Origin of the sequence: Thalassoroseus pseudoceratinae (genome assembly GCF_011634775.1) — a bacterium.
Classification (GTDB): domain Bacteria; phylum Planctomycetota; class Planctomycetia; order Planctomycetales; family Planctomycetaceae; genus Thalassoroseus; species Thalassoroseus pseudoceratinae.
Genome location: NZ_JAALXT010000001.1, coordinates 1,153,431 through 1,211,101, shown reverse-complemented (window position 1 = coordinate 1,211,101; position 57,671 = coordinate 1,153,431). Strand labels below are relative to the sequence as shown.

Annotated in this window: 45 protein-coding genes and 1 riboswitch (2 of these 46 cut by a window edge); of the genes, 24 read left to right on the top strand and 21 right to left on the bottom strand. The window is 55.2% G+C overall.

What is annotated here, in order from left to right; all coding sequences use genetic code 11:
- On the top strand, positions 1-774 hold the 3' portion of the coding sequence (locus tag G6R38_RS04465) for a TIGR03087 family PEP-CTERM/XrtA system glycosyltransferase (protein WP_166820451.1). Its footprint begins 459 nt before the window's first position; the window shows 774 of its 1,233 coding nt (coding positions 460-1,233); the start codon falls outside the window, past its left edge; its stop codon occupies positions 772-774.
- 53 nt (positions 775-827) lie between these two features.
- A complete protein-coding gene (locus G6R38_RS04460; protein WP_166820450.1) occupies positions 828-2,039 on the top strand; it encodes a glycosyltransferase family 4 protein in 1,212 nt (403 codons plus the stop codon).
- Here G6R38_RS04460 and G6R38_RS04455 read toward each other — a convergent pair.
- The 4 genes from G6R38_RS04455 to G6R38_RS04440 form a co-directional block, all read right to left on the bottom strand.
- The gene (locus tag G6R38_RS04455) at positions 1,991-2,929 is read right to left on the bottom strand and encodes a cobalamin-binding protein (protein WP_166820449.1); all 939 of its coding nucleotides are present in this window, start codon (positions 2,927-2,929) and stop codon (positions 1,991-1,993) included. The genes G6R38_RS04460 and G6R38_RS04455 overlap by 49 nt on opposite strands.
- 10 nt (positions 2,930-2,939) lie before the next feature.
- Entirely contained in the window at positions 2,940-3,605 is a 666-nt protein-coding gene (locus G6R38_RS04450; RefSeq protein WP_166820448.1) for a DUF6580 family putative transport protein, read from the bottom strand.
- A 314-nt stretch (positions 3,606-3,919) separates the two neighbouring features.
- Positions 3,920-4,141: riboswitch (cobalamin riboswitch) on the bottom strand.
- 83 nt (positions 4,142-4,224) lie between these two features.
- Positions 4,225-4,770 carry a carboxypeptidase-like regulatory domain-containing protein gene (locus G6R38_RS04445; RefSeq protein ID WP_166820447.1) on the bottom strand — a complete coding sequence of 182 codons (546 nt, stop codon included), beginning with the start codon at positions 4,768-4,770 and terminating at the stop codon, positions 4,225-4,227.
- 185 nt (positions 4,771-4,955) lie between these two features.
- Positions 4,956-5,909: a DUF1559 domain-containing protein gene (locus G6R38_RS04440; protein WP_166820446.1), complete on the bottom strand. Its 954-nt coding sequence runs from the start codon at positions 5,907-5,909 to the stop codon at positions 4,956-4,958.
- A gap of 309 nt (positions 5,910-6,218) precedes the next feature.
- On the opposite strand from G6R38_RS04440, the gene G6R38_RS04435 reads away from it, so the two are divergent.
- From G6R38_RS04435 to G6R38_RS04405, 7 genes are all read left to right on the top strand, one after another.
- Positions 6,219-6,371, top strand: coding sequence for a hypothetical protein (locus tag G6R38_RS04435; protein ID WP_166820445.1), 153 nt, complete (start codon positions 6,219-6,221; stop codon positions 6,369-6,371).
- Positions 6,372-6,446: 75 nt separating this feature from the next.
- Positions 6,447-7,472: a type I glyceraldehyde-3-phosphate dehydrogenase gene (gene gap, locus G6R38_RS04430; protein ID WP_166820444.1), complete on the top strand. Its 1,026-nt coding sequence runs from the start codon at positions 6,447-6,449 to the stop codon at positions 7,470-7,472.
- 312 nt (positions 7,473-7,784) lie between these two features.
- A complete protein-coding gene (rpe, locus tag G6R38_RS04425; RefSeq protein WP_166820443.1) occupies positions 7,785-8,474 on the top strand; it encodes a ribulose-phosphate 3-epimerase in 690 nt (229 codons plus the stop codon).
- A gap of 247 nt (positions 8,475-8,721) precedes the next feature.
- Positions 8,722-9,384: a histidine phosphatase family protein gene (locus G6R38_RS04420; RefSeq protein ID WP_166820442.1), complete on the top strand. Its 663-nt coding sequence runs from the start codon at positions 8,722-8,724 to the stop codon at positions 9,382-9,384.
- 38 nt (positions 9,385-9,422) lie between these two features.
- Positions 9,423-10,283, top strand: a complete 861-nt coding sequence (gene accD / locus G6R38_RS04415) for an acetyl-CoA carboxylase, carboxyltransferase subunit beta (protein WP_206028477.1) — start codon at positions 9,423-9,425, stop codon at positions 10,281-10,283.
- Positions 10,284-10,324: 41 nt separating this feature from the next.
- Complete coding sequence (locus tag G6R38_RS04410; RefSeq protein WP_240928063.1) at positions 10,325-11,233, top strand: serine/threonine protein kinase; 909 nt, start codon at positions 10,325-10,327, stop codon at positions 11,231-11,233.
- Positions 11,234-11,277: 44 nt separating this feature from the next.
- Positions 11,278-13,230: an ATP-dependent helicase gene (locus G6R38_RS04405; protein WP_166820440.1), complete on the top strand. Its 1,953-nt coding sequence runs from the start codon at positions 11,278-11,280 to the stop codon at positions 13,228-13,230.
- 37 nt (positions 13,231-13,267) lie between these two features.
- On the opposite strand, the gene G6R38_RS04400 is transcribed toward G6R38_RS04405, so the two are convergent.
- Positions 13,268-15,598, bottom strand: a complete 2,331-nt coding sequence (locus G6R38_RS04400; RefSeq protein ID WP_206028452.1) for a PSD1 and planctomycete cytochrome C domain-containing protein — start codon at positions 15,596-15,598, stop codon at positions 13,268-13,270.
- Between the two features lie 268 nt (positions 15,599-15,866).
- Between G6R38_RS04400 and glgX the strand changes: the two genes are divergently transcribed.
- Complete coding sequence (gene glgX, locus G6R38_RS04395) at positions 15,867-18,119, top strand: glycogen debranching protein GlgX (RefSeq protein WP_166820439.1); 2,253 nt, start codon at positions 15,867-15,869, stop codon at positions 18,117-18,119.
- Positions 18,120-18,202: 83 nt separating this feature from the next.
- Here glgX and G6R38_RS04390 read toward each other — a convergent pair whose 3' ends face one another.
- The 4 genes from G6R38_RS04390 to G6R38_RS04375 form a co-directional block, all read right to left on the bottom strand.
- Complete coding sequence (locus tag G6R38_RS04390) at positions 18,203-19,042, bottom strand: lipopolysaccharide kinase InaA family protein (protein WP_166820438.1); 840 nt, start codon at positions 19,040-19,042, stop codon at positions 18,203-18,205.
- A complete protein-coding gene (locus G6R38_RS04385) occupies positions 19,023-20,168 on the bottom strand; it encodes a glycosyltransferase family 4 protein (RefSeq protein ID WP_166820437.1) in 1,146 nt (381 codons plus the stop codon). The genes G6R38_RS04390 and G6R38_RS04385 overlap by 20 nt, the downstream gene beginning before the upstream one ends.
- A gap of 40 nt (positions 20,169-20,208) precedes the next feature.
- Entirely contained in the window at positions 20,209-21,258 is a 1,050-nt protein-coding gene (gene waaF / locus G6R38_RS04380; RefSeq protein WP_166820436.1) for a lipopolysaccharide heptosyltransferase II, read from the bottom strand.
- An 84-nt stretch (positions 21,259-21,342) separates the two neighbouring features.
- Positions 21,343-22,899: a PfkB family carbohydrate kinase gene (locus G6R38_RS04375; RefSeq protein WP_166820435.1), complete on the bottom strand. Its 1,557-nt coding sequence runs from the start codon at positions 22,897-22,899 to the stop codon at positions 21,343-21,345.
- 746 nt (positions 22,900-23,645) lie between these two features.
- Here G6R38_RS04375 and G6R38_RS04370 point away from each other — a divergent pair.
- Both G6R38_RS04370 and G6R38_RS04365 read left to right on the top strand, forming a co-directional pair.
- Positions 23,646-24,890: an ammonium transporter gene (locus G6R38_RS04370; RefSeq protein ID WP_390881372.1), complete on the top strand. Its 1,245-nt coding sequence runs from the start codon at positions 23,646-23,648 to the stop codon at positions 24,888-24,890.
- Positions 24,891-25,362: 472 nt separating this feature from the next.
- Entirely contained in the window at positions 25,363-25,863 is a 501-nt protein-coding gene (locus G6R38_RS04365; protein WP_166820433.1) for a hypothetical protein, read from the top strand.
- Positions 25,864-26,001: 138 nt separating this feature from the next.
- Here the strand turns inward: G6R38_RS04365 and G6R38_RS04360 are convergent, their stop codons facing one another.
- On the bottom strand, positions 26,002-27,063 hold the full coding sequence (locus tag G6R38_RS04360; protein WP_166820432.1) for an acyl-CoA desaturase: 1,062 nt from the start codon (positions 27,061-27,063) through the stop codon (positions 26,002-26,004).
- Between the two features lie 282 nt (positions 27,064-27,345).
- Between G6R38_RS04360 and G6R38_RS04355 the strand changes: the two genes are divergently transcribed.
- Entirely contained in the window at positions 27,346-27,933 is a 588-nt protein-coding gene (locus tag G6R38_RS04355) for a hydrolase (RefSeq protein ID WP_240928062.1), read from the top strand.
- Positions 27,934-27,943: 10 nt separating this feature from the next.
- Here the strand turns inward: G6R38_RS04355 and G6R38_RS04350 are convergent, their stop codons facing one another.
- Positions 27,944-28,759, bottom strand: a complete 816-nt coding sequence (locus tag G6R38_RS04350) for a sugar phosphate isomerase/epimerase family protein (protein WP_166820431.1) — start codon at positions 28,757-28,759, stop codon at positions 27,944-27,946.
- A gap of 111 nt (positions 28,760-28,870) precedes the next feature.
- Between G6R38_RS04350 and G6R38_RS04345 the strand changes: the two genes are divergently transcribed.
- The gene (locus tag G6R38_RS04345; RefSeq protein ID WP_166820430.1) at positions 28,871-30,394 is read left to right on the top strand and encodes a DUF1570 domain-containing protein; all 1,524 of its coding nucleotides are present in this window, start codon (positions 28,871-28,873) and stop codon (positions 30,392-30,394) included.
- A 13-nt stretch (positions 30,395-30,407) separates the two neighbouring features.
- On the opposite strand, the gene G6R38_RS04340 is transcribed toward G6R38_RS04345, so the two are convergent.
- The 3 genes from G6R38_RS04340 to G6R38_RS04330 form a co-directional block, all read right to left on the bottom strand.
- The gene (locus G6R38_RS04340; protein ID WP_166820429.1) at positions 30,408-31,856 is read right to left on the bottom strand and encodes a serine/threonine-protein kinase; all 1,449 of its coding nucleotides are present in this window, start codon (positions 31,854-31,856) and stop codon (positions 30,408-30,410) included.
- A gap of 149 nt (positions 31,857-32,005) precedes the next feature.
- The gene (locus G6R38_RS04335; RefSeq protein ID WP_166820428.1) at positions 32,006-34,393 is read right to left on the bottom strand and encodes a BatA domain-containing protein; all 2,388 of its coding nucleotides are present in this window, start codon (positions 34,391-34,393) and stop codon (positions 32,006-32,008) included.
- A 15-nt stretch (positions 34,394-34,408) separates the two neighbouring features.
- A complete protein-coding gene (locus G6R38_RS04330) occupies positions 34,409-36,418 on the bottom strand; it encodes a M20/M25/M40 family metallo-hydrolase (protein ID WP_166820427.1) in 2,010 nt (669 codons plus the stop codon).
- A 242-nt stretch (positions 36,419-36,660) separates the two neighbouring features.
- On the opposite strand from G6R38_RS04330, the gene G6R38_RS04325 reads away from it, so the two are divergent.
- Entirely contained in the window at positions 36,661-38,031 is a 1,371-nt protein-coding gene (locus G6R38_RS04325; protein WP_166820426.1) for a Gfo/Idh/MocA family protein, read from the top strand.
- A gap of 132 nt (positions 38,032-38,163) precedes the next feature.
- A complete protein-coding gene (locus tag G6R38_RS04320; protein WP_166820425.1) occupies positions 38,164-38,778 on the top strand; it encodes an SMI1/KNR4 family protein in 615 nt (204 codons plus the stop codon).
- Here the strand turns inward: G6R38_RS04320 and G6R38_RS04315 are convergent.
- The 5 genes from G6R38_RS04315 to G6R38_RS04295 form a co-directional block, all read right to left on the bottom strand.
- Positions 38,773-39,387 carry a DUF456 domain-containing protein gene (locus tag G6R38_RS04315; protein ID WP_166820424.1) on the bottom strand — a complete coding sequence of 205 codons (615 nt, stop codon included), beginning with the start codon at positions 39,385-39,387 and terminating at the stop codon, positions 38,773-38,775. The genes G6R38_RS04320 and G6R38_RS04315 overlap by 6 nt on opposite strands.
- Positions 39,388-39,422: 35 nt before the next feature.
- Positions 39,423-40,610, bottom strand: a complete 1,188-nt coding sequence (locus G6R38_RS04310) for a hypothetical protein (protein ID WP_166820423.1) — start codon at positions 40,608-40,610, stop codon at positions 39,423-39,425.
- Positions 40,611-40,897: 287 nt separating this feature from the next.
- Positions 40,898-43,846 carry a PVC-type heme-binding CxxCH protein gene (locus G6R38_RS04305; protein WP_166820422.1) on the bottom strand — a complete coding sequence of 983 codons (2,949 nt, stop codon included), beginning with the start codon at positions 43,844-43,846 and terminating at the stop codon, positions 40,898-40,900.
- A 99-nt stretch (positions 43,847-43,945) separates the two neighbouring features.
- Positions 43,946-45,520 carry a glutamate--tRNA ligase gene (gltX, locus tag G6R38_RS04300; protein WP_166820421.1) on the bottom strand — a complete coding sequence of 525 codons (1,575 nt, stop codon included), beginning with the start codon at positions 45,518-45,520 and terminating at the stop codon, positions 43,946-43,948.
- Between the two features lie 116 nt (positions 45,521-45,636).
- Complete coding sequence (locus G6R38_RS04295) at positions 45,637-46,491, bottom strand: ThuA domain-containing protein (RefSeq protein WP_166820420.1); 855 nt, start codon at positions 46,489-46,491, stop codon at positions 45,637-45,639.
- Positions 46,492-46,581: 90 nt separating this feature from the next.
- On the opposite strand from G6R38_RS04295, the gene G6R38_RS04290 reads away from it, so the two are divergent.
- Positions 46,582-47,106, top strand: coding sequence for an NUDIX hydrolase (locus G6R38_RS04290; RefSeq protein WP_166820419.1), 525 nt, complete (start codon positions 46,582-46,584; stop codon positions 47,104-47,106).
- Positions 47,107-47,158: 52 nt separating this feature from the next.
- On the opposite strand, the gene zwf is transcribed toward G6R38_RS04290, so the two are convergent.
- A complete protein-coding gene (zwf, locus tag G6R38_RS04285) occupies positions 47,159-48,688 on the bottom strand; it encodes a glucose-6-phosphate dehydrogenase (protein ID WP_166820418.1) in 1,530 nt (509 codons plus the stop codon).
- A 268-nt stretch (positions 48,689-48,956) separates the two neighbouring features.
- On the opposite strand from zwf, the gene G6R38_RS04280 reads away from it, so the two are divergent.
- The 5 genes from G6R38_RS04280 to G6R38_RS04260 all read left to right on the top strand — a co-directional run bounded on the left by G6R38_RS04280 (position 48,957) and on the right by G6R38_RS04260 (position 52,916).
- Positions 48,957-49,868, top strand: coding sequence for a MotA/TolQ/ExbB proton channel family protein (locus tag G6R38_RS04280; RefSeq protein ID WP_206028451.1), 912 nt, complete (start codon positions 48,957-48,959; stop codon positions 49,866-49,868).
- 88 nt (positions 49,869-49,956) lie between these two features.
- Positions 49,957-50,385 (top strand): ExbD/TolR family protein, encoded by a 429-nt coding sequence (locus tag G6R38_RS04275; RefSeq protein ID WP_166820417.1) that lies wholly within the window; start codon positions 49,957-49,959, stop codon positions 50,383-50,385.
- A 23-nt stretch (positions 50,386-50,408) separates the two neighbouring features.
- Complete coding sequence (locus tag G6R38_RS04270) at positions 50,409-50,822, top strand: ExbD/TolR family protein (protein ID WP_166820416.1); 414 nt, start codon at positions 50,409-50,411, stop codon at positions 50,820-50,822.
- Between the two features lie 45 nt (positions 50,823-50,867).
- On the top strand, positions 50,868-51,386 hold the full coding sequence (locus tag G6R38_RS04265; RefSeq protein ID WP_166820415.1) for a hypothetical protein: 519 nt from the start codon (positions 50,868-50,870) through the stop codon (positions 51,384-51,386).
- Between the two features lie 93 nt (positions 51,387-51,479).
- Positions 51,480-52,916, top strand: a complete 1,437-nt coding sequence (locus G6R38_RS04260) for a DUF4159 domain-containing protein (protein ID WP_166820414.1) — start codon at positions 51,480-51,482, stop codon at positions 52,914-52,916.
- Between the two features lie 69 nt (positions 52,917-52,985).
- Here G6R38_RS04260 and G6R38_RS04255 read toward each other — a convergent pair whose 3' ends face one another.
- A complete protein-coding gene (locus tag G6R38_RS04255) occupies positions 52,986-53,507 on the bottom strand; it encodes a hypothetical protein (protein WP_166820413.1) in 522 nt (173 codons plus the stop codon).
- Positions 53,508-53,684: 177 nt separating this feature from the next.
- Between G6R38_RS04255 and G6R38_RS04250 the strand changes: the two genes are divergently transcribed.
- Both G6R38_RS04250 and G6R38_RS04245 read left to right on the top strand, forming a co-directional pair.
- Positions 53,685-56,813, top strand: coding sequence for a c-type cytochrome (locus G6R38_RS04250; RefSeq protein ID WP_166820412.1), 3,129 nt, complete (start codon positions 53,685-53,687; stop codon positions 56,811-56,813).
- Positions 56,814-56,917: 104 nt separating this feature from the next.
- On the top strand, positions 56,918-57,671 hold the 5' portion of the coding sequence (locus tag G6R38_RS04245; RefSeq protein ID WP_166820411.1) for an HpcH/HpaI aldolase family protein. Its footprint extends 44 nt past the window's final position; 754 of the gene's 798 nt are visible here — the first part of the coding sequence; its start codon is at positions 56,918-56,920; its stop codon lies beyond the right edge, outside the window.

Genomic DNA, 57,671 nt, shown 5'->3' with positions numbered 1-57,671 from the left:
ATTAAAAAGTGGTTGTACACACGCGAGGCCACTCGGCTACGGCGAGTTGAGCAAGACGTATGCGGTTGGGCTAAGAGCGTGACCGTAGTGAGCACGCCCGAAGCGAACTTGCTCACCGAGATGGCACCGATGGCGAATGCTCATGCGGTACCAAACGGTGTGGATGTCGATTTTTTCACTCCACAATTGAAATCGGAGCCGCAACGGTGTGTGTTTGTCGGGGCGATGGATTATCGACCGAACGTTGCCGGTTGCTTGTGGTTTGCCGATCACGTTTGGCCTTCGGTTCTTGAACGGTATCCAGAGGCCACATTCGAGATTGTCGGGCGAGAACCAACCGCCGCGATTCGGAACCTCGAACAACAGCCGGGAATTCACGTCGTCGGAACCGTGCCGGATGTCCGTCCGTATCTTCATCGTGCCACCGTGGCCGTAGTGCCGCTGTCGATTGCTCGTGGCGTGCAGAACAAAGTTCTGGAAGCGCTCGCGGCTGGCAAGGCGGTGATCGGCTCGCCATCGCCAGTTGTGGGATTGGGCGTCGAACCCGGTGTGCATCTTCTGAAAGCCGAAACTCCGAACGAATGGGCCACCGCTATTAGTCGTGTGTTCGATGATCCGACTCTCCGCGAAGAACTCGGATCGGCCGGTCGCGAGTTCGTGATGATGCACCATCGTTGGGAAACCTGTCTGGAACCGATGTCCCGTTTGATCGACGACGCGATTCCGACGTCGTCCCCATCAGCAACCGAAATGGCTCTGCCGGCTCAACTCTAAACATCCTATCGAAGTGGAATTCCTGCACCTTGTTCTTACTGTCTGGGTCTGACATGTCACGCACACTACTACTGAGCGAAATTTTTCCCCCGACACACGGCGGAAGCGGACGTTGGTTTTGGGAAATCTACCGACGATTCCCTCAGGAGCGGATTTCGTGTTTGGTGGGTGCTCATCCTGATCAACTCAGTTTCGATGTCACTCACGAAATGGACGTGGTTCGCGAATCCCTTTCGCAGACCGAATGGGGAATTGTTCGGCCGACGGGGTGGAAGCAATATTTCGGCAATTTCAAAAAGGTCCGCCGAATCGTCCGGGAACGCGGAATTGATCGGATCCATTGCGGCCGTTGTTTGCCGGAAGGTTGGTTGGCGTGGATGACGAAGCGGATCTCTGGCATCCCGTACGAGTGTTATGTGCACGGTGAAGATGTCGAGACGGCTGCGTGCAGTCGGGAATTGCGATGGATGGTGCAAAGAATCCTGGGTTCTGCCGATCGGCTCATTGCCAACAGCCAGAACACGGCTTCGTTGTTAGAGTCGCAGTGGAACATCCCAACCGATCGGATCACGGTGCTTCATCCGGGGGTTGATACGCATCGGTTCCAACCGGTGGCGAAATCGGACGATGCCCGTCGGGAACTCGGTTGGCGACATCACACGGTAATTCTCACCGTCGGACGACTCCAACGACGCAAGGGGCAGGATATGCTGATCCGTGCGTTGCCGATGATCCGCGAGGCCATTCCGAATGTGTTGTACGCGATCGTCGGTGATGGCGAGGAACGCGAAACGCTTGAGGCATTAGCGGACTCGGTCGGTGTGCGGGATCGGGTGCAGTTCCTCGGGGAAATCGATGACGCCACGATGATCTCCGCCTATCAACAATGCGACTTGTTCGCCCTGCCCAATCGGGCCGTTGGTCGGGACATCGAAGGATTCGGAATGGTGCTATTGGAGGCCCAGGCGTGTGGGCGACCGGTGTTGGCGGGAAATTCCGGCGGAACCGCCGAAACCATGAAGCTCGGCGAGACGGGAATCGTCGTACCATGTGAAACTTCGGAACCCCTTGCGGAAGCGGTGGCGAAGTTGCTGCTCGATCCTCGCACACTCGATGAAATGGGAGCCGCGGGGCGGGAGTGGGTGACGACGAATTTCGATTGGGATTCCCTCGCCCAAAAAGCCGGCGAGATGTTCTTTGGGGAAACCAAGGTCGATCAATCTGTCAACGAGCCGTCCGTTGCCATGACCCAACCCGATCCCTGATGATCGAATTTCATATGCCGACCGTGCAGAATCTCGGCGAGAATTTCAGCAGATTCAACGAGTCTGGGACCGGGGCGGTTGAAGTATTGATTGCCATCGGTGAGGTACACTCGTCCGGTTTGCACGGCTCGCAGGCGACTCCATTCGTCGCATTCGGTGAGCGTTAGTAGTTCCGTCTGCACGCGAGCGATATCGAAGCCGCAAGGCATGATGACGATTACGTCGGGATCGGCAGCGAGTAAGTCATCCCAATTCATCCACGGAGAATGCTCACCGGCTTTCCCCAGGCAGTTGCGTCCACCCGCAATCTCCACAAGTTCCGGAACCCAATTTCCCGCCGCCATCAACGGGTCCATCCATTCCAAACAAGCGATGGAGGGGCGAACAACAATGGATTGCGTCCGGTTCCGCAAATCTGTCAAACGAGACTGCAAATTGGTGGCAAGTTCCCGGCCTCGCTCGGGAACATTCGTCGCTTTGGCAACGGCGAATACGTCGTTCCACACGTCGGGCAAACCCATCGGGGAAAGGGAGATGATGCGTGGGCTGGACCGGACAAATTCGCCAACGGCCCGCTCGACATCATTCAGGCTCACGGCACACACGTCACATTGAGCTTGGGTGATGATGAGTGTTGGTTCTAACTCGTCGAGCGTTTGCGTGTCGACTTCGTAAATCGAGATGGCATCGCGTAGGACCGATTTGACTTGTCGGTCAATTTCTCTGCTGGATGCGGAAGGATCGACACGCGACCGGGAACACACGGGAAGTTGAGCAATGCTCGCCGGGAAATCGCATTCGTGCGACCTGCCGACGAGTTGGTCTTCCAAACCAAGAGCACAAACGATCTCCGTCGCGCTCGGGATCAATGAGACGATTCGCTCGGGCATCGTGTGGGGGTTATCCAGCGATGTCCGCAGAGGTTTGCATCGATGCCTTCACCGAAGCCGTACCGTGTTCAAACTGCCGACCGAAACCGAACAACAGCATCGAGAAGAATCCGCAGCTGATCAGCGAATTTCGGAAGAACGGCAAACCGGCGACGTAGCAGTCCATCAACCCGCTGGCTGTATGCGGATAGAAGCCCATCGTCCACCAACTTCCGAAGTTCGTGATCAGGAAGAACGCAACTTCACTCACAAATGCCAATGTGAGGACCGACATTGCCGTGCATTTCTGACGGAGAAACAGGCCCAAAGTCGCCGTAACAAGGAAGCCGAGATAGACAAATTCCATCCCCCGATAAAATGCCCAGTCGAACTGCCCGGTGAACGCCCAGATTCCAAGATCGCCGAGCAACAGGATTAGCATCGGCACCAAAAATGCCGTGCGTCGGCTTGCGAAGTAGGTCGCTCCAAACAAGACCGTGGCCGAGAATGGCGAGAAGTTCCAAGGGTAAATGGTTTCGCCGGCTGTGATCTTCACTCCCCAAATCGACTGAAGTGCATATGGCAATACCCGCATGCACAAGGCATAGACCATCAAACCGATCAGCAGCTTTCGCGGTGCGTCGTTTTCGTTTGTGGCGTGGTCGCCCGTTGCAGAATTCGTCGAATGGGAGTTCATTGTCACGTTGTTTCTGGTGAAGCCGGGGAAATTAATTCAATGTCGCGATGAAAACCAAACCGGTGAGCAATCATAGGTTTGGATTGTTGGCAGGAAACGGCAGTGCTGCCGAAGGTATTCGCATGCCATTCTTGCGATCGACCTGCCGTCTGTCTATCGCGGCGGGCAACATTAGCAAAGTCACGAAGCAGAAACCGACATGGAGATGCAGATCGGTTGATCGACCGATTCACTCTCTTAGTTGTCACGAGTGTGTCGCACACACGTTTCGTTCGCACTCTGTCGGCTTGCCTGTTCCGCGAGGGAATCCGAGTTTTCAACGACGGTTGGAGGCAGGTCTTCTGGCTTTCGGATCACGCGACTCACTGCGTCTTCCCGCAATTTCTTGCAGTGACTCACCGACCACCAATGATTGGGGGTTGGTGGATAGGCAGTGTTCATCCCCGATTACAGCGGCGGGACCGCGCCGGATTTTCACCGGTCTTCCCTATTCTTTCGCTACCCATGCAGCGAACACCTCAACCGTGCGTCATCATACAACGCCTCGATGAGACGTCAACGCTGGATCGTTGTATTCGGTTCCGAGGGGGAGCGAGGCCGCTGAGCTTGATTTCACATCTTACTTCAGCAAGCGGATCGTGAAATCGTAGGTTGCTTGGCCCTCACTCACGGTTGTTGTGAGTTGGCTCATGCCGGGGTCGTTGAACATGGGGGGGACGGTTTCGATCGCGCCCTCGGCCATTGCATCGGCTTCAGTGGTGCCTTCGGGAACGGGAGTTCCATCGCGACGAGCAATCCGGTTGACGGTCACTCGGTAGTTGCCTGCAACCGCACCGACTTGTTCTTCCAAGCTGAGACCTGCGATCGGCGTGGACAACGTGTAACGACCTTCGGCATCGGTTCGGCCGTACGCGGTTTGTCCACCTCCATTACCGGCAGGATGGAAGGTCACGTTGGCGTCGGAAACGGGTTGCCCGTCGGTGGTGATGATTCCGGAAACTGGAATCAGCTGATTGGCGTATTCAGGAAGCTCCGTGCCACCGCCGCATCCCAAAAGGAGGAGGATGGTCAATAACAGCCAGCTTGGTCGGCCTTCCAAACGAAAAATCCGGGTCATCATGGCGTCTCTGTTGAAGTGGTCTTGCAATCGATTCTGCTTCGGCATGGTGAAGTCGGTGATGGTGAATGCCGAAGGTTTGGCGAGTGAAAATTGACGGTGACGGTTGTTTCGGCGTCCGAATTGCAAAACAAGACGCGAAAACGGATTGATCGCTTTCGCGTCTTGATGAGTTTGCGGCAGCCTTTTCGATGTCGTTGTGAATTTTGGTGCAACGATATCGACGTTGCGGCTTAGAATTCCTGAATGACTTCGCCATCCGCGATACGTTCGAGATTCAAACGGGTCGTTGAGTCTGTGTTGTCGGTTAGGAAACGGACACTGCCGTCGCCCATCAGCACCTGAATGCCACCGGGGTGAAAACTTCCGGTGTAGGCCCAGTTGCCAAGTCGTGGTTTGTATTCCACGCCACTACGAGTCGTGTTGTTTGGGCGGGAATAGCGAAGGCTTAGACCGTTTTGGACCCATCCGCGGGCACCCCAGTTCGCATTGCTACCGTTGGCACAGCAGGCTTTTCGTGTCTCCGCCATCGCGACCGTGTTCGAGGTTCCGTCGGAGATGTCTGCGATTCGGCATTTACTGTTGTCATCAAACATCGTGCGATTGATGCCCGCCCCTTGCCAGTTATCGCAGGTGTTGTAGTTGTTGTAGTAAGTGATGAAGTCGTAATTCGTTCGTTGATCGGGTGTGCCGCTCGGCGAGTTGTATGTGGTGCTGGTACTCGCCCCGATCGGACCAATATCCGAAGGGCATGTGAAGATTCCGAACTCTTGGGCAATCAACGCACCGTTTGTAGTGGCTTCACCACCGTAGAGTGCGGCTCCGCCGGGTGAGTAGTCGTCGAATGCCAGGCTAAAGTTGAGCTGCGAGTACAAGTTGTTCAAATCCATGTATGGCAGCAAAAAGACAAGCCCGTTCACATTCGAGCCCGCCGATGGAGGGTTCCCCGCCGAGCAAGATGTACTGTCAATTTGTGCTGGTGGGAAGGTTCGGTAGGTGTCGTGGTAGTTGTGCAGTGCAAGCCCGAACTGCTTGAGTTTGTTCTTACATTCGGTTCGCCGGGCGGCTTCGCGAGCCTGCTGAACGGCCGGAAGAAGCAGAGCAATCAAGATTGCGATGATGGCAATCACGACAAGAAGTTCAATCAGGGTGAATCCCCGACGTCGAGGACTGAACGAGGTCAACATGTTGGGCCTTTTCGAAGACAGAAGATTTCGACGGAGTAGGGTCGACAAGATGCGGGTGAATCTTTGGAGGTTTTCTGTCATGCAATTGGTATGCCAGTCTCGCGGGCGGGACGGATCACCGAAGTTGCGAGGTCACGAATCTAAATGTTTTTACGTATCTTCGCAGATTTGCAGAAAATCCGAGGACGCAATCGTTCGATATCGCCGTGCTGGTCCTGTAGGCGATGGTGCTTGTTAAGCTCGCACTACGTAATCGTTTGTATCAAGTCGAGCGGTTTGCGTGGCGATCCGGAGTTCAAATCGACGAACATGGATTCTGTCGAATCTCGGGGTTGGCTCGCTAAGGTGCTTGTCGAGGTTTCCGGACGCGACTACAATCGTCGCGCTGATGCCAGCCAAACTCAACGCTGGCTGAATGTCCAAAATCCACTCACGGTTGTTTTCAGTCGTGAGGATCGGTAATAGAACGTGTGTTTAATCTCAATTCGCCAGTTGAAAGTCGTTCCGGCTGGCTCAAGCAACGTGAGGAGTTGATCCGTGGCATCTGTGAAAGTTGGAATTAACGGTTTTGGGCGAATCGGTCGTGTGACTTTTCGTGCTTTGGCCGCTCGGCCTGAGGAATTCGAAGTCGTCGCCATTAACGACCTTTCCGATCCACAAGCCTTGGCAAACCTGTTGCGGTACGACAGCGTGCAAGGCAAGTTTCCTGGCGATGTCTCTGCGGATGGCGATACTCTGATCGTCAATGGCAAACCGATCAAAGTGCTCTCCGAGCGTAACCCCGCCGATCTGCCTTGGAGCAGCATGGGCGTGGACGTCGCATTGGAATCTACCGGCTTCTTCACCAAGAAAGCCGCCGATGGCAAACCGGGCTACGACAGCCACTTGACCGCTGGTGCCAAGAAAGTCGTGTTGTCGGCTCCTGCGAAAGATAAGCCGGACATGACTGTCGTGACTGGTGTCAACGACGATCAACTCACCTCCGAGCACAAGTCGATCTCCAATGCCAGTTGCACGACGAACTGTCTTGCTCCTATGGTGAAGGTGCTGCAAGACGACTTGGGTGGGATTGAACATGGCTTGATGACCACCTGTCATGCCTACACCAACGATCAAAAGATCGCGGACCAAATTCACTCCGATCCACGTCGTGCTCGTGCCGCCGCCATCAACATCATTCCCACATCGACCGGAGCTGCCAAAGCTGTCGGTCAGGTGATTCCGGAAGTGGATGGCTTGCTCACTGGGATCGCATTGCGAGTTCCGGTTCCAGCCGGCAGTATCACCGACTTGGTGGTCAACTTGAAAGAAGACAAGTCGGCCGAAGAAATCAACGCCGCCATGAAGGCTGCCGCTGAAGGCAAGCTGAAAGGCGTGATGCAGTACACGACCGATCCAATCGTCTCAACCGACATTATCGGCAACTCCCACAGCTGCATCTTCGACGCTTCTTGGACCACCAAAATTGGTCCGAAGATGGTGAAGATTCTCGGTTGGTACGACAACGAGTACGGCTATTCCATGCGAACTGCCGACATCATCAAGAAAGTTGCCGGATTGTAAAATCCGTTCGAAGTCACCGGGCCGAGATGCCGACAAACCTGTCTGCGTCTCGTGCCTCCGGCTGACAACGGGATCGCAAATCGTTGTGGTCTCGGCTGAGAAGGCGAAGCAGAAAACCGTCCGTTGCCTTTTCGAATAAGAAAGATTCGCTCTGGAATGAGGTGAGTCGGCTGACTGTGTATACGCTCATGTGTTGAGTGGAGCACCTTGGTCGCACTGGACGGCGAACAGTTTGCGAGGCACAATGGGCGTCTGAGACGTGAGTGTTTGCCCGCTCGAGTTTAAGCCAACTGTGTTGTTAGAACGAATCCAATGAGTCGACAGGAAGTCCAATCCCAACTCAGTCAGGCGACGCCCGTTATCGCACCTTCGATGTTGAAGTGTGATTTCAGCCGCTTGCGTGATGAAATCGAAGCACTCATTTCCGCCGGTGCTGGCCTGATCCATTGGGATGTGATGGACGGTAACTTTGTGCCGAATTTGTCCTACGGCGCGATGGTCATTGAGAGTGTGCGTGAAGCCACGACCATCCCCTGCGAAGCTCATTTGATGATTTCGGATCCGGCGAAGTATGTGGATGAGTATCTACAAGCTGGGTGCGATGTCGTGACGTTTCACGTTGAAGCCGTCGAAGACCCCCTGCCCTTGCTGGAGAAAATCCGAAATGCGGACGCGTTGGCAGGTCTGGCGTTCAATCCGTCGACTCCTGTTGAAGCCATCAAACCGTATCTGGATTCCTGTGATCTTGTACTGGTCATGAGTGTTGAACCGGGGTTTGGTGGCCAGAAGTTTATGCCGTCGGCCTTGGATAAGTTGACAGAACTCCGCAAAATTCTGCCCGGCGGCGTGCGATTGTCGGTTGATGGCGGAATCGGTTCGGGAACCACGGGTCAAACAGCCAACGCTGGGGCCGACACCTTTGTGGTCGGCAGTGCCATCTTCAATACCAATGATTATTCGGGAGCGATTAAAATGTTGAAATCGGAAGCCGAATCGAGTTAGATCTGTTTTAGTTTTCAACGTCGTGAGTTCGTCCTGGCTCAAACGAGTGAGGTTTAGGACTCTTCGCAGTCATCTCGGACAACAAGAATCGCCAGCCGATCAATTCGAACATCATCGCCGGTCGTCATTTCTCGGTCAGCGTTCCCGAGTTGACGGCTCCGCAACAATTTTCAGACTGACCCAAGTGGACAGGGAGCAGTGCAAGTCGGCCTGCCACATGTCAGTTTTCTCTCTTGTGAATTAAGCCATGCCACAGGTCGTCATCATTCGGCCCGGATGCACGGATTTCGCCGAGCAGAACCGGATTCAGGGGGCGCTTGATATCCCATTGAATCCGCGCGGACTCCAACAAGTCGAGGAGGTCGTTTCCCAACTGGCGGAATGCCCACTCGAAGTCCTTTACGCAGATCCCAGTGAAGCGTCTCGGCGGACAGCCGAAGCCATCGCCGATGAGTTGGGGATTTCGGTCAAATTGTCTGAGGACCTGAGAAACCTCGACCAAGGGCTTTGGCAAGGTCTGCAAATTGATGACGTTCGCCACAAGTATCCCAAAGCCTACAAACAATGGCAGGATTCCCCGGAAACCATTTGCCCACCGGAGGGGGAAACCGTCCCCGAGGCATTGGAACGGGTTCGCCGGGTGTTGCGGAAGCCGCTCAAGAAACGTAAGGTGATGGGAATTGTTGTCGCCGAACCGTTGGCGACGATTATCGCCTCGATCGTTCGAAAAGAGCGTTTGGAAATGCCCGAACCGAATTGCCAATGCCATGCGGCTCCTCGTTTGGAGTTCGTGGAGTCCAGTGGCACCATTGCGGAATCATTGCCGGAATATTTGACGCCTGTGGGGGTCTCCGGGGACAGCGCTCCCGTGACTGAAGAGGCACGCCCGCATGGAAAGGATTCGCCGTGAGTGGGGGACCACAAACCGAACCAACTGCCACAACTTCAATTGAGAATTCGGCACCAAGCAGTCCATCGAATGTTGAAGGGAACCGGCCCGTGAAGCGTCCAAAACGGGGCGTGCCCGAGGGGTTGTGGATTCGTTGCGATGGTTGCCGTGCGACGGTATTCCGGAAGCAAGTCGAACAGAATTTGGGAGTCTGCCCCGAGTGCGACCATCACTTCTACGTGCCGGCTCAAACTCGAATCGCGCAGCTCTTGGATGAAGATAGTTTCGAAGAATGGTTTTCGGAGCTGTCTCCCAGTGACCCTCTGGGCTTCAAAGACAAGAAGCCCTATGCCGAGCGTCTGATCGCTGAACAGAAGAAAACCGGGTTGAAAGACGCTTGCGTTGTCGGACGCGGTTACATGCGTGGTCGCCCGCTGGTGTTCGGATTGACAGACTCCGCATTCATCATGGGGAGTATGGGGTCGGTTGTCGGCGAGAAGCTCACGCGGGCCATCGAAAGTGCAACGAAGCGAAAGTTGCCGGTCGTCATTGTCAGCGGTTCCGGTGGCGGTGCCCGAATGCATGAAGGCATTCTCTCGTTGATGCAAATGGGGAAAGTGTCCGCCGCGCTCGCACGGTTTCACGAAGCGGGCGGATTGTTTATCTCCGTTCTGACGAACCCCACAATGGGCGGGGTGGCAGCGAGTTTCGCGTCGTTGGGCGACATTATCATTGCTGAACCGAAAGCCCTCGTGGGATTCGCCGGCCCACGCGTTGTCGAGGCTACGGTGAAACAGCCACTCCCGAAAGACTTCCAAACCAGCGAATTCCTATTGGAACATGGTTTCGTGGATCGGATTGTCGCACGGAGAGATCTCCGCAGCGAGATCGCCCGGATCTTCGACTATTGCGGCCAATAATTGACCTCGACCGATATTGAATTCTGACGGGATTCTGTCTTGTGATCGATTTTTTCAAGAAGCTCCTGGGCGGCGGGAAGAAAATCACCAAGACAGACATCGACTCCCGCTTCAACAAAGTGGGACGTGTCGGCCAAGGAACGATGTCGAAGGTCTGGAAGGCGATCGACTACACCACCGGTCGGACGGTCGCGTTGAAGGTTCTCGACAAGGAAAAAACCGAGAAGCTGGAGGCTCGGTTCAAAGGTCTCGATCGCCCATCCGAGGGTGAAATTGCGATGCAGCTTAAGCATCCCAATGTTGTTCGTACCCTCGAACACGGTTGGACTCGCGACGCGGAACAATTTCTGGTCATGGAGTACATCGAGGGGAGCGGGCTCAGTTTCCATGTGCTCAATCAGAGCAAGTTGCTCCAGAAAAAACGCCTGGAATTCGCAATTCAACTTGGTCAGGCGATCGAATACTTCCATCGGGAAAACTGGATTCACCGAGACATCTGCCCGCGAAACGTCATGGTGGACGAGAACAATGTGGTCAAGCTGATCGACTTTGGGCTCGTCGTGCCGAATACCCCCGACTTTCGCAAGCCGGGCAACCGCACGGGGACCGCTCAGTATATGGCACCGGAACTCGTGAAACGGCAGCCCACGGATCAGCGGATCGATGTCTATTCGTTTGGGATTACGACCTACGAAATGTTTACCAAGAACTTCCCTTGGAAACTGAAGTCGAGTTCGTTCGAGGCGGTGGTCCAGGCGATCAACAGCCCGCCAACACCCATTCAAGAGCATTGCCCCAAAATCGACGCTGAGTTAGCCGAGGTTCTGATGAAAGCCATCGCCGCACGACCGGACGATCGGTGGTCGTCGATGACGCGGTTATTGGAAGCTTTGCGAACGGTTCACGCACGCACCGCCACCGGTCTGACGACCTCCAAACAACGCTCGTAGTTCTTCCCCCTCTCCCATCGCGACCTCTCTTCCTGTCTGTTTCCATGCAGCATCTTGCCGAATTGAATCCGCCGCAACGTGAGGCGGTTTTGACGAATTCCGGACCGTTGTTGGTGTTGGCCGGAGCGGGGACAGGAAAGACTCGCGTCATCACTTACCGGATGGCCGAACTGATCCGAAACGGGACGCCAGCGGAACGCATTCTCTCGGTGACGTTCACGAACAAAGCCGCTCGCGAGATGCTGGGGCGAGCAATGAGTTTGCTTGGGGGGCGGCGAAAAACGAAGCCGACCATCTCCACGTTTCACTCGCTGTGCGTGAAGATCCTGCGTCAAGAAATCACTGCGTTGGGGTACCCCGCTGATTTCACGATTTACGATCGTGGGGATCAAGAAGCCGCCGCCCGGACGGCGCTTCGGGATATTCGCGTGACCGATCAGACGATGCGACCGGCGGATCTGCTGAATCGGATCAGTCAGTGGAAGATGGTGGGCGTGTCCCCCGAGCGTGCGAAAGACTACACGGATCACGACCTCGATTTCCTGGCCGCCACTGCCTATCGGCGATATCAACAGAAACTGAAATCGTGTGGAGCAGTCGATTTCGATGATTTGCTGCTGCTGACTTTGCAACTCTTTGACGAGTATCCCGAGACGTTGCAACGTCAACAAGATCGTTTCGATCACGTGCAAATCGACGAATATCAGGACACGAACGGCACGCAGTTTCAAATCATTGAAAAACTCGTGGAACCCCATCGCAACATTTGCGTTGTCGGTGACGATGACCAATCAATCTACGGTTGGCGTGGCGCGGAGGTGGAGCACATTTTGAATTTCGCCGGTCATTTCCCGGGCGCAAAGGTGGTTCGGCTGGAAGACAATTACCGCTGCACCGATCGGATTTTGGACCTGGCGAACCGGCTGGTCCGGCACAACTCTGCTCGGCACGACAAAGTTCTGCGGGCCCACAAGCGTTCGGCGAGCGAGGTGCGTTGCTTCGCGTTTGAGGATGAAGCCAAGGAAGCCGAGTTCGTGGTTGCCGAGATCGAAAGTCTGGTGAATCGCGAGAAAGTTGATCCCAGCGACATCGCGGTTCTTTTCCGAACAAACGAGCAACCTCGTGTGCTTGAACAGGAGTTTCGCCGCAAGCGGGTGCGGTATGTGCTGCTTGGCGGGCAATCGTTCTTCGATCGTCGAGAAATCAAGGACATGCTGGCGTATTTGAAGCTGCTGGCGAATCCGGCGGATGAGGTTTCGTTGTTGCGGATCATCAATGTGCCCGCTCGCGGTGTGGGAACGACGTCGGTCGAGAAACTTCTCGAGCGAGCCGTCAAGAGTGGGCGGACATTGTGGGAAACACTACCGGAGGCGGTTGAAGCGGGCGAAGTCTCCAAGAAAGCCGCTCAATCGGCGGTTGCGTTTTACGATTTACTCAACCGTTATCGATCGCGGTTTCAGGAGTCTCCGAAGGCGATGGCTACCCATGCCGAAGCTCTGATTCAGGAGATCGGTTATGACAACGAAATTGCCAAGCAGTATCCGAAGGAGGAGATGCGGGTGGCCAAACGGGCGATGCTCGATCAACTGGTCACTGCACTTCGTGAACACGCTGAACGCACTGAAAAGCCGACGTTGACGAACTTTCTTGAAGAGTCCGCCCTGATCGGCGGCGACGACGGTTTTGGAAAGAGCGATCCTATGAAGAGTGACGGCGTGCGTTTGATGACGCTGCACTCCGCCAAAGGTCTGGAGTTCTCGCGGGTCTATTTGGTCGGTATGGAGGAAGGCATTCTCCCGCACCGCCGTTCGCTGGAAGTCGGAGAAAAAAGCATTGCTGAGGAACGCCGGCTGGCATATGTCGGCATCACACGGGCCAAGGATCACCTGACGCTCACGCGAGCTGTTGCACGAACGAAGTGGGGCCGCAAACGGGATTCGCACCCGTCACGGTTTCTTTGGGAAATGCAGAACGCCCACACGGTTGCAGAGTCTTAACACACGACCGGTCCGACACCGTGGGACTCCGACTGCCCTACTGGAGATATAAGAACTCGTTGGTGCTGAGCATCATTTGGCACCAATCGACCAGTGCAAGACGTTGGGCTTTCTGCGGGTTCGCTTCGTTGTGGAGTTCCGCCTGCATTGTGAGGAATTGTTGAGAGATTTCCGCTTCTTCCATTGTTGGCTCGCGACTGAAAAGTAGCTGGTAGACCTTTTCGATGGCGGCCGTTGTTTCCAAACCGTCCGTTCGGTTGGCAAGTCCTTCGGCGTATTGTCGGCATTGTGGACTGTTTAAAAACGCAAGGGCTTGTGGCGCGACCGTCGTTGTGCTGCGGCGACCGATGCCGACAAGATGTTCGGGCCAGTCGAACAACATCATGGTCGGAATGAGTTGGCTGCGTTTGATGAAGAAGTAGATGCTGCGGCGTTTCATGTTCTGGTTCAGAGTGCCAGGACCGAACGGCGTTTCATCGAGTAATCCACTGACGGCGAGCATGCCGTCACGGATTGCTTCGGCTTCGAGTCGGCGTGGCGACCAGCGACCGAATAGCGACGTTCGCAACGCAAGTTCCTTCGCGGTGGCTTCATCAGGAGCCGTCTGTTGCCGATAGGTCTGGCTCATGACGATCAGTTTGTGCAAACGCTTGAGTTTCCAACCGTGATGAACAAGATCGACCGCGAGCCAATCCAGCAATTCGGGATGTGATGGTCGTCCGCCTTGGAAACCAAAGTCGCTCGGTGTGCTCACGATGCCCCGACCGAAGTGGTGATGCCAGAGGCGATTAACGATCACGCGGGCCGCCAAATGTCCGGCACCGTTGGTTGTGTCGGTCAGCCAATTCGCTATGCCTGTTCGCCGAAAACTCTGCTGGGAGTCTTCCGGCGGCGTGACAGTCCAATAGTCATCGCCTTTTCCGTTGCGTTTCAGAACGTCCAAGTATCCGGCGTCCGCGACTCCGTCTTTTTGGTTGGCATCACCACGTTTGAGGTAGTGGACTTCCGGGTAAAAGTGTGGGAAACCACGACCGTCCGCATGGTGTTTCATATGCGGATAGCCCTCCGAAGTGACTTGCACCTTGACCTTGGGCACGGCGGTTTTCTTCGCGGTGTTGGCTTTCTCGTCCTTGGATGGTTTCACCACCGGACCTGCGGGAAGTCCGGTTTGGGGGTCTCGGGGAAGTTCGATTTCGCTGCGGATGGTCGTCGCGAATGTGGCCGCGAGTTGGTAGTAGTCGCGTGCTGAAATGGGATCGAATTTGTGGTCGTGACAGCGAGCACAGCCCACGGTCAATCCAAGGAATGCCGTGCCGATGGTGCCGATTATGTCGTCGAGTTCATCGTATCGAGCCGATTCGAATTCCTGTTCGGTGAGTTGGGTTGGGAACGCACCGGCACCGAGAAATCCAGTGGCCATCATCGCCAACGGATTCTCGGGAGCGAACTCGTCACCCGCGATCTGCCAACGAACAAATTGGTCGTAAGGCATGTCATCGTTTAGGGCCTGGACGAGAAAATCACGGTAGTGATAAGCGTGTGGGCGGTTGTAGTCTTGCTCGTAGCCATGACTCTCGGCGAAACGGGCCACATCCATCCAATGCCGTGCCCACCGCTCACCGTAACGCGGCGAATCTAGCAGTCTTTCGACGAGCTTTTCGTAGGCATTGGGATCGGGGTCCGCGACGAATTCCGCCACTTGCTGCGGAGTCGGTGGCAAGCCAAGCAAGTCGAACGAAAGACGTCGAATTAAGACGGCTTTGTCTGCTGGCGGGAGCAAGTCCAATTCGTTTTCAGCGAGTCGCTTGCGGACAAATGCGTCAATCGCGTTTCGGTCCGTCTCCTGCTTTCCCTTTGATGCCGGTGGTGAGACAACTTGCAGCGGACGGAAGGACCAGAACTCGCGGTCGGCGTCGGTGACGGTCGATGTTTTCGCTGTGGTCGTCTTGCCATCGACCAAAGGCTTATCGAACGGCGCGCCGAGATCGAGCCATTTTTCGATGTGATCGATTTCCGTTTCGGAGAGCCTTGGAGCCTTGAACGGCATATGTGGTTCGGCAGTGTGCTTGATCAATTCGAGCAAATAACTGTCGTCTGCATTTTTTCCGACATAACCGCTTTCGAGCAAGTTCTCACGGGTGGCCAGATCGAAGTCCGCTTTCGTAGATTTCCCACCGTGGCACTCCAAGCATTTCTCGACCAGAATTTCGCGAACATGGTCCTTGAACAAGACCAAGCCGGCTTTCATCTTCTGCGAGTGCGTTTCGTCGATGGTCGGTTTTTGTTCATCGGCACTGAGAGGCAATGGCAGCGTGAGGGCAAACATGAGAAGCAAGCACGATGCGAGGCGAAATTCAGCAATGCTCATCTTGTCACCTTGGAAGACCGAAGGTTCGGTTCGTTCTCATTTTCGAATGAATAGGGATTGATTTATTCTAACTGTCGCGGTGGGGCAATGCGAGTTGAACGGCAAGGCTTGCGAATTGTGCTGTCTGTTCTCTCTTGCCAATGATGACTATGATGTGTGCAGCAGTGATGAAGTTGACGGCCACCGGTCAAACCGCGTCATCACTAAAGAGAAACGGAACTTCGGGCAACTTTTGACCTGAAGTCAATGGACCCCACGAAAGAACTTTATGGCAACTTCGAATAAGCCAACCAAAACAAAGCGACCCGTTGGCAAGGATAAACGGGTCCGAGGTGTTCGAACGCAGGAACAACGGACGGGGGTGCCGTCACAAGTTCGACGGGTCTGGACGGGACGCTCTTATCCTCTGGGGGCGACTTGGGATGGCAAGGGGGTCAACTTCGCGTTGTATGCCGAGAACGCCACCAAGGTCGAACTCTGTCTTTTCGACACTCCGGATGCGGAACAGGAATCCATCCGGATTCCGATGCCCGAACAGACCGACTTGGTTTGGCATTGTTATCTTCCGGACGTCATTCCCGGACAGATCTACGGATACCGGGTTCATGGTCCGTACGAACCGTCGCAGGGGCATCGATTCAATCCGAACAAAGTGTTGCTCGATCCCTATGCCAAGGCCATTGCGCGACGCGCTAACTGGGACGATTCGCTGTTCGGTTATGAAATCGGGAACTCTGAAGAGGACTTGTCCTTTGATTCGCGTAACGGTGCTGCGTATGCGCCGTTGGCGATGGTTGTCGATCCGGCGTTCACGTGGGGAGATGATCGCCGCCCGAATCATCCGTGGAATCGGACGGTCATCTACGAGATGCACGTTCGTGGTTTCACGAAGCGGCATCCCGAGATTCAAGAAGCATGGCAAGGAACCTACATGGGACTGGGTTCAGAGCCGTCCATCAATCATTTGAAGAATTTGGGCGTCAATGCGGTGGAACTTCTGCCGGTGCAGTATTTCCCGAATGACCGCCACCTGATCGACAAAGGTTTGACGAATTATTGGGGCTACAACACACTCGGGTATTTTGCTCCGCAGTCTTGGTTTGCTTCGGAGTCGGAAGGGTTGGACACGGTCCGCGAATTCAAGACGATGGTCCGAAACCTCCACGCCGCCGATATCGAAGTCATCCTCGATGTTGTCTACAACCACACCGCTGAAGGCAATCAGATGGGGCCGACGTTGTCGTTCCGCGGAATTGACAATGCGGCTTACTATCGGCTGTCGCCCGAAGATCCCCGTTACTACATGGACTACACCGGTTGCGGCAACACCTTTGACATGACGAACCCCCGAGTGCTGCAACTCATCATGGATAGTCTGCGGTACTGGATCACGGAAATGCACGTCGACGGTTTCCGCTTCGACCTAGCCAGCACACTTGCCCGGGAACTGCACGAGGTCAATAAACTGGGCGCGTTCTTCGACATCATCCATCAAGACCCAATCATCAGCCAATGCAAGTTGATCGCTGAACCATGGGACTTGGGCGAAGGCGGGTATCAGGTTGGCAACTTCCCGATTGGTTGGTCGGAATGGAACGGCAAGTACCGAGACACGGTCCGAAGTTTCTGGAAGGGCGACGGTGGCGTTGTCAGCGAGTTTGCCACGCGATTCTGTGGGTCCAGTGATCTCTATGAATGGTCGAGTCGTCGACCCCACGCGAGCATCAATTTTATTACTTGCCACGACGGGTTCAATCTGAACGACTTGGTGTCTTACAACGAGAAGCACAACGAGGCCAACGGAGAGGACGGCAATGACGGGGCGGACGACAACATCAGTTGGAACTGTGGTGTCGAAGGGCCGACGGATGATCCACAAATCATCGAGTTTCGCGAACGCAAAAAACGCAGCATGCTCGCGACGTTGATGTTCTCGCAAGGCGTACCGATGTTGCTGGCGGGCGATGAGATCGGTCACACGAAGCACGGGAACAACAACACGTATTGTCAGGACAATGAACTGACATGGCTGAACTGGGACCTCGACGAACGACAGCAAAAACTCCTGAATTTCACACGTGAGGTGATCCGCATTTGGCAGAGTCAGCCGGTCTTGAGACGCCGCCGTTTCTTCCACGGCGAAGCGATCGAAGGTTCCAACGCGCCGGACATCGCTTGGCTCTACCCCGATGGCGAGGAAATGGACGCCGAGGGTTGGAATACGGGATTCGCCCGCAGTGTCGGCGTGATTCTCTTTGGTGATTCGATCGACGTGGACGAGCACGGCGAGCAAATATCCGGCGATACCCTGCTCCTGTGCTTCAACGGCGACCAAGCAAACCCAATCGACTTCACGCTTCCGATGACGGATGAAAGTTACCCATGGGAATTGGTGCTCGACACGGCCGATCAGGAGGCGGAAGTGGAAGTGTTCCCGGCGGAATCCCAATACACCGTCCAACCGGCGGCGTTGGTGATGTTGCGACTCAAATCACCTGAAGATGAGAAGACAGTTCATTAACGGACGATCGAAAGATTCGCGTGGAATCGGTGCTGCGTGTGTCTGACGAAAGTCCTACCGACGGAGCACCGTTCGCGATTTCATCATAGTTGGTTCTTCTCGGAATGCTGCTTGATCCCCGCAACCTTACTACCGATGCGGTTGTAAAATCGCCGATCGGATTGCTGAAGTGGGCGATCGAGATACACTTCGAGGAACTCGTTGACATCCCAATCGGTCAAGTCACGAGCGGAATACAGCAGTTGCGAAAGATCCTTCACGATCCAATGTTGACTCAAGCGGGGGACCCGACGTGCTCGGCCGAGATCGATCACCAATAGTTTCGACCAAACATCGGCTTCCGGCACCATGAGATGCCCCAAGTAGAAATCCTGATGGTGCAAGCCGGCGGCGTGCATTCGTCGCGCTAGCTTGGCAATGTTGGTCGACATCCGCTGCACCGTGTCCGCGGTCGTTTCGGGAGCCGCGAGGTAGTCGGACAACTTGCAACAGTTCTCGATGGCTTCGGTGATGAGAAAGGAACGCCGTCCGTCTTCGCCAATTGCAACGGGCGTCATCGTGGGGATGTTTTCCGCATGGAAGTGCTGAATCGCATTCCACTCGTTTCGTGCACCGAGAATCGGCCGGCGAAGTCGCAAATACGGCTTGAGGTATTCCCGCCACGGTGACGGTTCGTGACGCTTGATGTAAAACGCACGTTCGCTGCCGTCGGGAGCGGTCAGAGTGAAGCGGCTCGTCACACGTTCCGCGAGCACATTCTTCGCCACCGTACCAATCGAGGAATCCATCAGTGAGGCGAAGGTCAGTCGATCATCTTGCCGGAACAGTTCCACAAAGTCATTCGCGATGCGGAGTCGACCATGATCGAAGTCCGTCGTTTGCAATGACGTGGTGACCGTCGGGTCAAGCAGCCCGCTTTTCATCAAGGACTTCCTCAAAAAGTTGCAGTGTCTGGCGAATGTTGTTTTCGATGGGCATTTGCTGGGCCGTCTGGACGCACCGGGCGGACATCGCTTCAAGTTCCCTTCCCGTGAGGTCGAAGTGCAGGTTGATGCCGTCGATCATCTCGTCGACGGAATGAACTGTCGGCACCAGCCAACCGGTTTCGCCGGGGGTGACGATGTCGGCTCCGCCGGATGTTGTGGAAGTCATCACCGGCAGTCCACAAGCCATCGCTTCCAAGTTGACATTCGGAAATGGCTCATACGCCGTCGGAAGAATGAACAGGTCCCCTGCTCCGTAGCAGCGTTGGATGTCGCTGCGTCTGCCAGCGAAGTGAATGCGGCGTGCAATTCCGAGTTGTTCGGCGATCCGCTGAAACTTTCGCACCGGTCCTGTGCCCAGGACGAGCAATTCCGTCTCCCGGTGTTTGGAATATGCGATGGCCCGTAGGATTGAACGCAGCCCTTTGCCTTCGAAGTCCATCGAAGCAAACACCAGCAGTTGTGCGTCGGCCGAGATCCCCAACTCATCTCGCACCACATTGCGTTCCGATTTCACACCCGGATGAAACAACTCGGTGTCGACGCCGTTATAAATCGTTCGCAGTTTGTGCTCGGGGACGTTGTAGTACTTCTGAACCAACTCGCGATCCAAATGAGACTGCGTGACCACGCGACGAACGGAGTCGGAATTGTAGATCACCCGTTCCAACTCAATGAGAGTACGGTGCCGAGGATTTATCCGCTGCAAGGCCCGAGAAATGCCGTTGCGATACCGCACGCCAAGCCAATGCGATTGCAACCGCTCCGTGACGCGAACCGCATCCAATCCGTAAGCGCGACCAATGCCGTAAACGATGTCGAAGTTCCGTTGGTCAGCAATGTGACCCGCTCGCACGGCGAACGAGTGGTTGTGAGCCGCCGAGGTGAGCCGATTGGTCTTCACAGGAATGAATTCGACTTCGTCAGTCAGGTCTTCGTCGATGTGCTCGCCAATGACGCTCACTTGATGACCGAGCTTCTGAAACTGTCGTGACAAGGTCACCGTGTAGCGTTCAGAGCCTCCGCAACGAAGTGAGAATCGTTTCTTGACGAAGGCGATGTGCATCACGGTTTCCAAGTTCGGGAGCGCAAAGAATTCGAGCAGCTTAGGCGACTCGACGACGTTTTGGTTGCTGGGCCAAGAGTTGATTGGATGCCCGAAAAACCGCGTCCGGCGTGAGTTCGTTCATGCACCGATGATGTTTCAACGGGCACACCCGTTTTTGGCACGGACCGCAATCCACGTCTAGTTGCAGATGAATTGCTTGCGGTGCGTAGGTTTCGCTCCATGCGATGTGTGTTGGCCCGAACAGCGTGACGGTGGGGACGTTGAATGGTTGGGCAAAATGCCGGGGTCCGGAATCCGTCGTGACCAACAATTCCGCCGACTCCACACAGGCTTTCGTCAAACCGATGCTGGGGGGGAACTCCGCGAGACTAGTCACGAATTTGTGTTGCGTTTCGTTGACGATTTGCCGAGCAATTTCTTGTTCGGCCGGTCCACACAGCACTAACACCGATTTTCCCAACTCGTTGGCAAATCGATTCGCCAAGCCTGCGAAGTGTTCGGCGGGCCAATGTTTCGCCGCCCCGAACGCACCTCCCGGATTCAGGCAAACCAACGGACGTTCCAGAAACGCTGCCGGTTGTGTGGCCCAGAAGTTCGATAGCTGTTCCCGATCCTCCGGTAGCACAGCCAGTTCGGTTTGCTTCGAGAGCGGGCGACATCCGAGTTGTTCTGTCAGTCGAAGATATTCATCGAGCACCGGGTTCGGATCGGATTTTGGTTTCGGTCGCACAGGGTGCGTGAGTAGCAAGGTTCGACCGTCTCGCGCGAAACCGACCCGCGTTGGCGCTCGCGATACACACGCCATCAACGCCGACCGCATGGAGTTCGGCAGCAGCACGAGGGTGTCGAATTGTTCGCGAAACAGGGTCCGCGCCATTCGCCAACCTTGAAGGTTTCGATCTTTCCCACGCGGATTGTAGAACATCACACGGTCCAGGCTGTCTAGACCAGCAAGGACATCGGCCACGTACGGTCGGCAAATCCCGACGATCTCAGCGGAGAGAAATTGATTCCGCAACGCCCTGAGCGCCGGCGTCGCCATGACTGCATCGCCGATCCAATTGGGGAGAAAAACTCCGATTTTCATGGGTTGCTCTCGCGCGGTTGACGTTCGTATGACTGCAGCAAGTTTCGACGATGGGTCGCATTCCGAGACTGGTCTTTGCCCCGATTAACCGGCTTTGCGTTCCGGGAGCGTTGGGTCGGTCTTCGTGTCGCGAGCCGATGGATGCGGCAACACGTCGGGCGTATCGAGACCGCGAATGCGTTGCAGAATTCGCGTCGTGGACATGCCCGGTGTCTCGCCCATCGGTTTGACCGTTCCGCCGTAGGCTTCAACCATCTCCCAACCGACGATTTCTTCCTTGGCGTACGTTCCGCCTTTGACAAGCATGTCTGGTTGGAGTGCGTCGATCACGGCATGCGGCGTTGCTTCGCCAAAAACGACCACATAATCCACCGCTTCCAAAGCCGCCAACATGGTGGATCGGTGTTGTTGATCGAAAATCGGGCGGTCGTCGCCTTTCCCCAAGCCACGGATGCTTTCGTCGCTATTGATGGCAACGACAAGACAATCGCCCTCACGAGCAGCTTGTTCGAGATAACCGACGTGCCCAACGTGCAAGAGATCGAAACATCCGTTGGTCATCACGATGCGTTGCCCAAGTTTGCGGCGAGCACTGATGTGTCGTTTGACATGGGACAGTTCGGCAACTTTGTCTTCGACCGACCGGGCACCGTGCAGCAAATCGGCAATGATTTCCTCACGACTCAACGTGACGACACCGATTTGTTCGACTTCCAATCCCCCGGCGACGTTGGCAAGTTTGCACAGATCGCCGGTGGAAATTCCCGCCGCCAAACCGAGGCCGATCATCGAAATGACCATGTCACCGGCACCAGTGATGTCGCAGACTTCCCGTTTGCGGGTCGGGTGCATTTCGCGACGACCATCCGCTTGGACCAACGCGATTCCATCACTGTCGAGCGTGACGTAAATGTGATCGAGATTCAGTTCGCGGCAGAGTTGTTCTCCGGCGGCGAAGGCTTCATCGACTGTCGAGATTGAGCGTCCCGTCATTCGCCCGGTTTCAACACGGTTCGGCGTAATCGCGGTTGCACCGGCGAAATGGGAGCCCACTCCACTTCCTGGCGGATCGGCCAAAACCGGAATGCCCGCTTTTCGTGCTTGTTCGATGAGTGGGCCGACGACTTCTGCGGTACATACGCCTTTGGCATAGTCCGAGATCAGAATGGCATCGAATTCGGAGAGTCGCGAGGAGATCGATCGGCGAATTTCGTCGGCAACCTCTGCCGAGACTGCTTCCCGAGTTTCCCGGTCGACCCGCAGCATCTGATGCGGATGTCGATGCGGTGCGTGTCCTAGGTAACGTTGTTTCACGGTCGTGGGGCGGGACGGATCATCCACCACGCCAACACAGTCGGCACCAATTTTTTCCAATTGCCGTCGGAGCACTTGGGCATCGGCATCGGCACCGACGACGCCTGCCACCGTGACTTCGGCATTTAAACCGCACAGCATCTGAGCGACGTTTGCCGCTCCGCCGAGTCGGACTTCTTGTCGTTCTTCCCGCAGCGTGACAACAGGGGCCTCTTGGCTGATTCGCTCGGCATCTCCCCAGATGTACCGATCAAGAATCAGATCCCCCAAGACGAGCAAACGCGGTTCTCCAAGTCCCTCGACCGCATCAATGAGATGATAAGACATTGGTTTGTCTGGCCTTCATGCTGACAACGTGCAATTGAGAATCCGAATGAACACCCATGATTCGGCTGCGGTTTCGGAAGCGGCGGCATGTTGACAACCGACCGCAAATGCGTCAATCCCGATTCAAACCACAGGCTGCTCTCAGATCGCCGAAATTGTGCCATCAGATTGAGCATCGACGCTTGCATGTTGGGCAACGGTCCCTGCGCTCGCGACCTTTGTTCGCTATTTTCAAGTGGCTGCCCAAAAAAAAGTCGCTCGAATCACAGGGAAAACCGCAATTTCTTCATCGAAAATTCTAGATGCTCAGAACTCGGGCAGGACAGGCATACAAATTGCGTTCTGCCAATTTTATTGAAAGTCCTCAGCTTTTGATGACGCGGGGCAGGTTTTCCCTCCACTCACCCGCGACCGTTGCTTGGAGACACTTCGGAATTAACTCACCGTGATGATGTGGAGCTGTGATCGTGGGGCCGGTGCTGCCTTCGATTTCTCTTTGCATCCTATTTGAACATTTTTGTAGTCCAACGTGATGCACCATCTGCGAAAGGGAACCATCCATGAAACGCTTACTTGCGCTCGGAGCACTTCTGAGCGGTATTGTTTTCCTCAATCCGGTCTTTAGTCCGGTCCCGGCATTTGCCCAGGATGAGGAACCAGCTGCAACCAGCCCAGAAGCGGGCAGTGAGGAAGCCGGTGAAGAGGCGGAAGCCAGTGACGAAGAAGCTGCCGAAGCCGCCCCCGAGATGACGTACGAGGAAATCCCGCAAGAGACGCAGGTTTGGTACGCAATCACGAACATCATGTTGTTCATCTGTGCCGTCCTGGTGCTGTTTATGCAGGCCGGCTTTTCGATGGTGGAATCGGGGTTCAACGCCTCGAAGAACACCGTCAACATCCTGTTCAAGAACGCGATGGACCTGTGTATTGGTGCGTTGCTGTTCTGGCTCGTTGGTTTCAACCTGATGTACCCCGGAGACGGCGGAAACGGATGGTTCAAGTGGGGCGGTTTGTTCCCGGCTGAAACCTTGGCCGCTGCCGATGTCACCGGCGGAACGATGTTCCCACAAGCGGACTTCCTGTTCCAAGTTGCCTTTGCCGCGACCGCAGCAACGATTGTTTCCGGTGCCGTCGCCGGACGGATGAAGTTCACGGGCTACTTGGTCTACAGTGCCGTGTTGACCGCCATCATCTACCCGATCAGCGGTTACTGGAAATGGGGCGGTGGCTGGTTGAACGAACGTGGTTTCCACGACTTCGCTGGTTCGCTCGTCGTGCACGCTTGTGGTGGATTCGCAGGTCTCGCCGGTGCCATCTTGCTTGGGCCGCGTATCGGTAAGTTCAACGAAACGACTGGCAAAGCTCAAGCAATGCCCGGTCACAACCTGACCGTCGCATCACTGGGTGTGTTCATCCTCTGGGTGGGTTGGTTCGGCTTTAACCCTGGTAGTCAGTTGGACTTCTCCAGTGCTGCAAACATCAACGCAACCTTGCTGATCGCTGTCAACACCCTGATGGCCGCTGCCGCTGGTGGTTTCCTCGCGATGGTCACGTCCTGGTGCATGTTCGGTAAGCCAGATTTGTCGATGGCATTGAACGGTATCCTCGCCGGTCTCGTTGGGATCACCGCGAACTGTGATTGTGTGACGAACTTGGAATCGGTCATCATTGGTGCTGTGGCTGGTGTGTTGGTTGTTTTGGGGATTATCTTCTTGGACATGGTCAAGATCGACGATCCTGTCGGTGCATGGCCTGTGCACGGTCTCTGTGGTATCTGGGGCGGGATTGCCACGGGTATCTTCGGTGCCGACAAAGACATGATGGCTCAGATCATCGGCTCGATCGCCATTCCAATTTGGGCATTCGCAACGATGTTCGTTCTCTTCCTGGTCCTGAAGGTCGTCGGTTTGCTCCGCGTCTCACCAGAAGAAGAAATGAAGGGCTTGGACCTTTGCGAGCACGGCATGCACGCTTACGAGCAGCCTACCTAATTGTGTGAAGAAGCTCTGAAGGGAGAACTCGCTGCACGGACGCGGATTAAAGAGTTCGAGTTTTACGGGGTGGCTTGAAAAGATTTCAAGCTGCTCCGTTTTTTTGCGCGCTTTCGTCCGCCGTTACTACTTGAGGGAACTCTCTTTAAGGCTTGGAACGCCGGTAGTTGCTGTGACCGATACAATGGGTACGGCTGGGAATTCGTGTCGTCGTCGGACCATCTCTTCCAACCGTGCGCGCTGCGTCGATCGAACGGGAAGCAAACCGATTTCCATGCGGATGCTATCGAATATCGCCCGATATCCTCCTAAGTGACCCGGAGACCGAGTCACAAGATTTTGTGCCCGTAGAGAATGTCCACCGTCGTGTGAACCAATCTCTACGACACACCACCAACGATGAGATAAGAACCGCTCTATAACCCGCCGCGGCGATTGCCGTAGCCCACGTTGTGATTCGGAGAAAACGCCGTTGAGTCATTCGCATTTGCCTGTGCAACACTTGCTGAAACAACTGGAGTCTTACAAGAATTCCCCCCGAGAGTCTGTTGATATTCGCCCGGATTGGTTGGTTGATCTCGTCGAGAATGCGGCGGAGTTGTTCGACCCCGAGGATGATGTGGCCCGCGTTGGGTTTCAATGCAGCCTGACGGAAACGAATTGGGCTGTAGATGTCTACTTGGGACTAGTGGAACACGTTGGCGGGCCGGAAGATGGCTCCCGACGTCCCGCAGCATTTCGGTTCGATGTGCAAGGAGTACAGGAACTGTTCAGCGGGATCGACAGCGTCGCTTGGAAGACGTTTCCCATGGACTCCGTAACTCAAGTTGCACCGTCGATGCAAAACTCGGTGATTGAAGTGCAAGGTTGGATTGGAGATGAATCCGTCCGCTTGACCGTCCACGGTTTGCCCATCGCCGACGCCGGTCCGGCAATGCGTTGCTATCCCGATGGCCGATTGGACGTTGTCTAGACCCGACTCCGACTTTGGAGGCCGTGCTCGACCGTTCAGAGCGGTGATATTGCGAATCAAACAATTGACGATGCCCACAAAAAAACGCCTGCCCGACAATGTCGGCAGGCGTTTTTTTGTGAAGTTGTTCATTCAATGTCACACACTGGTCGCGGCGATGGGATCAGCTGGGGCATCGTTTTCGTCTATGCCCGCTTTGCGACTCGCGCGATCCGGAATTTGGTCTTTGACGTCGTAAGCCAATCCGAAGAACTGCCATGTTCGGATAGCCATCCAAGTCATGTCGATTTCCCACCAACGGTGTCCGGCGGGGGCGACTGAAGGGTGAGCATGGTGATTGTTGTGCCAACCTTCGCCGTAACTCAGCAAAGCGACCCACCAAAGATTGCGAGATCGGTCACGGGTTTCGTAGTTGCGGTAGCCCCAGATGTGGGTTGCGGAGTTGACGAACCACGTGCTGTGGTACGCAACCACCATTCGCATGCACAGACCCCACAACAACATCGGCAGTCCACCGATCAGGTACAGAACCACGCCACTACCAACGAGCAAGAAGAACTCGGTCTTCTGGAAGAATCTGAGGATGGGGTCATTCACCAGTTCGGGAGTGTAGATGCGGTGCATTCGTTCCCAGTGACCCTTTGGCGGCTTCGCGAACAACCAAAGAATGTGTGACCACCAGTTTCCTTGGTTCGGAGAGTGAGGGTCACCCTTCTGGTCGGATTTCTGGTGATGCAAACGGTGAGTCGAAGCCCAGTCCAACGGAGACCCTTCCGCCGACAACGTGCCGCATAGCATGGCAAAGAACTTGCCCGGCGTTCGTAGCTTAAACGATCGGTGTGACAAATATCGGTGGTAGCCCAAGCAGATTCCGATGCTCGCGGTCAGCCAGTGCAGCACCAAGAAGGCGAAAAACGCTGGCCACGTGAAGTTGAACAACGCAGCGACCGCACCTACGTGCATCACCACGGTCCAACCAAGTGTGATCCAATCGAGGTTGTTCCATCGCAAGTTCGATGGATCATGAAAATCAATGATCAACTGTCGCTCTTCAGCGATCGTCAACGGTCGATCCGAAGACGTATCAGCGTCGGTCTGATCCAGCACCGACTCGCTCGGTAGTTCGAGTGTTGCGACACCGGAGGCATCGGTTTCCGGCGGCAACTCATTTTGAGTTTCCGGGACAATTGTATCTGACATGAGAATATGACCTTCGATTGAAGACTTCTGGGAGGATTCGCGGCAAAAAACACGCCGACATTGTGCTCGGCGAGTTCGACGTGAAGTTGTACCCGGCATTTTAGGCGGATGTAAACCGTGTTCTGTCTCGTGGCCGTCAAACTTTTGTCAAACTTTTGTCAACGATGTAAACTGCTTTGCTATAATGGTTTGCATTTGATGTTTTTGGCGGTTTGACAGGTCACGCAATGACGGGACATACTGAGCGACTTTCCCCGCTACCGTTTTCGGATTCCAATCACGATGAACCAGTCGACTGATTTTCACCGCAGCCACGAACTCTTGTCCGTGGGGCGTTCCCGCTTGCTAATCGTGGACGTCCAAGAGAAATTCGTTCCCCACATTTCTGGGGCCGCTCGGGTCATCGAAGGATGTCGCCGGTTACTCACGGGGGCAAAGATTCTCGATGTACCCGCAGTCGCGACGGAACAATATCCCAAGGGATTGGGACCAACCGTCTCGCCGCTTGCCGACTTCTTTGAGGACCGACCTGACAAGCTTCGCTTCAGCGCAGCCGAGTTACTGCCTTGGTCGTTGAATGAAGATGACGAACAGACCCGCGATCAAATAGTGATTGCCGGCATCGAGACGCACATTTGCATTTTGCAAACGGCTTTCGATCTGATGGAACGCGGACTACGGGTGTTCATTGTCGCTGACGCCGTCAGTAGTCGGTCGACCACCCATCACGAACTGGCATTGAAGCGACTTCGCGATGGCGGTGCGGTGATCACGACGACCGAATCAGTTCTTTTCGAGTGGTGCGAAGTTGCCGGAACGGATACGTTCAAGCAGATCAGCCAACTCGTGAGAGAACCTTTGCCCGAATAGAAGGCGTTATTCACACTTCGGCGGCCGCTTTCATCTTTTCAAGGCCGATCTTTGCGACTTCGGTCGGGTCTTGCTGCCAAAGGTCTTCGCGAAATAACTCCAATGATAGACAGCGGTTATAACCGATTTGTCGGAGCAAATCGCAGTATCGTTTCAGATCGATGCAACCGTCGCCCGGCATGACTCGATGCGGGTCGCGTTGTGTTTCGCGTGGCGGATCTGCGGGGGCATCGTTGAAGTGTGAAACGGCAATTTGCTCCGGGCGAAGTTTGGCAATTCCCTCGACACCCCCGCCCCCACGAAAGCAGTGAAACGGATCGACGACCGTGGTGGCATCGGGATCGCCACAGCGTTCCATGATGTCGATGGCAGCCTCGATGGTGTTGACTTCGTCGGCGAATCCCAGGTATTCCATCACCGGTTTCACACCGAATTCGCGACCGACCGCCAGCAACTTTGCGTATTGTTCCGCTCCAAAGTCAAAGTCGCTGACATCGTGATGCGGTGGACCGGCGATTGAGTGTGGGGCTCCGACTTCGGCCGCCTGTGCCAAGCGACGGCGAATTTCATCCATCGCAATTCGGTACTCGTCGCCACTGCGATCCCACCACCCTTTGAGGAAAATGGTCGTGGGGACCGATAACCCTTGGTCTCCCAATGCCTTCCGGATATCCGCCAAGCTGCCACCGTTCTGGACGTGTGCATCAATATCATCGTGCCAGAGTTCAATCGCTTTGTAGCCCACCTCACCGGCGATTCGGATTTTCTCAAGAATCGGTGTTGGTTTAATCGTACTTGAGTTGAGCGAGTAGATAAAATCGGGCATGGTGAGCTTCCATCAGCGACAATAGTGTTCGTGCAACGCACTGAATGATACTGTTCGGACACGCGTCAGCGTACCCAGCCAATTCCGACAACGCAATTTGAACAGGCCAGAATGAAAGTGCTTCGACGAACTTCGCAGGCGACCTGTTTGGTTTGGTGTTTGATTTCCTCGGGAATCATCATCAGCGGATGTGGCGATGCCAAACCATCGCGGTCAGAAGCATCGAATTCGACCGTACAATCCGAAACTCGTCCGCCGAACACCCCAGTCGAATCGGACGATCAATATGAGCCGGTTGTCCCGCCCCAAGAACTTACTCCGGCGACGCCTCCCGTGTTTGAGCCCGTGACACCACCGGTTGCCGCGACAAATTTTCGGCGTGCCGACACTCGTCCCGTGCGGGATGCCGCTGAATTAGCTTCGGTCGGGATTCATCAATACGAGTCGAAGCATCTGCTACTCTACACCGACATTCCCGCCGAGATTGCCAGCCGACTACCGGCGTTTGTCGATGCATTGTATCTCGAGTGGGAGCGGTATTTCTCACCATTGCCCCCGGACCGCGATGGTCAACCGTTCCAAATGACCGGCTATCTGATGAAAGATCGGGACTTGTTCCGTCAAATGGGGCTGTTGCCGGACGATCTGCCGCAGTTCTTGAATGGTCGGCATCGGGACCGGGAATTTTGGATGAACGAGCAGGAATTCGATTACTACCGTCGTCATCTCCTGCTGCACGAAGCCACACACTGTTTCATGTCCGTGCGTCGGAACAACAACCTGTTGCCCCCGGTTTGGTACATGGAAGGCATGGCGGAATACTTTGCGACTCATACCGTCGATGCCGATGGCAAAACGGTTTTTGGAGTCATGCCACACAACAAAGATGATTTCGCCGGGCTAGGACGGATTCCCCTGATTCAGCAATCGATTGAGAACGGAGTTTATCTCAATCTTGGTGACGTACTCGAACTGACGCCGAACGACTTTTTGAAGAACGAAGCGTACGCCTGGTCCTGGGCATTGTGCTACTGGTTGGATCATCATCCGGAATACTTCGCGAGATTCCAGGAGCTTGGACGAACCAGGTCTCGGCCGGAGTTCCAAAACCAATTCGAAAAGGTGTTTCAGAGCGACGTGGATGATATGACGATGGGATGGGGACTGTTCGTGAATGGCCTTATGGAGGGATATGATGTGCCGCGGGCGTCTGTCGTCGAAACCCCTGCGGAGCCGCTTCCCACGGCCGGACAGGCAAGCATACCGGTTCGAGCCGATCGCGGTTGGCAGGCGACTGGTGTCGAAGTCAAACGCGGTGTTTCCTACGACATCCGGGCTTCCGGGCAAGTGACTTTGGCTCAAGAACCCAAGCCATGGGTCAGTGAACCCGGCGGAATCACCTTCGACTATTTCGATGGACTCCCGTTGGGACAATTGCTACTCGCCGTTCGAGACGACACAGCAGGACTGCAAGGACGGGCCGATCGTCTGCTCCACCCCCTCCCAATGGGCCATGAGGCGGCCTTTATGGCACCGGTCGATGGTACGATCTACCTTCGCGTGAATGACCGATGGAATCGCCTCGGCGACAATTCCGGACACTACTTGGTCAACATCCGCGAAATCACCGAGTAACCCAGATGAAGTCTTATGCCAACGGGTTTGGTTGTTTTTTGGCCTTCACGCCTTCCTCGATCGTTGCCCGGAGATCTCGCAATTTGAGCGGCTGCACGAGCACGCGAGCTCGGTCCAACGACTTGAGTTTCTTCGCCAACTTCTGCTGTTTTTCCGAGAGAACCGCGATGGTGAACACTGATTGATCGTTGGCGGTGGAGACGGCTTGCTGGAAGACTTCGCCAATTTCGCTGCCGATGGAATCTCCCATCAGGATGAGGCAGTCGGGCGGGTTTTGGTTGAGTCGGCTAATTCCGCGTTGGGCGTCCCCGACAAGCATGACTCGATAGCCATGTTTCGATAGATATTGGCGGAGCGCATCTTGCTGCTTTACCCGGTTTTCCACGCAGAGAATTGTCGGTTGACCGTTGGAAGTTGCTTTATTGTTGGCAGGTTTGCTTTCATCCAGTTCATTGAGAGCTTTTCGCAAGTCTGCGGAGACTTCAGCGGCCGTTTGATACCGTTGGCTGGCGCTGGGGTGTAACAGCCGATCAACAATTTCGCAAACGCGATTCGGCAGCGTCGGTTCAATCGACCGGACAGGGCGGATGTTCGTGTATCGTGTGGACATGCGACGCTCGTCCGGCTTTTTCGTCGCTGGCCAAGGCGGTTGCCCGGTGAGAAGTTCGTAGTAGACCGCCCCGAGAAAGAACAGATCGCTGCGCGGATCGTTCCGACGTGCCCCCGGCAACTTTTCGATGGCTCCGTATTCCAGTGCCCGGGCGTTGGCTTCACTATCTTCACTCTCGAAATCGCCGCTTTCGTCGTCGCCGCCCAGCCCGAAATCCACAAGCTTCGCAACGCCGTCCATTCCCATCAGAATGTTCGTCAGCTTGATGTCGCGGTGGGTGACACCTTGAGAGATTGCGTAAGCCAAACCTTGAGCGGCGTCCAGGGTGATACGTGTGGCATCCAGTGCGGACAGCTTTCGCCGCATTTGCAGGAACTCTTTGAGATTCCCACCCTGAACGAACTCCATCACAAAATAGTGGTAACCCCGTTCGGCTTCGATTTCGTCAATCCGCACGATGTTGCGATGACGGAGTTTCTGGCACATCTCCGCTTCACGCTGGAATTGGGCCACCATGGTCGGGTCGTCCGCCCAGCGTTTCCGAAGCACCTTCAATGCGAACGTTTCGCCGTCGGAAAGGCGACTCGCTCGAAACACTCGCGCGAAACTCCCCGAGGCGTTCCGGTACATAATCTTGTAATTGCCCAGCACCAACTCGTCGGCGGCGTCTTGTCGAATCCGTCCGGTCTGGTACGAAGTGAGGGTACCCGTTTGTTCGAGAACCTTCAGCAGATCGTCTGGTGTTTGCGACCGGGAACCAACTTGGATCAGGGCGTCATCGATCTGCTGCTGAGTGAGTAGACGGGCTTGGATCAAATCGTGCGTGAGTTGATCAATCGTGGTGATGGGCATGGAGGAACAGAGACCTTTCACCGGAAAAAAACCGATCGGCCACCGTTCTGAAACGAGACGGTATCCGAAATCGAAACCAAATACGAATAGGCCCGATAATTGACGATGGTATCACGGACTCGGTCGTGTTCAAGCGTAAGCCGACCACCCTAGTTCGAAGTCACCGAACCCGTTTTCCCCGACCGCATAGTAACCCGCAGAATAATCAGGATTGCTACCAATCCGAAAGCCGTTCCCCAAGCCAATGGGCCGAAAACGGCTTGCCGAACAACTGTGCACACAATACACGCAAGCAACGCCACCAATCCCCAGCCAAATCGCCACGCCATCAGTTGTTCCACGAAAATCAAACAGAGAACGGCTCTGAGTAGCCAGCGAATCAAGCCGTTTCCATCGTCATCAGCTTGGCTGACACGAGGTGCTTCTTTCCATGTTGGTTGGTAGGAGAATTTGGCTCCTGGAAGCAACTCTTGCTCGAACGTGGACTTCGAAACCGTGTGGAGTTGGCTTTCGCTCGGATCTGGATTAACCGCGAACCAGCCCGCTCCGCGATCCGTCGAGGCGATCCGGAACTCGTAGAACCCGGAAAGCGACGTGTTGTCCCACTGTAGGGCGTTCTCCGAGGAACTGGCTTGCAGGGTGGCTTCGGTTTGGTCCGGAGCGACGACAATCGCCGAACGATCGGAGCGGTATCCCGTCAGTGTGAGTGGCTCGCCAACTTGCCGATTGCGTTCGGCCCAACGCCCTGCAACTACGTATCGCACGGTTTCGCTGATGATCGGCGGAAAACTTGTATTCGGTTGAACCGGCCAAAGTCCCCAGCGGTCGTCAACGGAGGTCGTGATGAGAATGACACGGCCCCAACCCACTTTTCGATCCAGCAACGCTGCATCGCCATTCGTGAAGTTGAGAACACGCTCGACTTGCATGCCGTCTTCGATGCTGGTGCGGAAATACTTGAACACAATCGTGTCTTCCAATCCTGTACCCGGATTGCCGAGATAGGCATTGACGATTGGATGTTTCAGTTCGATGGGATCAAACTGAAAGATGGCATCAAGATCGTCCTCCGCCGTGCCGCCAGCGGTTTCGAGAAGCTTTGCCGGCAGCAAGCCCTGCCCGTCCGCAAACAGCGTTTGATTGTAATTCGCCGCCTGTACCCGATCGCCAAGGCAAATCACCAAACCGCCGCCAGCTTCGACAAATCGCGAAAGAAGTGTCGCTTCCTGTTCGGTGATCAAGGCGACATCGCAGAGGAAAACGCAGTCGTATCGGCTCAAATCAACCGCGGCTAACTCGCCATCTCCGATGACTTGAGTTGCTGTGGCGTTCATGCCGATCGCGGTTTCCGGCGACGATTGCAGCACTTGCTGTAAGTAGAATGTCGCCGTTTCGCGAGGTCGTCCCGCGGGGCGACCATTCACCAGCAAGACGTTCAATTTCTCTTTCACGGGGACCGCGAGAAACCGATGGTCATCGACACTAAGAGCATCTTCATTCGCGAAACGTGCCTCCACGCGAAATTCTCCGGCCGAAGCAAAGGTCGTTTCAAAGTCGACGGTGGCACTATCATCGGCGGCAATGTCGACTTGCTCGCTGGCCACCACTCGGTCGTTAACGACCAATTGTACCGATCGGGAACCCGAAGAGTTCAACGAGTGATTCGACACTGTGACGCGAAAGTTCGCCGGTCGTCCGGTGGTGACGTAGGGATCGACGATTGAAAACGAGGAAATCGCCAAGTTCGCGGCATCCGGTTGGCCGACCGGGAGAAAAAAGACTCGTGCTTGTTCGCTGAGTCGCTTGAGCGTCCGACCAACTTGGCTCTGCCGACCTGACGCTTCTGGTTGCCAAGAGGTTTGTTGGAAGTCGCTGATGAAGACGACTTCTTTCTGCGTGATGGCGCTGGCTTCGGCCAACAGGGTTTCTACGTCTCTCAGCGATGTAACGACATCCGCAACCTCATGAGTTTGACGCAGGTTGTCCACTTCGCTGAGCACTTGCGATTTTTGGTACGACGGTTTTTGAACCAGGACGGTCGGCGGAAGCGTTCCCATCCTCACAAGGTTCAAGGCGTCGCCCTGACGGCTTGACGAAATCACCTCTCGTGCCAGTTCGCGAGCCTGCTCGAATCGGCTTTGCTCACTGGATTGATGGGCGAGACTCATTGACGTATCGACTACGACAATGCGGTGTGTTGGTGCATCACTCTGAAAGAATGACCCCAACGCCGACATATACGGTCGAGCGAGTGCTGTCACTAACAGAAGCAAAATCAACACTCGGATCGCCAAGAGCAGCAACTGCTCCAGTCGAATACGTCGCGAATGTTTTCGCGTCGCTTGCAGCAGAAACTGCATGGCGGCCCAGTCGGTTACCTTGTAGCGGCGACGATGTAGCAGGTGGATCAACACCGGCAACCCCGCCACCGCCGCCCAACCGAGCATTCCCCAATTTGCAAATCCGGCTTGAGCGAACACTGCGAATGAGGAATGGCCGAGGATCGATTCGTTGAAAATCAGATGCAACCCATTCAAGGTTTGTCATGCCCTTTATTTGGGGGTCGCGAGCGTCACTTTGAGCTTAACGCGTTTTCCATCCCGAATGACAACGACGGCAACTTGCTCGCCCGCTTTGAACTTCCGCAAGGCGAGATCGAAATCGTCAAGTCCGCCGATCTTGCTATCACCGAACTCGACGATCACGTCACCAGCCTTCAGCCCACCCTTATCCGCCGGGCTGCCCGGTGAAACACCTTGCAACGCATATCCTTCGATCTCGTTCGCGAAGTCCGGAATACTGCCAAAATACGGACGATTCCCCGACCGCATCGGGTTCGCTTTTTCTTTGACTTGCACGTATTCCGGGCGTTCGGGCTCGTTGTCGGTGGCGACGACGATCTTTTCCAGCAACGCCACAATGCGATCGATCCCGGAAACGTTGATCTTGTCCCAATCGTCGCTCGGTCGGTGATAATCGCGGTGTGTGTTTGTAAAGAGGTGCAAGACCGGAATCTTCTTGGCATAGAATGAAGATTGATCGCTCGGGCCGAATCCCTCGGGTTTGAAGGTTAGCTTCAGGCCGGAATCTTTTCCGATCGGTTCAAGTAACTTTTCCCATCGTTTTGCGGTTCCGGTGCCGAAGATGGTCAGTGAATCGTCCCGCAACCTGCCAACCATGTCCATGTTGAACATCGCGATCGTATTCTTAAGCGGGAACACCGGCTCTTTGCAGTAACGTGCGGAACCAACGAGTCCGATTTCTTCCGCTGTGAACGCGATGAACACCAACCGCCGTTTCGGTTTTTCTTCACGATTGGCCAGCCGTTCGGCGAGTTCCAACAAAGCGACCGTGCCAGAGGCGTTGTCGTCGGCTCCGTTGTGCACTTCGTTCGAGCCGGGAGCCAATGAACCCGCGCCGCCCATGCCGACGTGATCGTAATGAGCCCCAATCACAATAGTTTCGTCTTTCAGCGGTCCTTCGCCTTCCAAGACTCCAATAACGTTTTTGATTTCCGATTTCACTCGCTCGACCGTCACCGTTCCATCAGCCTTCCAACCTTTCAGGATGGCACTTTGCGGTTTGAGGTCTTCGTCGATTTGGGTTTCCAACTCGCTGAGTGTTTTGCCGAGACTGGCTGACAATACTCGGTTCGCCACCTCTTGCGTGATATGGGCAACTGGAATCGATTTGTCTTTGCCATCGCCACCGTAACCAAACTCCATCAACGGATCGGGATCGAACTTGTCAATCTGCTGCCGAACTGCACGAATTTGCTTTTGGGTATCGACTTGCTGTTGCTTCAATTTCTTCGCAGCGTCTTCGTCGTCGGGGCTGACTTCCGCGATTTTTTGGGCGAGTTCTTTTCGTTTCGCGCGGGCTTTCTGAAGTTGGTCTTTGAGGTTGCTCAATTCGCTCGCTCGGCTGTAGGGATCGTTCACGAACAAAACCGCCGCCGCCCCACGTTGGTAGGCGTTGCTGAGTTTCGTCGACAACGCCGCATGTCGTGACACACCGCCGTGAACACCGGCAAATGGACTGCCCTTCTTGCCCTGTTGCGGGTTGCGTCGCATGATGATCGCGATCGCGTCTTTTAGCTCAACGCCGTCGAAATCGTTGTATTTCTCATGCTCAATACCATAGCCGCAAAACACTAGTGGCTTATCGAACTTGCCGGAACCACCAAACGAACAGACTTCGAAATCTTCATCGAGTTTGAGTTCGATCGTTTTGTCATTCGGACCGGTAAGCGTCAATTTGTTTGGTTGGCCGAGCTTGGAACCGGTCGTGATCTCAAATGTCTGGAAGGCATCGCCGTTGACGGCATCGACTTTCAGCCCGGCTTCTTGGAAGGACTTTTTGACGAACTCGGCGGCTTGGTTCAAACCCTCTGTGCCCACGCCGCGACCGTCCAGATCATCGGATGCGAGATACTTCAGATCATCCAGCAGCGATTTTTGCGTGGCGGAAAGTTCCTCAGCGATGACGGGGGATGGTCCCCCCTGCCCGACGCACAAGCACGCCCACAGACCAATCAGCAATCGAAACCAATTTCGCGACATCAGCGGAATTCTCCTCGATATTCGTTGTGCTCAAGCGATCTCTGCTTGGGCAACGAGATTCGGCGGAAAGGTGGAGTCCATTCAATAAACCAATATTGTAAAGCGCGTTCGCCTCGTGACACCAGTATCCGGAGTCAAAGAAGTCGCAACCATTGGAAACTCATTCATGGAATCGCGGGAGACGGAAATCGGTGTTAGAATGTGATCCCATCTGACGCCAACCGCTCGCAAAGGATCAGCCGATGAATCGCAGAGACATTTTGAAAAGCGCCGCCCTCGGATTGACCGCGACCGCATTGCCGGGGGCATGGTTAACGAGTGGTGCCTTTGCCGCTCCCGCATCGTCGCGTCGCCGTGTCGGGTTGATCGGCACCGGATGGTATGGCAAGTGCGATCTCACACGTCTCATGCAGATCGAACCCGTTGAAGTCGTCGCGTTGTGTGATGTCGATCAGAAGATGCTGAAGGAAGCGGGCGATCTGATTGCCTCGCGACAAGAATCCCAAAAGACTCCAAAACTCTACGGCGACTATCGAAAGATGCTTGCCGATCAGGAGATGGATATCGTCCTCATCGACACGCCCGATCACTGGCATGCGTTGCCGATGATTGCAGCGGCCAAATCGGGGGCGGATGTCTGGGTGCAAAAGCCGATCAGCGTGGATGTTCTGGAAGGCAAAGCGATGGTCGATGCCGCTCGGAAACACAAACGCATCGTGCAAGTCGGCATGCAACGTCGCAGCACGCCACATCTGATCGAAGCCCGCGACCGCGTCATCAATGAAGGACTGCTCGGCGATATCGCTCAGGTCGAGACCTATTGTTACTACCACATGCGAGCCAAAGCGAATCCGCCCGCCACGCAACCGCCGGAGTGGTTCGATTATGACATGTGGACGGGCCCCGCACCGATGCGACCTTATACGAGTTTGACTCATCCGCGGAGTTGGCGGGCATTCTGGGAATACGGCAACGGCATCATGGGCGACATGTGTGTGCATATGCTCGACATGGTGCGGTGGATGCTCGAACTTGGCTGGCCAAAGCGTATCGCTTCCAGCGGCGGGATTCTCGTCGATGAAAAGTCAATCGCGAACATTCCCGATACGCAAAACGCGATCTTCGAGTACGACGATTTCGACATCCTCTGGACGCACCGCAGTTGGGGCAATCCGCCCGATCCGGAATACCCCTGGGGAGCCACCCTCTACGGCACTAAGGGCACGCTAAAGTTGAGTGTCAATCGCTACGACTTCACTCCCCACGGCCCCGGCAAGAAACTCCACGGGGATGCGGTGATCGAACTCGACAAATACCCGCTCGACGGACCGGACAAAAAACTCATCCGGCTCGAACAACACGTCGCCTCCGCTATCCGTGGCCACATGCGTGACTTCCTCACCGCCATCGACAACCGCACAAACCCCGTCGCCGACATCGAACAAGGCCACATCTCCGCCGCCAGTTGCATCCTCGCGAACCGCTCGATGCAGTTAGGTCGATCGTTAGTGTTCGACCCGGAACAACACATCGTCATCGGCGATGAGGAAGCGACGAAACTGTTGCAGCGACCGTACCGCGAACCGTGGAAACATCCACATTCGAATCAGTAGATTGGGCTGTACCTGACAAATTGCTATGAGCATCAGGCCCATTATCCGTAGGGTGCGTCAAGACGCACCGCAATACCGCGCGGAATCATGGTGCGTCACGACGCACCCTGCGGATACTAGGGGTACAAATCTATGCATAATTTAGCGTGTGATCCATCCACATTGGCCGGGCCGATTGATGATCGCGTCGTTGCGGAGTTATCGAAACGCTACCCGCTCGATCCTGATTTCCTCGCTTGCATGGCGACGTGTCACGGTGGGCAACCGGCAATTGGCACGGTGAAGGTCAACGGTCAAACTTATCGAGTCGCTGAGTTCCTCACATTGCTGGATGAACAATCGAAACTTGAAGGCGACTTTCGTCCGCACTTCGAGCGAACTGGTACCGATGAGCGTGTCGTCAAGTCGATTGACTCGGTGATGAATACCGACGGCAATACCTATGTAGCGCTGTTCTCGGATATCGTGCCGTTCGCCGCCACGGAAACCGGTATGTGTCTTGACCGTGGCTATGTCGATCTGTTCTGTTTTGACTATCGTGACCAACCCACGATCCCAAAGGTCGTGCTTTGGGAATCGCACAACGCAATGACTGCCTATTTCGAGTGGGAGTCGTTGCCTTTCGATCAGCAGTTTGGGGATGATGACGAGTTTTTGAACGTCAACTGGGACTCATTCCTCGTCTCCATCGCGGATTCGTTTCGCGACTTTGTCAACAAGCTGCAACCGAACTCAGTCAATTCATGACTCATTCAGGCACAGGCCGACCGACGGGTGTTCGTTCTGTTCGATATTTGCAGCTGGTTCCGGTGGCTGTTTCAAGTCGAGAAACGAATCAAAGCCCACCGCGATCACCATCACGACGCCGACGATGAGTTTGCTGGCCGTGCCGAGCAGACGGCCGATCATGGCTCCTTTGCCGATGGCGAGGCGTTCGGTGGTCGTTCGCTCCAGCGAGGATTCTCCAAGATACGCCCCGGCGAATGCTCCGCCTGCACCGCCGCCGACGGCTCCGATGATGGGGCCGATCACGGGAATTGGAATGCCGACCGTCGCGCCGAGGATACTGCCGACGATCGTTCCAACGATGGAGAAAATGATGCCGCGTCGGCTGCCACCCTGCTTCGCGGCTCCGGCGGCACCGGCTAGAAATTCAACGATCTCGCCGATTGCCGCCAAGATGAGAATGGCGATGACGACCGTCCAACTCACATGTGGTGTCTGCCCGACAGGTTGGAGATACGCATAAAGAGCCGTGAACAGGACAATCAGCCAATTTCCCGGCAGCCCGAACGCCGTCGAAACCCATGCAATAAGATTCGCGACGAGCAGTAGTACGGCCCATAGATAGACCATTGAGTACAAATTCTATTAAAGAGTTGAGGAAGGAATCACTGTCCGACGGGGCCGTGTTTCATGGGGGTGATCCAAATGAATGGTCGGCCACCTTCGTCGATTTTCAGCTCGCGAACAAGACCGCTTTTCGCAGTGACTCGCCGGATCAGCAAGCTCCACGATGTTGTACGGGATGGGTGATCGACACGAATCTCATCGAGGTCAATTCGTTGTCTGGCGATGCCGTCGAGGTCCAACCGCATTGGGATGTTCGTCTTGGCTTCGATGGTCGCCAGGAGATCCATCAATCCGACATCCTGAAGATTCACCGGCAGGAGTTTGAACAATATCGGTGCGGTCTCGATGGGGGCGTTTTTCGGCTCCCAACCGACCGGCCAAAGTTTGGCATCAGAGTTGAGTGGTTCTACGACGAGTTCCAGCTCTCCGCTGGGCGTGCGACGCGGACGGAAACCAAGGTTTTGCTCTCGCAACATGATCGCGAGTGCCGTTCCATGCGAAAAACCAGCCACCGATTGTGCGACCGTGGTCTTGTCTTGACCTTGGAGTCGTAGCCACGCTCGAGCCGATTTTGAGATTTGAACTGGGATGTCTTCCGGAAGGTTCAGTCGTCCGAGCGCCGTCTCAAGCGGCAGATTTTTCAACTCTTGCTCGACTTCCAGACTCAGCGTGCCGAAGATGGTCCCGAACTGCGTCTTGGTCAAACCCCAAAGTGGTTGGCCCTTCGGATCGCCTTGTTGGCCGTATTTCTTGAGTTCATCGAGATAGCTGCGAAACTCGTTGAGATTGTCGAGCGTAAACGCGGCACTCGGTAAAACGACACGCCCCCGGCGATCCAAGACGGCAACGACATCAACTTTACGAACACCCCGCACATTCCGTTCAGAGACACCAGGCTCGTCGACGGATCGTCTCGTGCGAACCTGAGGCGAATACCCGAGTTTGCTCAGCTGTGATGCCCAACGTTGAGCTTCGTAACTCGTGCCCGGTGCTTCCATGAGGAGTTCCACCGAGACAACCGTTTGCGGAGTCCTTGTGCCACGTATGGTGTTGGTGACTCGCGTCGTGCTGGTTGGGCGCGATGGGGGTGTGACTGATTTCGGTTGCCGACCGCGATACGGTTTGACGGTGTAAAGCTGCCCCCATGCGGTGGCCGTTCCGCAGAGGATGAGGCCGCAAAGGGAACCCAGGTGAGCGAAGCGGATCAATCGTCGCGAATGAATCATGCAGTTCCTAACGCGGTAAACGGAGCGCGAATGGCGATGCGAGACCGCTCTTTTTACTCATCCTATCGGTCGTCGTGTTGGTCGACCAGATGGTTTTTCGCGATTCCCGTCAGGCGTTGGGGAACTGGCGGTGGAAACACCGCTCTAGAAAACTGCAAGGTGAGTTCAGCCGTCGAACTGCTTGCAGCGAATGAAATGGATGCGACGACTCGGCAAATTGACCGAGTCGTTCGCAATGTCACGAAGTTTGTAACGTTCGGTTACGTGTGGACCGTCTGCCACTGGGGCTATTCACCTGGCAGGTCGATGGGAATATCCCCATCGAGGTAACGCCAATTCTTGATGAAGCTGATGAGGTTCGCCATCTGTTGTGGCGTAATGTTTTTCTCCAAACCGACTGGCATCAGAGAAACGCCGTCGGATTTCATCTGCTCGATGTCGCTACGCAACAGCGTGATCGTTTTGCCTTCGGGTTGCTTCAGGGTGACAGACGTCGCGGTTTCGGTCGCCACCAAACCGGTGTAGATTTGGCCTTCGACGGTCAGCACTGTGAAACTGAAGTAGTTGTTATCAACGGCTCGGTTGGGGTCGAGAATGTTTGTCAGTAAGTACTGTGGAGTTTTCGTGCGAGAGTCGGCGATGTCGGGAGCGACATTCACGCCGATCTTGCCGATGCGATGGCACGTCGCACAGTTCTTCGCGAACACTTCTCGTCCGGCAGCCGCGTCTGCTTTGAGTGACAACGCCGTTTGGTAATCACTGAGAACTTGCTTGCGGTCTGCGGGGGTTGCTGCCTGAACGATCTTGGCGAAGGCTTTGCGGATTTCCGGATTCCGATGTGAGGTCAAACGTCGCGATTGAAAGACAGAAAGTTCCGCCGGTTTAATTTTTTGGGCCTCCATTTGACTCAACAGGACTTCTGTGGCCGTCGGGACGGTGATGGCGGCATCAAGGATTTTGCTTCGTAGCGTTGGAGTTTGCTCAGCGAATCCTGACTTCAATAACTGCGCGACCCGCGAACTGGAGCGTTGACCCAACACGGTGATTGCGGCCATCCGAATGGATTGCGGTTCGCGAGACGTCGCCAGCTTGAACAGCGTTTCATCGGCATCCGCTAACCCTTGCGCGAGGAAATCCATCGCGACTTGTCGAACACTCGCGGTGGCTCCCGAATTGGCAGCGAGTTCCAATGCCTGCGAAGCGATCGCGTTGATGCGTTCTTGAAGTGGCTCGTCGAGTGTTTTGACGACGTTGGGCAATCGCTGCCCACGACTCCGCAATCCTGATGCGAGTCCGTTCAGGAATTGCAATTGCGTCACCAGCAATTTGTCGTCCGACAATTCACTGATGGTTGCAAACGCCTGTTTGGTCTCGGCGGGTTGGTTGCGACGGCCAATGTAGTTACCCAATTGAGACAAGAATTCATCAGCATCGCCCACGCGGGGAGAGTTTGTGATTCGCGTTAGCAGTTCCGTAGGTTTCTTCGTGGCGATTAGAACGGCGGAACCGATCCAATCATCTCGAAGGTTGTTCAACGCGATTTCTGCGAGGGTGTCGCTGGCATCGTCCGCGGCGTAACTCAGGCTGAGCGCGATTTGAAATTGCAATCGCGGGTCCGCTGTTTTCGCACGGTCTCGAATGACGCCCAGCAACTCTGCATCGGATTCGCTCAGCCATTCTTCGGTGAAACGAACCGCAATTTCGGCGACGCGATCCTTGTCCGACTTGATCGTCGAAAGAACCAAATTGCGATTCGACTCCAACCCTCCCAACGACCGCAACACGCTGAGTGCCGCGACTCGGCCGGCTGGCTTGCGAGCGGTTTTCAACTGTTTGGCCACTGCGGGAATGATGGATTTGTCTTGCCGCTCAACGAGCAGTCGCACTGCGGTTTCCCGTTGCGAAGTGTTGGCATCGAGGAGCGGGACCAGTTTGGAAGAGGGGAAATCCGCGAGGTTCGTCACGGGTTTGTCTTCTTCATCGGTCGTGATCGGTTTTTTGGTCAGCCGATAAATCCGACCGCGAGTGTCGCCATTGGTGAGATCGCGACGCGTTTTGAGTTCCGTGGGCATGAACTGTGGGTGTTCGATCACAGCTCGGTACATATCGCAGACGTACAACGCACCATCCGGTCCGTGAGCCAAATTGACCGGGCGAAACCACGAATCCTTGCTTGCCAAAAATTCCACTTCTTTGCGTCCTGGTGTCGAGTTGAAAGTCGCCCCCATCGGCGACCAAACATCGCGGTGCACCAAACTTCCGGTCGGCTCGCAGGTGAACGAGTTGCCGTAGAATTGGGGCAATGCACTTCCTCGGTAAACGGTCACCCCGCAGGCGGCGGTGAATTGGCCGGAGTGCAAGGTGGAAGTCGTCCAGGCATTGACCTTCGGATAGACTCGACTGTTTTCGGCGGCTGGTGAGACATCGTGTGCGGTTTGGCTAATCGCCAATTGTGGATTCTTCTTCAGATAGTGGTCTTCGAAGACGAGATGTTTACATGGGTTTCGATTGCTACAGACAAATCGTCGGCCGTAGTCATCGAATGTCAGTCCAAATTGGCCAATGCCGGTGACGGCTTCGTATTCGCCGGTCAGTGGATCGAAACGGAAGTCGCGGCCGCTGAGTGAAATTGGTTTGGCGTCTTTGGCCCATTCTTTTTTTCGTGCGATCACGTCACCGCCACGTAGACCGTTAGCGATGTAAACGTACCCGTCGATTCCCAACGTCGGGTGGTTCGCCCGCAATTGGGGGTTTTGTTCGGCGAAGCCGGTGAACCATGTTTCACGCACGTCCGCTTTGTGATCGCCGTCGGTGTCTTTGAAGTAGGCAACTTCGCCAGCCATGGTGACGATCACCCCGCCCCGCCACGGCAAAACGCCGTTGGCAAACAGCAATTCGTCGGCGAAGACGTGAGCCGTTTCGAAGAAGCCGTCGTCGTCTTTGTCTTGAAGATATTTAATCTTCGACTTTGGTGCTTCACCATCGGCCGGACCGTTCGGGTAGTCCGTCATCTGCACGACATACAACCCCGAGGAAGCGTCGAACGCGATCGCAACCGGATCGACGATCTGCGGTTCACACGCGACTAACTCCACATGCACATTGGGATGCACTTCGAGATGCTGAATCGACTCCTTCGGCGGCACCGGGCTCTTCACCATTGCCGATTGAGCGGAAAGACGATCAGCACAAACACACGTCAAAATCCCCGCGAGGACGAACGTCCAACGGACCATGTAATTGACTCCACAACAGATGGAAGGACTTCATGAACGCAACTCCGGAATTATCCACGTTTGCCGATGCGTTGTCCAACCCACGCGGCGGAGTTTCGGTCAGCTTTGGGCTTTTTTCAACGCACGATCGATCCGCGTGAGCACCCGCTCTCGGCCCAGAACGGCGAGGCTTTCGAACAATCCTGGACCGCTGGGTTTTCCCGTCGCACCGATGCGGATGGCGTGGATGATCTGTCCGATCTTGATGTCCTTTTGCTCGCAGAAGTCGTGTAGTAATTTGTCGAGCGAGTCGACATCGAACGACTCCGCATTCGCCAATGCCTCGCGAAACTCGGCAAGCAATGGGACCGCGTCGTCCGGCTTCTGGATTCGTTTCTTGAACGACTTTTCGTCGAAAGTCAGTTCGTCGTCGGCGGTGAAGAAGTCATCCGCGTTGAGGATATCGCTGAAGAGAGTCAAACGCTCTCCAAGCGTGTCGATCACTTGCCCGACCCACTCACGGTCTTCGTCGGTTGGTTCCTTGCCAAGCAATCCGGCTTGTTGCAAGTACGGAAGACACCCGTTGATTTTCCGCTCGCGGGGAAGTTCTTGCATCCAGTGGGATTGGTAGCTGTTAAGCTTATCGGGATCGAAGCCAGCCGGGGCTTTGATCACCTTATCGAGCGTGAAATTGTCCAGCAAAAACTCACGTGAGAGTATCTCGGTTTTGTCATCGAACGACCAACCTAGCTGAGCCAACGCATTGAGCAAACCGGCCGGTAGGTAGCCGATCTGTTCGTAGTACTGCACCATCACAGGGTTGAGCGTTTCGTCACTGACGTCTTGAAGATTTAAGCGGGGGAACACGCGGTCGCCGGCTTCGAAGAGCTTTTTGAATTTCGGGTTGTTGCGATATTTGCCGATGTCTCGCTTGGATAGTTTCTTCGACGTTCCTGGTGCAGTCACGAACGGAATATGCGCAAACGTGGGCGGTGTTTCACCGAGTGCTTTGTAAATCAGCAGTTGTGCGGGCGTGTTGGAAAGGTGTTCCTCGGCTCGGATCACATGGCTGATTTTCATCTGAGCATCGTCGACGACGGTTGCCAAGTTGTAGAGTGGCGATCCATCGCTGCGGGCGATGGCGGGGTCCGACATGATCGATAAATCCCACTCGACGTGGCCACGGACGAGGTCATCGACACTGATTTTCTCGTCACGCGGGACCAACAATCGAATCACATGATTCCGACCTTCCGCTTCATACTGTTCGCGTTCAGCGTCGGTCAGATCAAGGGACCGCCGGATGTTGAGTCGGGGACGCTTTTCTTTGTCGGCGAGTTCCCGATCTTCAGCGTTCTGCTCGGGCGTGTTGTAGTCACGGAAGGCATGGCCGTCGGCGAGCAATTTTTCCACAGCGGCTTTGTACAAGTCACCCCGCTGCGATTGAAAATACGGACCAAACTCCCCACCGGCTTCCGGACCTTCATCCCAATCCATGTCGAGCCAACGGAAGGCTTGGAAGATCGGTTCCAAGGCGGATTCGACGTGGCGTTTTTGGTCGGTGTCGTCGATGCGAAGAATAAATTGGCCGCCGTTAGCTTTGGCCCACAGCCAATTGAATAAAGCGGTCCGCATGCCACCAATGTGCATGTAGCCAGTCGGAGACGGTGCGAATCGCGTGCGAACAGTTGTCATGGTGAAATCGTCAGTTGAAGGACCACTCGGTGGGCGTGTGAGTCGGCCAGGCTGCGCCTGACGCGACTCGTTGCGGATTTTTTGAAACGGTCAGGCACAGCCTGACCGACACAATTCTAACTCGCGGCTTTTTTTGCATCCGCTTCGGCTTGGGCGGAGACTTCGGGGTTGGGGTCGGCGTCGCCTTCGACTTGGTCGAGCACCCACTTCACCGCGTTTTCGGTCGATTTGAGAAACCGTTTGTCGGTCCAGGTTTGGTTGTTGTGGCCGAGATTATTGTAGAAGATCTTGCCTTCGCCCCACTCACGACACCACGCCACCGGCACATGATACGGTTTACTCGGCTTGCATTTCGACATATCTAAACTCATCAGCACGTGCACGTTTTCCGGGACGAAGTTCTTGTACTGATAAATTTCGTCCTGGATCTGAAACTCCTCGCCGAACGGTTGCATGGCGGGATGTTCGGGATCATGAACGGCAATCGTGACATTGTTCCGAGAGTTCCACGGATGCCCAGCGAATGTGCCGCCAATCAACTCGCGGTACCAGGCGTGTTCGGGTTTGTCGTTGCGGTAGGTGTCGGTCGCGGAGTGAAAACCGATCACGCCGTGTCCCGGTTGTTTCAACCAATCGTTCAGAAAATACTCTTTCGCTTCGTCGCTGATGGGAAGCTCGCCGGTGGTGTAGAGCATCACGATGTCGTATTTCTTTAGGTTCTCCGGCGTGAAGTCCGTAGCGGCGTCTTGAGTGGCATCCAGCGTGAACAACCCCGTTTGCTGGCCGAGTTGTTTCATCGCGATTTCGGACGGCGACAACTCCTGCCCTTTGCGTTTCACCGAACCGTGTACGAAGCCCTTGCTTTGCGTCAAAAATAGCACGCGAGCTGGTTTTTCCGCAGCGGATGAAGACAGCGGCAACCCCAGCACAGTAGCCAACGCAACGGCCAACAATGAGCGACGATGGAACATGGATTTCCCTTTTTCGATTGATCTATACTCGGGGTGACGACGTTGACATGATAACGAGCCCACCGACTCAAACCAACGAAGCCAACCACCATGAATTCCGATTCCGCAATTGATTTTCAAGCCCACGGCAAATACCTGCGATTGCTACGCGAGAGCGGCTGGGAATACGTCGACCGTGTGGGCGTCACGGGGATCGTGGCGATGATTCCTGTCACTGACGACGGAAAGATCGTCCTCATCGAGCAATTCCGGGCACCGGTCGGCAAACGGGTGGTTGAGATTCCGGCCGGTCTGGTCGGGGACCAGCCCGGTTCGGAAACACCCGCGTTGGCGGCCAAACGAGAACTGCTCGAAGAGACCGGCTACAAAGCCCGTCGCATGAAGAAAGTCACCGAGGGACCACCGTCGGCGGGGCTGTCGACGGAAGTCGTCACCTTTTATCTAGCGACCGGTTTGACGAAAGTCGAAGACGGCGGCGGAGACGGTTCCGAAGACATCGAAATCCACGAAGTCCCGCTCGATGATATCGATAACTGGCTCAAACGCCGAGCAAAAGGCCGGTATATCGATCCCAAAGTCTACACCGGCTTGTATTTCGCCAAGACGGTGAACTAGACCGGATCAAGGTCGTCGGCGACTTCAATGGACGTGACACTCGTTTACAGAATCAAGCCGGTCCGGATTCTTGTGGGCGTCGCCAGTGGCGGCCGGTTTTGGCGAGGAGTTCGTCGGAGGCTTTCGGTCCCCAAGTTCCGGCGGGGTAGAAATTCGGTTCAAAGTTGTCCTGTTCCCAGTGGTCGAGAACCGGTGTGACAAATTTCCAAGCCGCTTCGAGTTCGTCACTACGAGTGAACAACGTCGAATCGCCTCGCAAGACGTCGAGCAATAACCGCTCGTACGCCTCAGGCATTCGGTTGCTGAATGCGTCTTCGTAGCAAAATTCCATGTTCGCCGGGTGAACTTGATATTGCATGCCGGGACGTTTGGTGGAGAACTTCAGCGAAATCGCTTCCTTCGGTTGAATACGGAACACCAACGCATTCGGCTGTGTGCCGACAACATCGCAGATGTCACCTTCACACTCCACGGTTTGAAAGAGGTGCTGGGGCGGTAACTTGAATTGGACCGCAATTTCAGTGACGCGTTTCGTCATCCGTTTGCCGGTTCGCAGATAAAACGGCACACCGGACCACCTCCAGTTGTCGATGTGAACTTCCATTCCAACGTACGTATCGCGGTTCGAGTTCTCATCGACGCGGTCTTCTTGACGATAGCCAAGCAAGGTTTCGCCGCCGATCGTGTTTTCGGTGTACTGCCCCGCAACGGCCCAGTCGTCGATGTTTTTCGATGGGGCTTCGAGTGCCTCGAGGACTTTAACTTTCTCGTCCCGGATGTGTTCTTGCAGGAATTGCCCCGGCGGTTCCATAGCGGTGAGGCAAAGAAGTTGCAACGCATGGTTTTGCAACACGTCTCGCAGGGCACCGGCGTGGTCGTAATATCCTCCGCGACCGTGTTCCATCCCCTGTGACTCCGCCACCGTGATTTGCACGTGATCGACGTGGTTACGGTTCATCAGCGGTTCGAAGATCGAATTGCCGAAGCGGAACATCAAAATGTTCTGGACGGTATCTTTGCCGAGATAGTGGTCGATGCGGTAAATCTGATCTTCTCGGAGCAGTCGACCGAGTTCCGTGCTCATTTCACGAGCCGACTCCAAATCGTGCCCGAATGGCTTTTCGATAACGACCCGCAGAACCTGCTCATCGTCGGCATTGGGGATCATGCCGGCATCGCTCAGGGCTTCGACGGACGGCACGAACAGCGAAGGTGCGGTGGCCAAATAGACAAGCCGCTTTCCGCGTGTGTCGGTTTCTTCTTCGAGCGATTCCACCCGTTGACGCAGCCGACGAAAATCTTCGGGGTCTTTCAAGTCGGTGCGTTGATAGAACAGTCGGCTGGCGAATTTGTCCCAATTTTCATCGCTATAGTCATCGCGCGCATCGCGGATGGCTGCCTGCATATCGCTGCGGAAATCGTCGTCGGATTTATCCCGCCGAGCGACCCCCACGATCGGACACCGATCTGACAAATACCCAGCGCTCCACAATTCATAGAGAGCAGGCAAGAGTTTACGAGCCGTCAAATCTCCGGTGGCACCGAAGATCAGAATTGTGGCGGCTTGACGATCGTCGGACATGGTCAATTCTCTCGGGAAAAATCATAGAAGGCGACGGTATTCTCGCGACTCTCGTGTCGGATTGCCAGCCCAAGCAGAGTGCGTCAAGATGGAGACTCATTGCGTCGGTTTTTCGTGAACGTCATATCAGGGACTTTTGAAAAAACGGGCGGAATGGTCAATTTTTGCGTATCCTCGCGTCAGGTTTTGACAATTGGTTACGACGGGAAAGCCCCGAGAACACCTCGTGAGTGAGTGAAATCGAAATCTTGGAAAGCCGTGAATTGTCATGACGCACTGGATTGTCTGTACGCTCCTGTTTGCACAGGCGGCTCCGACTGCGCCGGAAGTGGACGATGTGCCACCACCGGCCGCCGAACAGCAAGTCGCTCCAGAGAACCCCGCCCCCACCGATCAATCGGAACCGGCCGATAACGCGGAGACCGAACCCGCGGAAGAATCGGCTTCTGACGGTGTTCTCGGTGGATTGATGAATTCCGGTGCGTTGAAATTGCTGCTTGATGGCGGTTGGTTCATGCTGCCGATTCTACTGCTGGGAATTGTCGCGTTCGGTGTGATCATCGAACGCTACCGCAGTTTAAAAATGCTCAGCACCGATTCTTCCCAGCTCCGGAACAAAGTCCGAGCATTGCTCGAACAAGACCAACCCGAGAAGGCGCTGGAGTTGTGCGACCGGGAAACCGGCCCCGTGGCCGCCATTCTCGCGGCGGGTTTGCGGAAGTATGTTGTGCTGCGGCGACTCGGCTACGACACCGCCCGCATCGAGGAACAAGTCATCAAGGCGATGGACGACTACAGTGTTCATATCGTCGCTGCGTTGGAGAAACATCTCCCGATTCTCGCGACGGTTTCGAGTGCCGCTCCGATGTTGGGGTTCTTGGGAACCGTGTCCGGGATGATTGTGTCTTTCAACGAAATCAACGAACGCATCGGCGAGGAAAACATTGTGAAACTCGCCTCCGGCGGGATCAGTGAAGCCCTGCTGACGACATGTGCGGGGTTGATTATCGGGATTCCCGCGTTCATCGGCTTTAACTACTTCAACAGCGTGATCAATCGCTTCGTGTTGGATGTGGAAGAATCCGCCACGGAACTGATCGAAACCGTCTCACTGAACGAAACCCTCGCCGACCGCAACGGAGCGATCACCGAAAAGTCCGAAACGGATCTCGTCACATAACTGTTGGGGGCGTTGCGATGCACCAAGATCCAACGCTCAAATGCGGTGTGTCACGACGCACCCTTCGAACGGAAAACCAAAGAACAGCATGCGAATTCGGCGTCGAAACAAGTTGTTGGTGGAATCGCCCGCGAGTGCGACAGGGGACATTGCGTTTAATTTGATTGTGTTCTTCCTGGTGTGTGCGTCGGTCCAACCGGAGGGTGGCAAGGAGCAGAACATCCCCGGCAGCGAAACCGTCGAGCAGCAAAACGAACAGGAAAACCTGGAAGTCCGCATCAAACGAACCGTCCTGTTATACAATGGTGACCCAATTCAACCGGAGACGCTTCGACCGGCACTCACCAACAAGTTTAGTGCCGCTCGCACGCCGGAGGAGAAACTCGTCGTCGTCAGTTACGACAACGACGCGCCTTGGTCTCGGTATGTGGAGGTGTCCGAGATCATCGACACCGCCGGTGGCACCGTCGTGCTGCAAACCGAAGAAGAAAAAGAAGTTGATATCCCAGCCGAGTAAATCTGTCATCTGATTATCACATCATGAAAATTCGCCGTCGATCCTCAACCGCAGAAGTGCCGAGCATGGCGATGGGGGACATTGCGTTCAATCTGCTGATCTTCTTCGTCATCTTGGCCCGGGCTCAGGACGATAGCCATTTGCAGTGGCAACCAGCCAACGCGGCGGAGTTGCAAGCGGGACGGCAATCGCAAGTCAGTGTGGTGATCGACAAGGAAAGCCGGTTGTACCTCAATGGTGGTGAGATCGGGCTCGCGGCGTTAGAAGGCTCAATCAGTGGACTTCTCGGCGATGCCCCGAAAGGCGAACGCAACGTGCTTCTGAAGATTCACAAAGACGCGCTTGGTCAACGCTGGGGGCCAGTGTTGGAAGCCGTCGGGGCAGCCGGTGGCGAAGCGTTCCTTGTTCTCGAAGAACAGAAAACCGAATCCGAATAGCATTCCGTCCGCGAGAGTTTTTCCTGCGGACTGTCGGAGAAAAATATGGAACATACACGAGACCGACTCAGTGAACCGCCGACCCGCGGCGGAGTGGCGAACGATCTACAGAAACTTCACCGGAACGGAGCTGCTTCCGCGACCGAGTTGCGAGAGTTCCTCAGTTCGATTCAAGGGAAATCGCCGCAAGACGCGTTGGGGGCGGTCGCGGCGAGCGGATTAGTCCAGGCATTATTCCTATCGACGATTGGCTTCGTGCTGGTGATCGGCGTCTTCACCGTTGTGCCGTATCTGATGAGCGAACCCGCCGAGGCCGCATCGCAACAGGTGGAATCGAAAGCGGCGAACACTCCGGCCGCACCTTCGAAAGCACCAACAAACGATGCCACCGAAACGGCTGCATCACCTTCGGAAGCCCCCACGAACACCGCACCAACGAATCCCGCGGCATCGAAGCCCGACCTCGACAACGCGGCTCGCGTGCTTGGTATCGACGAAACCAAAGGCACCGATCCGGCCGACGCACCTGACTTGGACAGCATTCTCGATCGTTCGCTGGAATGACCGCGTGGCGGTCTTCTGCGTCTGCGGTGGATGCGAAGAATTTCAAGTTTGCTGACGTCCGCGAGACCATACTCGCACAACTGAATCCGACTCATGTCCGAAACCTCGAAGTCCCGCAACCAAATGATTCTCGCCGGCGTGTTTTTCGTCGTGTGGCTGGTCGCGGTCGCAACGTGGAAATACTTCACGCGACTCGCCGATACGCACGGCTGGGTTACCGGTGTGTATTGGGGGGTCTTCGCATCCACAGTTCCCATGGGGCTGTTTTGGTGGTGGCGAGTTCGTGAAACCGGTGTCGCGCGGCGTCGGGCGGTCGCCACTGTGATCGGACTGATGTGGTGGCAATTGAGTGTGTTCGCGGCTCACGCATTGGGTTGGGAGTGGATTCGCAGCCAACTGGCATTATGGGGCACGATCGGAACCTTCTTCGTCGGCTTGGCATGGATGATCTGGACGCTCGAACGAATCGAACGTCGCCATTGGCTCAACGCCCTGGAATCGGCAGACGAACCGCCAAAACGCATCTGGAACCCGCTCCGTCCGGATGCCTGGTTTTACGGGCGTCGCAGTCAGAAATTGAATCAATCGCTATCGGCACTCACGAGCTACATCGTGTTGTTCTTCGCCGGGTACATGTTGCTCACGCAGGTTGGTGGTTGCTCGGAAGTCTATGAAATGCCCGCTGGTGGTGGGCAACAGCAGCCGATCGCCCAGGTTGTCAAAGTGCAGAAGAAGATTCGGCAGAAGTTCGTCGTCAATCCGCTGTCGGCTCTGAAGTTCAAAGTTCCGCCGATCGACGAAGTGCAGGTCATCACGCAAGAACTGACGAAACACGCCTACACCGTTGGTTACGGTCAGGGTGAGGGAGCCGGTTTCGCAGGCGGCACACAGAAGGGCAAGGTGCGGTTTATTCGGTTGGAGTACTCCGGTGGCGACTGGAACCAGGATTTCGGCGTCGGAGCGGACCAAAATATTCTGATCGAATATGGTATCCGGACCGGTCAGAAGGTCGCCGCCAAAACCGAAGCTCGACGCGTCGCGGAACTCAAAAACTTTCCGATCGGCAAATCTCCGCCGATGGTCTTCCTCACCGGTCAGAAAAACATCTCACTCTCCAACAGCGAGATCAAAATTCTCCGGGAATATCTGCTCGACAAGCACGGTATGTTGTTCGTGGACAACGGCGGGAGTCGGCATTTTCACAATCAAGTTCTGCACATGATGCACCAAGTGTTGCCGAACGTGCGGGAGGTGCCGGTGCCGCTCGACGACGTGATTCACCGCATCCCGTACACCCTGCCCTTCCTGCCGTACGTCGCTCCGCACGGTGGGAAAGAGGCTCTCGGTTGGAAGGTCGACGGACGCTGGGTGTGCTATTACCATCCCGGCGACATCGCCGACGCCTGGGCCGACGACCACGCCGGTGTGAAACCGACCGTCTGGGAAGCATGTTACCAACTCGGCACGAACATCATCTTCTATTCGCACAGCGAATACGCCAAATGGCTCGCGGCCCGGAAAGATGAGTAGGCTCCCCAGACGATCTCATAGGATCGGACGTCGCCGACACGTCGGCGGTATGGATGTGCGGGACCGATTTCACTGGTATGTCTGCCACCATGTCAACACATTCGTATGCAGACTCCGACGTAAATACCGTTGTCGATTGATGATGAATTGCGTTATCCGTTCGCCTCGGTCAGTGAATATTGTACCACAGGTGACGACAACGGGACCGTTGAGCCAGTCCGTCGTCACTTCGCCAACATAGGTGTAACTATCACCGCAGATTTTCATAGCACAGTCAGTGATTGCTGCTTCCGGCTCGTGAAGTGGTGCAATGATCTCATTGATTTCGTCCAGTGTTAGCTGGTCAGGGAAAGGCGGCGGGGCCGTGCGTTGGTATGGTTCGGCGATTGCCGCTCCCAAGCACCATGGGGTGTCCGGTATTGGGACTGGCTGTGATTCATCGTCGACAACGAAGAACGGTGGTGCCTCGATTGTCGGAGGCGGAACTTTCAAAAACGTATCAAGCGTTTCATACGCAGGCGGTGTTTCGAAGAACGCTGCATCGCAACCGCACAGAATGCACAAGCAAATTGCAAACGCGATGGTCCTCATCGTTTGATCTCTTAGGCAGATTGCGAGTGTCTCTGTCGTTGGAACCACTTCGGATACCAACACGCCACCGCAGTTCCATCACACATCCGGCGCTGGTCGCCACGTCTCACAGTACCGTTCGCATCGGGCATTCGTTATCTTAACGGAATACTCTCATCAATTCCAAAGAGGTTCGAAATGTCGCGTTCGTTGCTGATCGTCCGGGGGGGCGGATGGTGTTGTTTGGGCTTTGTTCTGGGGGCATTTTCGCTCGGTCAAGTCGTCGCGGAAGATGCAAAAGTTCTGACGCAAGTGCCGGAAGTCGCTGCATCACAGGTAAAAGGCGAAACGGCCGAGCCGAATGATTCGCCCGTGGTCGACTTCAACCAAGGACCGAAACCAAAATGGATTTGGGGCGAAGGCAACGACAATCAAACGTGGTACTTCCGGAAAACATTCAGCGTGGACCGTGGATGGACCGGAACCATGATTGCGTCCTGCGATAACGTGATGACCGTGCATCTCAACGGCAAGAAGGTCTTCAGCAGCAGTGAATGGCAAACGCCGGAAACCCGCGAGATTGGCGCGATGCTCAAGCGGGGCGAGAATGAAATTCTCGTCGAAGCGAACAACGCTGGTGGGATCGCCGCATTCGCCATGAAATTGGTGCTGGGCAGCAAACGTGATCCCAACGCCGATCCCAAATACATCGTTACTGATGACAGTTGGACCGCCTCACGTCAGAAGAGTGGTAGCGATGCCGTCGCGGTGCGAACGATCGGGAAAATGGGCGATCAACCGTGGGGCAATGTGTTCTCGAAAACCGGGTTGGCGAGTAGTCAACCGCGGAACGTGTTTCAAACGCCACCAGGTTTTCAGGTCGAATTGTTGTACACAGTGCCGAAAGACGAACTCGGTTCCTGGGTGTGCATCACCTTTGATGAAACAGGACGTTTGATCGCGAGTGATCAAGGCGACAAAGGACTTTGCCGGATTACACCGCCACCGATCGGCAGCGATGAACCCACGAAAGTCGAACCATTGGATGTCAAGATGACGTCGGCTCAGGGGATGCTCGCTGCGTTCGGTCATTTGTACTGTTCCGTCAACGGTGGACCCGGCAGCGGGTTCTATCGGCTGACCGATACCGATGGCGACGACCAGTACGACGAAGTCAAAAAACTGCAATCGTTCCAAGGTGGCGGTGAACACGGACCGCATGCGGTTCGGTTGTCGCCAGACGGAAAATCATTGTTTGTCATCGCGGGGAATCACACCAACCCGCCGAAGTTCGATGCCTCACGCATTCCATCGAATTGGAGTGAAGACCTGCTGTTGCCGCGTCAATGGGACGCCCGTGGTCACGCTCGCGGCAAGTTGGCACCCGGCGGTTGGATTGCCAAGACCGACCGCAACGGCGAGACGTGGGAGATGTTCAGCGTGGGTTATCGCAATCCGTACGACATGGCGTTCAATGCCGACGGTGAACTCTTCGCATACGATGCCGACATGGAATGGGACCTGGGTTCACCGTGGTATCGTCCGACGCGGGTCAGTCATGCGATTAGCGGTAGCGAATTCGGTTGGCGAAGCGGTACCGGCAAATGGCCGACGTATTTCCCGGATTCCCTGCCGCCAGTTGTCGAGATCGGTCCTGGTTCGCCAGTTGGTGTGGAGTTCGGCTATGGCACCAAATTCCCGGCGAAGTATCAAAAGGCGTTGTACTTGCTCGATTGGACCTTCGGCACGATCTATGCCATTCATCTCACGCCGAACGGTTCCACTTATGACGGCGAACGCACGGAGTTTCTCTCTCGCACACCGCTGCCATTGACCGATGCCGCCGTCGGACCGGACGGTGCGTTGTATTTCACGATCGGTGGTCGCGGCACACAATCGGAACTCTACCGCGTGACGTATGTGGGGGATGAGTCCACCGAACCAGTTGAAGCGAAGAACCAGTCGAACGAGAACATGCGTGAAACGCGACAACGTTTGGAAGCGTTGCACCATCCTGGCAAAGTCAGCAAAGAAGATTTGGACTTCATCTGGTCGAATTTGGATAGCTCCGATCGATTCATTCGCTACGCCGCACGGGTTGCGTTGGAGCACCGATCGGTCGAGCAATGGTTGCCGAAATTGGATCAAGCCGATACTCCTGAGCAAGTCGTCTCGGCCGTCATCGCGTTGGCTCGACAAGGTGATCCATCACAAAAAGCGATTGCCGTGACCGCACTCACGAAGTTGAATCCAGGTGAGTTCGAGAAGGAACAAAAACTGGCGTACTTGCGTGCGTGGGCATTGGTCTTCATTCGTATGGGCGAACCGACGCAGCAAGTTGCTTCGGAGTTAGCGAATAAACTGGATCCGTATTTCCCCAGTGACGATTCCGATGTGAACCGGGAACTCGCACGGTTGTTGGTCTATCTGAATTCGCCGACGGTCATCACAAAAACGCTGAAGTTGATGGACAAGCCATTCAAACCCACTGCGGAACAGCGGGCGGATTTGTTGGCTCGCAACTCGCGGTACGGCGGCACGGTTGCTCAGATGATTGCCAACCAACCCGACCCGGACAAAGTCTTCTATGCGTTGGTGCTACGAAATCTGAAATACGGATGGACTTTGGAACAACGCCAAGCGTATTTCGAGCACTTGTCGAAACTCCGTGAGAAAAGTGGCGGGGCGAGTTACCAGGGCTTCATCGACAATATTCGTAAAGAGGCGTTGGAGAACACGACCGATGCCGAACGCGATGCGCTCGAACGCACCGTCGATCTGGAACCGCCATCACTCGAAGAACTCCCCAAGCCACAGGGACCGGGGAAAAACTGGACAGTCGATGAGTTGGTGCAAATGACCAAGTCCGGTTTGACCGGTCGCGATTTCGACCAAGGTCGAGCCATGTTCGCGGCGGCTCAGTGTGTGCGTTGTCACCGATACGGTGGCGAAGGCGGGGCCACTGGGCCGGATCTTTCCAACGTCGCCGGTCGGTTCGGTGGCAAGGATTTGGCCGAGGCGATCATCGATCCTAGTAAAGTCATTTCCGATCAATACCGTGAAATGAAGGTGTTCTTGTCGTCAGGACTGAGTTATTCGGGACGTGTCCTCTCCGAGGCAGACGGCAAAGTTGTCATCTTGACCGACCCGGTCGATATCTCAAAGACTGTCACTGTGGACAAAGACGACATCGAAATCATGACGCCCTCAAAAACCTCCACGATGCCCGCGAAATTGCTTAATGATTTGAATCGGGAGGAAGTTCTCGATTTGATGGCGTATTTGCTCTCACGTGGCAACCCGAACAATCCCATGTTCAAGAAGTAACGAAGCTTTGTCGAGTGCGTCGCGATACACCGTCTCTTCCAATCAATTCATGATCGTTTTGTGGTGCGTCACGACGCACCCGACGAAACTGTAGGAATTCGCTGATGAAAAAGAACCCCGTTAAACAACAGTTGCAAGCCGGGAAACCGCAGGTCGGGACTTGGTTATCGTTTGGCAATATCTTTGCCACTCGGTTGATGGCCCGCACTGGGTTTCCGTGGCTGACCGTGGACATGGAACACTCGCCGATTAGCTGGATGGAAGCGGGCACGTTGTTTGGCGTGATCGCCGATGCCGGTTGTGTGCCGATCTGTCGTGTGCCGAATGGCGATCACACCCACATCAAGCGAGCACTCGACGCCGGTGCAATGGGAATTGTCGCTCCGATGGTCGACACTGTCGAGCAAGCGAAGTCCATCATCGCGGCGACGAAGTATCCGCCGATTGGGAATCGGTCAGTCGGGGGCGGCATGCATGCGTTGAACTTTAGTGCTTCGGCGGGTGACTATTATCGGCATGCGAATGATGAAATCCTCGTCGTCCTGCAAACCGAATCGCCGACCGGTGTAGAGAACGCGGAGGAAATCTACAGTTTGCCCGGATGCGATGCGATTTTTGTCGGTCCGAACGACTTGCGAGCGCAAATGCGAACGCCAGATGGAACGGACCCAACTCCTGAAGCCCACGAAGAAATGATGCAGCGTGTTCTCGCGGCGGGCAAGAAGACTGGCACACCGGTTGGTTTGCACGTGCAAACGCCGGCCCAAGTCCAGCAGCGAATCGCCGAAGGCTGGCAATTCATTGCGTTGGCGAGCGAAATGAAAATGATGGTCAACGATGCCAGTCGCATGCTGAGCG

Coding starts and splice junctions, on each gene's coding strand:
- G6R38_RS04460 (WP_166820450.1), top strand. CDS start 828: ATGTCACGCACACTACTACTGAGCGAAATTTTTCCCCCGACACACGGC.
- G6R38_RS04455 (WP_166820449.1), bottom strand. CDS start 2,929: ATGCCCGAGCGAATCGTCTCATTGATCCCGAGCGCGACGGAGATCGTT.
- G6R38_RS04450 (WP_166820448.1), bottom strand. CDS start 3,605: ATGAACTCCCATTCGACGAATTCTGCAACGGGCGACCACGCCACAAAC.
- G6R38_RS04445 (WP_166820447.1), bottom strand. CDS start 4,770: ATGCCGAAGCAGAATCGATTGCAAGACCACTTCAACAGAGACGCCATG.
- G6R38_RS04440 (WP_166820446.1), bottom strand. CDS start 5,909: ATGTTGACCTCGTTCAGTCCTCGACGTCGGGGATTCACCCTGATTGAA.
- G6R38_RS04435 (WP_166820445.1), top strand. CDS start 6,219: ATGGATTCTGTCGAATCTCGGGGTTGGCTCGCTAAGGTGCTTGTCGAG.
- rpe (WP_166820443.1), top strand. CDS start 7,785: ATGAGTCGACAGGAAGTCCAATCCCAACTCAGTCAGGCGACGCCCGTT.
- G6R38_RS04420 (WP_166820442.1), top strand. CDS start 8,722: ATGCCACAGGTCGTCATCATTCGGCCCGGATGCACGGATTTCGCCGAG.
- G6R38_RS04405 (WP_166820440.1), top strand. CDS start 11,278: ATGCAGCATCTTGCCGAATTGAATCCGCCGCAACGTGAGGCGGTTTTG.
- G6R38_RS04400 (WP_206028452.1), bottom strand. CDS start 15,598: ATGAGCATTGCTGAATTTCGCCTCGCATCGTGCTTGCTTCTCATGTTT.
- glgX (WP_166820439.1), top strand. CDS start 15,867: ATGGCAACTTCGAATAAGCCAACCAAAACAAAGCGACCCGTTGGCAAG.
- G6R38_RS04390 (WP_166820438.1), bottom strand. CDS start 19,042: ATGAAAAGCGGGCTGCTTGACCCGACGGTCACCACGTCATTGCAAACG.
- G6R38_RS04385 (WP_166820437.1), bottom strand. CDS start 20,168: ATGCACATCGCCTTCGTCAAGAAACGATTCTCACTTCGTTGCGGAGGC.
- waaF (WP_166820436.1), bottom strand. CDS start 21,258: ATGAAAATCGGAGTTTTTCTCCCCAATTGGATCGGCGATGCAGTCATG.
- G6R38_RS04375 (WP_166820435.1), bottom strand. CDS start 22,899: ATGTCTTATCATCTCATTGATGCGGTCGAGGGACTTGGAGAACCGCGT.
- G6R38_RS04370 (WP_390881372.1), top strand. CDS start 23,646: ATGACGTACGAGGAAATCCCGCAAGAGACGCAGGTTTGGTACGCAATC.
- G6R38_RS04360 (WP_166820432.1), bottom strand. CDS start 27,063: ATGTCAGATACAATTGTCCCGGAAACTCAAAATGAGTTGCCGCCGGAA.
- G6R38_RS04355 (WP_240928062.1), top strand. CDS start 27,346: ATGAACCAGTCGACTGATTTTCACCGCAGCCACGAACTCTTGTCCGTG.
- G6R38_RS04350 (WP_166820431.1), bottom strand. CDS start 28,759: ATGCCCGATTTTATCTACTCGCTCAACTCAAGTACGATTAAACCAACA.
- G6R38_RS04345 (WP_166820430.1), top strand. CDS start 28,871: ATGAAAGTGCTTCGACGAACTTCGCAGGCGACCTGTTTGGTTTGGTGT.
- G6R38_RS04340 (WP_166820429.1), bottom strand. CDS start 31,856: ATGCCCATCACCACGATTGATCAACTCACGCACGATTTGATCCAAGCC.
- G6R38_RS04330 (WP_166820427.1), bottom strand. CDS start 36,418: ATGTCGCGAAATTGGTTTCGATTGCTGATTGGTCTGTGGGCGTGCTTG.
- G6R38_RS04325 (WP_166820426.1), top strand. CDS start 36,661: ATGAATCGCAGAGACATTTTGAAAAGCGCCGCCCTCGGATTGACCGCG.
- G6R38_RS04320 (WP_166820425.1), top strand. CDS start 38,164: ATGCATAATTTAGCGTGTGATCCATCCACATTGGCCGGGCCGATTGAT.
- G6R38_RS04315 (WP_166820424.1), bottom strand. CDS start 39,387: ATGGTCTATCTATGGGCCGTACTACTGCTCGTCGCGAATCTTATTGCA.
- G6R38_RS04310 (WP_166820423.1), bottom strand. CDS start 40,610: ATGATTCATTCGCGACGATTGATCCGCTTCGCTCACCTGGGTTCCCTT.
- G6R38_RS04305 (WP_166820422.1), bottom strand. CDS start 43,846: ATGGTCCGTTGGACGTTCGTCCTCGCGGGGATTTTGACGTGTGTTTGT.
- gltX (WP_166820421.1), bottom strand. CDS start 45,520: ATGACAACTGTTCGCACGCGATTCGCACCGTCTCCGACTGGCTACATG.
- G6R38_RS04295 (WP_166820420.1), bottom strand. CDS start 46,491: ATGTTCCATCGTCGCTCATTGTTGGCCGTTGCGTTGGCTACTGTGCTG.
- G6R38_RS04290 (WP_166820419.1), top strand. CDS start 46,582: ATGAATTCCGATTCCGCAATTGATTTTCAAGCCCACGGCAAATACCTG.
- zwf (WP_166820418.1), bottom strand. CDS start 48,688: ATGTCCGACGATCGTCAAGCCGCCACAATTCTGATCTTCGGTGCCACC.
- G6R38_RS04280 (WP_206028451.1), top strand. CDS start 48,957: ATGACGCACTGGATTGTCTGTACGCTCCTGTTTGCACAGGCGGCTCCG.
- G6R38_RS04275 (WP_166820417.1), top strand. CDS start 49,957: ATGCGAATTCGGCGTCGAAACAAGTTGTTGGTGGAATCGCCCGCGAGT.
- G6R38_RS04270 (WP_166820416.1), top strand. CDS start 50,409: ATGAAAATTCGCCGTCGATCCTCAACCGCAGAAGTGCCGAGCATGGCG.
- G6R38_RS04265 (WP_166820415.1), top strand. CDS start 50,868: ATGGAACATACACGAGACCGACTCAGTGAACCGCCGACCCGCGGCGGA.
- G6R38_RS04260 (WP_166820414.1), top strand. CDS start 51,480: ATGTCCGAAACCTCGAAGTCCCGCAACCAAATGATTCTCGCCGGCGTG.
- G6R38_RS04255 (WP_166820413.1), bottom strand. CDS start 53,507: ATGAGGACCATCGCGTTTGCAATTTGCTTGTGCATTCTGTGCGGTTGC.
- G6R38_RS04250 (WP_166820412.1), top strand. CDS start 53,685: ATGTCGCGTTCGTTGCTGATCGTCCGGGGGGGCGGATGGTGTTGTTTG.